This window comes from Halomonas sp. PAMB 3264 (assembly GCF_031954245.1).
Lineage (GTDB): Bacteria > Pseudomonadota > Gammaproteobacteria > Pseudomonadales > Halomonadaceae > Vreelandella.
Genome location: NZ_CP134866.1, coordinates 114,348 through 171,540 on the forward strand (window position 1 = coordinate 114,348; position 57,193 = coordinate 171,540).

Genomic DNA, 57,193 nt, shown 5'->3' on the forward strand with positions numbered 1-57,193 from the left:
AACCCCGGCTGCTTGAGCGCTCGGCCATCGTCAAGTGCCACCCCCAGATGGTCCGCCAGCGGTTGGGCCAGCGTCACGATGTACCCCGCCACGTCCGGCGAAAAACAGAACCCGTGAATCGTCATGGCCGGCACCACGATAACCCCCGCATCCCGCTGATAGTGGTGGGCGCCCTCCAGCTCCAGATCCACGCTGCCTTTAGTGATCAACAACACGTGAACCAGATCGGTATGACGGTGCGGGCGAATACGCCAGTCGTGCAGTCGGCTGCGCTCGGGAATCGATTCGCAGTGCAAAAGATCCGGCGTGGGCCAGTGCCGGGTTTCGCCGTAGAGCTTGAATACGGGAACGATGGAAGAATACGACATCGCATGCTCCTGGCGCATGTGACTAAAGTTGATCATTTATACGCCAAAAATCTAGATAATAGGCGATATATTGCCTTATCCAAGCGCCTCATTCGATCAAAAATACAATTCATGACGCGTGATGAAACAATGCTTTGAGAGGGCTTTCAATGAAAACACAGGTGGCGATTATCGGTGCCGGCCCGTCCGGCCTGCTGCTGGGGCAGCTGTTGCAGCGCCAGGGGATCGACAACGTGATCGTCGAGCGGCGCAGCGGCGAGTACGTGCTGAGCCGTATCCGCGCCGGGGTGCTGGAGCAGGGCACGGTGGATCTTTTGCGTGAAGCGGGAGTCGATCGGCGTATGGATGAAGAGGGCTTGCCCCACGACGGCTTCGAGCTGGCCTTCGACAACCGCCGCGTGCGTGTGGCGCTGGATGAGCTGACTGGCGGCAGTCGGGTGATGGTTTACGGCCAGACCGAGGTGACGCGCGATTTGATGGCGGCCCGCGAGGCCGCCGGCGCCACCACGTTTTATGAAACGGACAACGTTCAGCTCTTCGATCTGGAAAGCGACGCGCCTTATCTCACCTTCGAGCATAACGGCGAAACCGTCCGGCTCGACTGTGACTACGTGGCCGGCTGCGACGGCTACCACGGCGTCTCGCGCCAGAGCATTCCCGGTGATCGCCTCACCGAGTTCGAAAAGGTCTATCCCTTTGGCTGGCTGGGGGTGTTATCAGACACGCCGCCGGTGTCGGATGAGCTGATCTACGCCCGCCACGAGCGTGGCTTTAGCCTGTGCAGCATGCGCTCCGCCACCCGCAGCCGCTACTACCTGCAGGTGCCGCTGGATGAAAAAGTGGAGGACTGGTCCGATGAGCGCTTCTGGGAGGAGCTCAAGCGCCGCCTGCCCGACGAGGTGGCCAACAAGCTCGTGACCGGGCCTTCCATCGAGAAGAGTATCGCGCCGCTTCGAAGCTTCGTGGTGGAGCCCATGCAGTACGGTAAACTGTTTTTGGTCGGCGACGCGGCGCACATCGTCCCGCCCACCGGCGCCAAGGGGCTCAACCTCGCCGCCAGTGACGTCAATACGCTCTACCGGCTGATGGTGAAGGTCTATCAGCAAGGCCGCACGGACTTGATCGAGCGCTACTCGCAGACCTGCCTGAAACGCATCTGGAAGGCCGAGCGTTTCTCCTGGTGGATGACGTCGATGCTGCACACCTTCTCCGAGAAAGACAACTTCGACAGTCGCTTGCAGCTCGCCGAACTCGATTACGTCACACGCTCCGAGGCGGGACTCAAGACGGTTGCAGAGAACTATGTCGGATTGCCTTATGAGCCGCTCGAGTAGTAGCAAAAAGCCCAAGCGGCTGCTTGGGCTTTGAGAAGAAAGGCGGTACTCATCTATTACATCTAACACTCGATCGCGTTCACCGCCAGCCCCCCCTTGGAGGTCTCCTTGTACTTGTCGAGCATGTCGCGGCCGGTGTCGCGCATGGTGCGGATCACTTTATCCAGCGAGATGAAGTGGGTGCCGTCGCCGTGCAGCGCCATTTGGGCCGCATTGATCGCCTTGACGGTGGCGATGGCGTTGCGCTCGATGCAGGGCACCTGAACGAGCCCGCCGACCGGGTCGCAGGTGAGCCCCAGGTTGTGCTCCAGACCGATTTCCGCGGCGTGTTCGACCTGCTCTGGCGTGGCGCCCATCACTTCGGCAAGGCCCGCGGCGGCCATGGCGCAGGCGGAGCCGACCTCGCCCTGGCAGCCCACTTCGGCGCCGGAGATCGAGGCGTTTTTCTTGCACAGAATGCCGATCGCGCCGGCGGCGAGCAGAAAGTCGACCACGTTGCGATCACAAGAGCCTGCCTGGAACTTCATGTAGTAGTGCAGCACCGCCGGGATGATGCCCGCCGCGCCGTTGGTCGGGGCGGTGACCATGCGCCCGCCGGCAGCGTTCTCTTCGTTGACGGCCAGCGCGAAGATGTTGACCCACTCCATCGCGGAGAAGGTAGTCGCGATCAAGCACGGGTTCTGCTCGGCGGCGGACAGACGCTGGTGCAGTAGTTTGGCGCGGCGCTTGACGTTGAGCCCGCCGGGCAGCACGCCTTCGTGAGTCAGACCGTTGTCGACGCACTCGCACATCACCTGCCAGATGCGCCACAGCTCGTCGCGCACCTCCTGCTCGGGCCGCCAGGTCTTCTCGTTGGCCATCATCAGCTGGCTGACACTGAGCTTCTCGCGCTTGCAGATCGCCAACAGCTCTTCGGCGGAGTTGAAGTCGAAAGGGATCTCGGCACTGTCCATGTCCTCGAGCTTCGCGTCCACCTGGTGCTGGTCGACGACGAAGCCGCCGCCCACTGAGTAGTAGGTGTTCGCGAGCAAGACCTGGTCGGCTTCGTCATACGCGCAGAGCTTCATGGCGTTGGGGTGGTGGGGCAGGCTTTCGTCGTGAAAGCGCATGTCCCGTTCCCAGACGAAGGTGACGTCCTTCTGGCGATTGAGCGACAGCGTGCGCGTCTCCTTGAGCGCCGCGATCGTGGGGCCGATGATCGACGGGTCGATCCGATCCGGGCGTTCGCCCATCAGGCCCATGACGGTGGCGTGGTCGGTGCCGTGGCCAACGCCGGTAGCGGAGAGCGAGCCGTAGAGATGCACTTCCAGACGGCTGACCCGGTCGAGTACGCCGGCGTCTTCTACCGCCGCGGCGAACTTGAAGGCTGCCATCATGGGGCCGACCGTATGCGAGCTGGATGGGCCGACGCCGATCTTGAAAAGGTCGAAGACACTGATAGGCATGGAAGACCTCTGATGAGAATAGCGCGCCGGCTCACCGGCGACGGGCGAACCTATCGGCCGGCAAGGCGACGTCGTTTGTTGTACTTACTGTAGTCGAGGTACCGCGTTGAGGGCGTTCGGTCAGTTGCCGAACACGACCGTACGGCCGCCGTGCAAAAACACCCGCCGCTCCAGGTGGTAGCCGATGGCCCGAGCGAGCGTCAGACACTCGATATCGCGCCCCTTGGCGACCAGATCCTCCGGGTAGTGCGCATGGTCCACCGGCTCCACCCCCTGGGCGATGATCGGGCCTTCGTCCAGGTCGTTGTTGATGTAGTGCGCGGTGGCGCCGACCAGCTTCACGCCCTTGTCGTAGGCCTGGTGGTAGGGCCTGGCGCCCTTGAAGCCCGGCAACAGCGAGTGGTGGATATTGATTGCACGGCCGTCGAGCAGCTGGCACATGCGCGGCGACAGCACCTGCATGTAGCGCGCCAGAATCACCAGTTCCGCCCCGGTCTGCTCGATGATGTCGAGTACCTGGGCTTCCTGCTCGGCCTTGGTCTCCGGGGTGATCGGCAGGTGGTGATAGGGTAGATCATGCCACTCGGCCAGCGGCTGCAGATCCGGATGGTTGGAGACGATCGCCTTGATATCCAGCGCAAGCTGCCCGGTACGGTAGCGGTAGAGCAGATCGTTCAGGCAGTGGTCCGCCTTGGAGACCAGAATGACCGCGCCGGTGCGCTTGGCCGGCGGGGTCAGCTCGAAGCTCATGTCGAACTCGCGGGCGCGGGGGCCAAAGGCCTCCTCGAACGCTTGTTCGCTAAAATCGTCGAGCTCCGGGCGAAACTCGGCACGAATGAAAAAGCGCTCCCCCAGCCGGTCATCGAAGGAGCTGAGCTCGGTAATATAGCAGTGCTGCTCTTTTAAAAACCGGGTGACGACATCGACCGTGCCCAGAATGCTCGGGCACTGGGCAGTGATGATCCAGGTATCCGTTAGTCGGCTCATGGCGCTTCTCATTCATCAAGGTCAGTTCATCGCGGTCAGGGTGGCCGGCGGGTGCCGGCCGTCCTGCTTTTATTGTGTATCGATACCGTATTCTTTTGATGCGTCGAGCAGCCAGCGGTAGCAGTAGTCGGCGAAGCTGCGCCGCACCACCAGCTCCCACTCGGTCTCGCTTGAGCGGCGCAGCACCACGGTCGCCTTGGCGAAAATGGTGGTCACGCCCTTACCGACCGGAAATGCATGGGGGTGAACGTCGAACGAGACCGTCTTCATCAGTACTTCCCGGGCGTTGTCGCCGGCAAGCGTCAGCACGGTCTGGCCACCGCTGACGTTGACGATGCTGACGTGGGCATCGCCCAGCGCCTCGCGAAGGCGGCGCTCAAGGTCGCACTCCTCGCCGCCGGGCACGATCACGAGCCACTCGTCCGGCGAGATCCACTGAATCGAGCGCTCGCCGGCCTCGTCACGCTCGACGGTGTTGGGCTTGGCCGGCAGGCTCATGCCCAGGACCTGGCGCACCGCCTCGTCGAGTACGATGGCGCCGCCGCGCAGCACCACGTGACCCAGCAGCGCCTTCTCGCGCAGCACCACGCCGGCATTGGCGCTGTGGGTGCTCTTTTGCTGCTGGTAGCTCCAGTGAAGCGGCGACTCGACCGCCGGATTACCGGCGGGCACGGTGTTGAACTGCTTGGCGCTCACGTTAGACATTCTGGCGCTCTCCTTTCGGGTCGATGAAGACGGGACTGACGATCTCGGCTTCATGCATCGTGCCGTCGGTCATCGGCAGGTAAACGGTTTGGCCCATGCGATCGCGGCCTTCGACCACCACTGCCAGGGCGAAGCCGTGGCCCAGTGACGGGCTGTAGTAGCTCGAGGTCACGTGGCCTTTCATGGCCATCGGGATACTCTGCTCCTTATCGAAAACGACCTGCGCGCCCTCTTCCAGCACGACGCTCGGGTCCTTCGGCTTCAAGCCGACGAACTGCTTGCGATCGCCACGCAGGGTGTCGGGGCGGCTCAGCGCACGCTTGCCAATCCACGGGAAGGGCTTGTCGTAGCCGATCGCCCACTGCATGCCCAGATCTTCCGGGGTGACCGAACCGTCGGTGTCCTGACCGACGATGATCAGACCCTTCTCGGCGCGCAGCACGTGCATGGTTTCGGTGCCGTAGGGCGTAAGATCGTACTTCTCGCCGTGCTCGAAGAGTTTCTTCCAGACGTGCAGCGCGTAGTTGGCCTGCACGTTGATCTCGAAGGCCAGTTCGCCGGTGAACGAGATGCGAAAGATACGCGCCGGCACGTCAGCCACGGTCGCGTCGCGCCAGTCCATGAACTTGAACGACTCTTTATCCAGATCCAGGTCGGTCAGCTCGGACAGCAGCTTGCGCGCGTCCGGGCCGGTCACGGTCATGGTCGCCCAGTGGTCGGTCACGGAGTTGAAGTAGACCTGAAGCTCCGGCCACTCGGTCTGGTGCCAAAGCTCCAGCCACTCGAGCACGCCCGCCGCACCGCCGGTGGTGGTGGTCATCAGGAAGTGGTTGTCGGCCAGACAGCTCGTGGTGCCGTCGTCCATCAGCATGCCGTCGTCTTTACACATCAATCCGTAGCGCACGCGGCCCGGGGCGAGCTGCGCCCACTTGTTGGTGTAGACACGACCCAAAAATTCCCGCGCGTCCGGGCCCTGAATGTCGATCTTGCCCAGCGTCGAGGCGTCCAGAATGCCGACTTTTTCGCGCACCGCCAGACACTCGCGGGCCACCGCTTCGTGCATGGTCTCTTTTTTGCCGTTGACCGTGCGCGGGAAGTACCAGGGGCGCTTCCACTGACCCACGTCCTCGAACTCGGCGCCGTTTTCCATGTGCCACTGGTGAAGCGCGGTGTAGCGTTTCGGGTCGAACAGCTCGCCGCAGTGACGGCCAACGATGGCGCCAAAGGTGATCGGCGTGTAGTTGGGGCGGAACACCGTGGTGCCGACGTCCGGAATCGAGCGGTCGAGGCAGCGCGCGGCGATGGCCATGCCGTTGATGTTGCCAAGCTTGCCCTGGTCGGTACCGAAACCGAGCGCGGTGTAGCGCTTGACGTGCTCAATGGACTCGAAGCCCTCGCGGGTGGCGAGCTCGATACCGGCGGCGGTCACGTCGTTTTGCAAATCGACGAACTGCTTCGGTGCGCGCAGCGCGGTTTTTTCGTGCGGTACCTGGTAGAGCGCGCAAGCCTTGCCGTCGCGGCGACCGCGGGTGGCGGGCAGGGTGATCGCCTGAGCGTCTTCAAAGCCCGTGGCCTGGGCGGCCTGGCGACCGGCGCGTTCGCCGTCGGCCAGGGTTTCGTCAAGCCCGAAATGGCCGGCGACGCCGCCGGCGGAGATCATGCCTTTCACTTCGCCGGGCAGAAAACCAAGCAGCTCCTCGTTCCACTGCGGGCGGGTGCCGGTGTGCGAAGACAAATGCACCACCGGGCTGTAGCCGCCGGAGCTTGCGATGGTGTCGCACTCGAGCTCCTCGACCTTGCCGGTGACCACGAAGCGCTCAAGATCGATCGCGCAGACGCGAGCGCCGGTGACGCGCTGGCCGCCGCGGGCCTCAATAACGGAGCTTCCGGTAATCACGCGAATGCCGCTGTCGCGGGCCTGGCGAACGAGGTCGCCGTCCGGGTTGGCGCGGGCATCGACGATCGCCACGACCTGGCGGCCGGCCTCTTTCCAGTCGAGCGCGGCGCGGTAGGCGTGGTCGTTGCTGGTCGAAAGCACCAGCTTCTTGCCCGGCACCACGGCGTAGCGACGGATATAGGTCGACACGGCCCCGGCGAGCATGTTGCCCGGCAGGTCGTTATTGGCGTACACCAGCGGGCGCTCGTGGGTACCGCTGGCGAGCACCACTTGGCCTGCGCGCACGCGGTGCAGCCGCGCGCGTGCCTGGCCGGCAAAGCCCGCCTCGCTGGCGGTGTCGGCCAGGTGCTCGGTGCGCCGCTCGTGCAGCGTGACGAAGTTGTGATCGTGGTAACCGTTGGCGGTGGTGCGCGGCAGCAGGGTCACGTTTTCAAGGCTTGAAAGCTCCTTGATGGTCGCCTCGACCCAGCGCGCGGCGGAGACGCCGTCCAGGGTTTCGCGGCTATCGAGAAGCGAGCCGCCCATCTCTTCCTGCTCGTCGCAGAGAATCACGCGGGCGCCGGCGCGAGCCGCCGACAGCGCAGCGCCAAGGCCCGCCGGACCCGCGCCCACGACCATCACATCGCAGTGGTGGTGCATGTGGTCGTAGATGTCCGGGTCGGACTCGTGAGGCGCGCGGCCAAGACCCGCGCCCTTGCGGATGTACTTCTCATACGTCATCCACATCGAGGCCGGGGCCATGAAGGTCTTGTAGTAGAAGCCTGGCGGCATGAAGCCGCCGCCCAGCCGGCCGACCCAGCTCATCACGTCGCGCTGGACGTTCGGCCAGCCGTTGGTGCTGCGCGCGACCAGGCCCTTGTAGAGCGCCTGTTGGGTGGCGCGCACGTTGGGCACTTGGGTCTCTTCCCGGGCGCCGAGCTGGACCACGGCATTGGGCTCTTCGGCGCCGGCGGCAACGATGCCGCGGGCCCGCGAGTACTTGAAGCTGCGGTTGACGATGTCCACGCCGTTGGCGAGCAGGGCCGAGGCCAGGGTGTCGCCCTTCAGGCCCTTGTAGCGCTGGCCGTTGAAGGTGAATTCGAGCGTTTGGGAGCGATCGACACGGCCGCCGGCATCGATACGATTGGTCTGCGTCATGACGAGGTCTCCTCGTTCAAGGCCTTGGATTCGGGCTGGGCACCGATGGTTTGCCAGCCGCCGTCGGCGGTTTGTACGCCCTGTTCCTTACGGACCTTTTCCGTTTCGGCGGTGATGCTCGGCTGCTCGCCCATCCGGTAGGTTTCGAGGATCTCGTAGGTCACCGTGTTACGGGTGATGTTGAAGAACTTGCGACAGCCCACGGAGTGGACCCACATTTCGTGGTGAACGCCGCGCGGGTTCTTGCGAAAGAACAGGTAGTCGCCCCACTCTTCGTCGGTGGTGTTGTCCGGATCCTTCGGGCGCATCAGGTGAGCCTCGCCGCGCGGATGAAACTCCTCTTCCTCGCGGTGCTCCTGGCAGTAGGGGCAGTGAATATAGAACATGTCAGCTCTCCTCAGTGCGCAACGCCGGCGGCGCCGTGTTCGTCGATCAGCGCACCGGTGTGGAAACGGTCGATGGAGAACGGCGCGGCGATCGGGTGCATTTCACCCTTGGCCAGACTCGCCGCGAACACGTGGCCGGAGCCGGGGGTGGCCTTGAAGCCGCCGGTGCCCCAACCGCAGTTGAAATAAAGACCCTTGACCTTCGTTTTCGAGAGGATCGGGCAGGCGTCCGGGCAGGTGTCGACGATGCCGCCCCACTGGCGGTTCATGCGCACCCGCGAGAACATCGGGAACATCTCGACGATCGCCTGCAGGGTGTGCTCGACGGTCGGGTAGCTGCCGCGCTGGCCGTAGCCGAGATAGCCGTCGATGCCCGCGCCGATGACCAGGTCGCCCTTGTCGGACTGGCTCACGTAGCCGTGCACGTGGTTGGACATGGTGACGGTGTTGAGCACCGGCTTGAGCGGCTCGGAGACGAGCGCCTGAAGCGGATGCGACTCGAGCGGCAGTTTGATACCCGCCATGTTGGCCAGTACCCCGGAGTTACCCGCGGCCACGCAGCCAACGGTGTTCGCTTCGATGTCGCCACGGTTGGTGTGAACGCCGAGCACCTTGCCGTCGCGAATCTTGAAGCCGGTGACTTCGGTGTTTTGCAGAAGATCGACGCCGAGGGCGTCGGCGCCGCGAGCGTAGCCCCAGGCCACCGCGTCGTGGCGGGCAACGCCCGCGCTTTTCTGCCAGGAGGCGCCCATGATCGGGTAGCGCGCGCGGTTGGAGATATCAAGCTCCGGCTCGATCTCCTTGATCTGCTGGGGCGTGACCACTTCGCTATCCACGCCGTTCAAGCGGTTGGCGTGCACGCGGCGCTGGATGTCGCGCATGTCCTGCAGGGTGTGGCCCAGGTTCAGTACGCCGCGCTGCGAGAACATGACGTTGTAGTTCAGATCCTGAGACAGCCCCTTCCACAGATCCAGCGAGTGGTTGTAAAGGCGCGCGGCCTCGTCCCACAGGTAGTTGGAGCGCACGATGGTGGTGTTACGCGCCGTGTTGCCGCCGCCCAGCCAGCCTTTTTCGACCACGGCGACGTTCTTGACGCCAAACTCCTTGGCCAGATAGTAGGCGGTGGCCAAACCGTGGCCGCCGCCGCCCACGATGATCACATCGTAGCGCTTCTTGGGCGTGGGGTTGCGCCACTGGCGCTCCCAGTTCTCGTGATGACCGAGCGCATGTTTAACCAATCCGAAGCCGGAATAACGTTGCATGAAATCTCTCCTGAATCGACTCCGTGGAGCCCGCGGGCGGCGGTCGTTACGCGACGGTGGCGTCTTCGACCGGCTCTGCCTGGGTTTGGGCCTGACCGTAAACCGGGTAGTGCGCGCACAGATCAGCGACGTGGTCGCGCACCCGGTTTTCGATCTCGGTGGTGTCCTGCTCGTCGGCCAGCACGTCGAGAATGTCGCAAATCCAGCCAGCAAGCTGCTCGCAGTCCGCCTCGACCATGCCGCGCGTGGTTACCGCCGGGGTGCCGATGCGAAGGCCGGAGGTGACGAACGGGCTCTGCGGGTCGTTGGGCACGCTGTTCTTGTTGACCGTGATGTGGGCGCGGCCGAGGGCGGCATCCGCCTCCTTGCCGGTCACGCCCTGCTTGATCAGCGAGAGCAAAAACAGGTGATCGTCGGTGCCGCCGGAGACGACGTCGAAGCCGCGCTCGATGAACACCTTCGCCATGGCGCGGGCGTTTGCGATCACCTGGCGCTGGTAGTTGACGAAGTCCTGGTTCATCGCTTCCTTGAACGCCACGGCCTTGGCGGCGATGACGTGCATCAGGGGGCCGCCCTGCTGGCCCGGGAATACCGCGCCGTTGAGCTTCTTGTAGAGCGCCTCGTCGCCGTCGGCGGAGAGGATCAGACCACCCCGCGGGCCGCGCAGCGTCTTGTGGGTAGTGGTGGTGACCACATGGGCGTAGGGCAGCGGGCTCGGGTAGAGGCCGGCGGCGACCAGACCCGCGACGTGGGCCATGTCGACCATCAGGTAAGCGCCCACTTCGTCGGCGATGGTGCGGAAACGGCGCCAATCGATCACCCGCGAGTAGGCGGAGAAGCCGGCGATGATCATTTTCGGCTGGTGCTCGCGGGCCAGACGCTCGACTTCCTCGTAATCGATCTCGCCGGTGCCCTCGACCAGGCCGTACTGCACGGCGTTGTAGTGCTTGCCGGAGAAGTTCGGTGCCGCGCCATGGGTCAGGTGGCCGCCGTGGGCCAGGCTCATGCCCAGAATGGTGTCGCCGGGGCTGACCAGCGCCATGAACACCGCAGCGTTGGCCTGGGCGCCGGAGTGCGGCTGAACGTTGGCGTAGTTGGCGCCGAACAGGCTACAGGCGCGCTCGATGGCAAGCGCCTCGACCTTGTCGACGAACTCGCAACCGCCGTAGTAGCGCTTGCCCGGGTAGCCTTCGGCGTACTTGTTGGTCAGCTGGCTGCCCTGAGCTTCCATGACCAGCTTACTGGTGTAGTTTTCGGAAGCGATCAGCTCGATATGGGCTTCCTGGCGCGACGTCTCTTCGGCAATGGCGGAGGCGAGGGCCGTGTCGTAGCTGGCCAGGCGGGCATCGGGAGAAAAATTGTTGTGTGACATCTGGGTCTCCAGGCTAGTCGCGTTGTTCTGTCTGAGATCGATCGGTCTGTATCCGGTCCAGGCGTTTGTTAGCGCCGCGCGTTGGGATGGGCTTGCGACGCTATCATGCCGCGATAGTATCGCCGGGCCTTGCCCCCAAGATGCTTGCCCACGTCACCGCTCGGCGTATTTGCGACATTTACGACAAAATCGTGACGCGTGCCGAAACAGGTCGCCCATCCGCCGTTCGATGTCGTCTGTGGGTAACTTATCCGCGCGCGAATCAACCATGCTGAAGCGGCACCTGATGCCGTTTGGCGGATCGTCGGCGCTTGCCGTCGGGATTGCGTCAAACACGCCAGTTTCACTCAAGAATAACGATGCAGCGCGACTCATAATCGCGGCCGCACCCGGAAGAGAGGATTATCCATGTCCAACAATCGCGGTGTTGTCTATGTCGGTGACGGCAAGGTCGAGGTCCAGAACATCGACTACCCGAAAATGGAAACCCCCAACGGCAAGCCCATCGACCACGGCGTCATTTTGAAAGTCGTATCGACCAATATCTGCGGCTCCGACCAGCACATGGTGCGCGGGCGCACCACTGCCCCGAAAGGCATGGTGCTGGGCCACGAGATCACCGGTGAGGTGATCGAGAAGGGCAAGGGCGTCGAGTTTCTGAGTATCGGCGACATCGTCTCCGTGCCGTTCAACGTCGCCTGCGGGCGCTGCCGCACCTGTAAGGAAGGCCACACCGGCCTTTGCCTGCACGTCAACGACGACCGCGCCGGCGGCGCCTACGGCTACGTCGACATGGGCGGCTGGGTCGGCGGCCAGGCGCACTACGTCATGGTGCCCTACGCCGATTTCAACCTGCTGAAATTCCCGGACCGCGACCAGGCCATGAACCAGATTCGCGATCTGACCATGTTGAGCGACATTCTGCCCACCGGCTTCCACGGCGCGTTGAAAGCCGGCGTCGGTGCGGGCTCCACGGTGTACGTCGCCGGTGCCGGCCCGGTGGGTTTGGCCGCGGCGGCTTCGGCGCGTCTTCTCGGCGCGGCGGTCGTCATGATCGGCGACTTCAACAAGGCGCGCCTCGAGCATGCGCGCAAGATGGGGTTTGTTCCGATCGATCTCTCCCAGCACGACCGTCTGGGCGAAATGATTGCCGCGGTGGTCGGCGAGCCGAGCGTGGACAGCGCCATCGACGCGGTAGGCTTCGAGGCGGTGGGCCATAGCGGCAAGGAGCAGCCGGCGGTGGTGCTCAACCAGATGATGGAAGTGACCCGCGAAGGCGGCTCCATCGGCATTCCCGGCCTCTACGTCACCGAAGACCCGGGTGCGGCAGAGAAGGCCGCGCAAACCGGCAGCCTCAGCCTGCGCTTTGGCCAGGGCTGGGCGAAAGGGCTCTCCTTCCACACCGGCCAGACCCCGGTGGTGCAGTACAACCGCCAGCTGATGCAGGCGATTTTGCACGGGCGCCTGAACATCGCCGAAATCGTCAACGCTCAGGTGATCTCGCTTGAAGACGCGCCCAGCGGTTACGAGCAGTTCGACCAGGGCGTGGCGAGCAAGTTCGTCCTCGACCCGCACGGGCTGCTCGGCGCCGCCTGATGCGCCAAACTGCACGCGTGCGGTGACAACGACGCCCGGGGCTTACGCCCCGGGCGTTTTTCATTGCGTCAAAGCCAATATCTCAAGGGCCTGAAATGCGACACAAAAAAGCGGACACCGCGTGGCGGTATCCGCTTGAGAAGCCGGTGGTTAGTAGAATTTAGAAATCGATGACCAAACTGCTCTTGGGCCGGCTGCAGCAGGTGAGGATGTAGCCCTCTTCGATGTCCTCGTCGGTGATGCCGCCGTTGTGCTCCATCTCCACCTCGCCGGATTTGAGCGCCACGCGGCAGGTGCCGCAGATACCCATACCGCACGCCTTGGGAATGTGCAGGCCGAGCTTGGCCGCCGCCGCGTGAACGGTTTCGCCGGGCTGGATGCGCACGCTCTTGTTCGACTGGGCGAACTCGACGTTGAGCAGGTCTTCCGGCTCGGCCATTTCGGCCTCTACCTCGGCCTGCTCGGCAAGCTCGAGCACGTCCTCCTTGACGTCCGCCGGGGTCGCGCCGAACACCTCGTCATGGTAGTGATCCATGTTGAAGTTGTTGGCGCGCAGGATCTCCTTGATGGCGTTCATGTAGGGCACGGGGCCGCAGCAGAAGATCTCGCGCTCGAGGTAGTCCGGCGCCATCATCTCGAGCATCGGCTGGGTCAAAAAGCCGCGATAGCCCGCCCAGGCCTCGCCGATGTCGTCCTTTTTCTCGCAGACGATATGCAGCTTGAACTCGGGGATGCGCGAGAACATGTGCACCAGCTCGCGGTGATAGATGACATCGCGCGGCGCGCGGGCGCTGTGGATGAACTCGACGTCGACGTTGGCGTTGGTATCGAAGAACCAGCGCGTCATCGACATTAGCGGCGTGATGCCCACGCCGCCGGAAAGGAACAGCACCTTCTCGGCCGGGTAGTCGATGGAGTTGAAGTTGCCCACCGGCCCGTGGACCACCAGTTCGTCGCCCACCTTCAGGTTGGCGTGCAGCCAGTTGGAGACGTAGCCACCGGGCACCTGCTTGACCGTGATCGAGAAGCTGTAGGGAATCGAAGGCGAGCTCGAAATGGTGTAGGAGCGCATGACCTGCTGGCCGTCGATCTCGAGCTCCAGGGTCACGAACTGGCCCGGTTTGAAGAAGAACAGCACGGGCTGTTCGGCCATGAAACAGAACGTGCGAACGTCCCAGGTCTCCTGGATCATTTTTACACAGCGCACGTGGTGGCGGCCGTTGGTCCAGGTTTGGGTCGTGACGGGGTTGTAGAAATTCATTGTCATCGTTATCTCAATATGGCCGAGCTTGCACGTTGCCTTCACCGGGTCCGTCCTTGCTGGCACGGTCCAGCACCATTCCCCTGCATTCTGGGTACGCGTTTGGGCGACGGCTTACCTGTTAGCGACACGCACTTGTCTTGCGCCACCCCGCGGGCGTTACAAATCGGTTTTCACGTCGTCGGCACGCTTAGCGATGTCGTCGGCAGATAACTCGGCATCGACACCCTGCACCACAATCCACCCCATAATGACGCCATCGCTGCGCGCCCGTACAACGCCTGGTGACGCCACTTAACAACAAGACAACGTAGTTTGGTCAATGACTGTGTCGCCGCCCTCGAGGCCGGCGGGTTTAAAAGGATATCTGGTATGAACAATTCGTCGGACTACACCCAAAACGATCCGCTGGCCGCCATGCGTGAAGAGACGGTCGAGATGCTCGAGTCACGGGCGCGCACCTACTCCCTGCCGCAGCCGTTTTACAACGACGCGCGGCTGTTCGCGCTCGACATGGAAGAGATCTTCGAGAAGGAGTGGCTGTTCGCGGGCATGAGCTGCGAGATTCCGGCCAAGGGCAACTTCATGACCCTCGAGATCGGCAATAACCCGATCGTCATCGTGCGCGGCGGCGAAGGCCAGATTCACGCCTTTCATAACGTCTGCCGCCACCGCGGCTCAAGGCTTTGCACCACCGACAAGGGCAAGGTCGCCAAGCTCGTGTGCCCCTACCACCAGTGGACCTATGAGCTCGACGGGCGGCTCTTGTTTGCCGGCAGCGACATGGGCACCAACTTCGATCTGAACCAGTTCGGCCTGAAGCCGGTGCACGTGCGCACCGCTGGCGGCTTCGTGTTCATCAATCTCTCCGAGAACCCGTCGTCGATCGACGATTTCCTGGTCACGCTCGAGCACTACCTCGAGCCCTACCAGATGGACAACGTCAAGGTGGCGGTGGAGTCCAGCATCGTCGAGCAGGCGAACTGGAAGCTCGTGATCGAGAACAACCGCGAGTGCTATCACTGCAACGGCTCGCATCCGGAGCTTCTGAACTCGCTGATGGAGTTCGACGACACCGAAGACCCGCGCGCCACCGACAAGTACAAGGACCTGGTCGCCCGCAAGCAAAACGACTGGAACGGCGAGCAGGTGCCCTGGCAGCTCAAGCGCTTTGGTAGCCGCAACCGCATTACGCGCACGCCGCTGCTCGACGGCGTGGTCTCCATGACCATGGACGGCAAGCCCGCCTGCAACAAGCTGATGGGCCGACTGACCAGCCCGGACATGGGCTCGCTTCGTATCCTGCACCTGCCCAACTCCTGGAACCACTTCATGGGCGATCACTCGATCGTATTCCGCGTGCTGCCCTTGGGGCCGCAGCAGACCATGGTCACCACCAAGTGGCTGGTGCACAAGGACGCGGTCGAGGGTGTGGATTACGACCCGGAGAACATGCGCCGCGTGTGGGACGCCACCAACGATCAGGACCGCAAGCTTGCCGAAGAGAACCAGCGTGGTATCAACTCAAAGGCCTACCAGCCCGGCCCGTACTCCGAAACCTACGAGTTCGGCGTGATCGACTTCGTCAACTGGTACGCCGATCGCCTGCTGGAGAATCTGGGAAGCGAAGGCGCGTCGCTGACGCTTGCCAAGGCGCAGGGCTAAGGCGTCTGGCCACCGGCCGCCGCGTTAGGCGGCCGGCACCCCAACGGGCCGTGTGATCACTCACACGGCCCGTTTTTTTGCCTTCAATGGGCACAAACGGCGCGTCTACAAACGGCGCGTCTAAAGATGTGCCAGGTGGCGCTCGATGGCCTCTCGCACCGCGGGCAGCACGATGTCCTGGCGGCGTGTGAGCTCGTCGACGAGCGCCGGGAGCCCGTCGACGGGCACGGCCTTGTGCGCACTGGCGGCCAGCCGCGCGCTTTCGTCCGGGTCGGCGTTAGCGGGAAGGTCGATCCCCAGCGCAATGAGGCGCGCGCGAAAATCATCCCCATCGACCAAATCGACAATCATCATGGCTGCACTCCTTTTGTGAGGAACCGCGAAGGGGCGCGGGTCGGTCGCTTAGTGTACGCAAAATAGCGCGCCGCAGCGGCTGTCGAACGCGGCTTTAGCTACGTCGAGGTCGGTTTTGGGCAATCAAACGGGGCCGTCTCGCTCAAGAATTTACAAGCCGTGTCCGGCGATGGCGCACCGCGTCAAATAATAAAGATTAAAACCTGAGGACAACCTATGAACCACGAGGAACCTGTTCTGGCGCCCGGCCAGGACAACAAGCAGGTCATGGGGTTGGATTTTCATAACCCCGTCTTTCCCCTCTCCGCACTCGCCATTTTGCTGTTCATTCTCTACGCGCTGGTCTATCCCGACGCGGCCAATGCTCAGCTGGGGCTTGCCAAGAACTGGTCGATCGAGCACTTCGACTGGCTGTTCATGATCGCGGGCAACGTCTTCGTCATCTTCTGCTTGATGCTGATCTTTTTACCGCTGGGGCGCATTCGCCTCGGCGGTCAGGAGGCCAAGCCCGAGTACTCGCGCACCTCCTGGTTTGCGATGCTGTTCGCCGCTGGCATGGGTATCGGGCTGATGTTCTGGAGCGTGGCGGAGCCGGTGGCCTACTACACCGACTGGTACGGCACGCCGCTGAATACGCCCGCCAACACGCCGGAAGGCGCGAGCGCGGCGATGGGCGCGACCATGTTCCACTGGGGGCTGCATCCCTGGGCGATCTACGCCGTGGTCGGGCTGTCGCTGGCGTTTTTCGCCTATAACCGCGGTTTGCCGCTGACGCTGCGCTCGGCGTTCTACCCGATTCTGGGCGAGCGTACCCGCGGCTGGGCAGGGCACGTCATCGATATCCTCGCGGTGCTGGCGACCATCTTCGGCCTGGCGACGTCGCTTGGCTTCGGCGCCACCCAGGCGGCCAGCGGCATGGCGTACCTGTTCGACACGCCCAACACCATCGGCACGCAGCTCGCGATCATCGTGGTGGTCACGGTGATCGCGCTGATTTCGGTCTGGCGCGGGCTCGACGGCGGGGTGAAGCTCTTTTCGAACATCAACATGGTGATCGCCGCCATTCTGCTGATCTTCGTGATCGCTGCCGGCCCGACGCTGGCGATCCTGACCGGCATCGGCACCACGGCGGTCGACTACGCCAGCCACCTGCTGCCGCTGTCGAACTGGGTTGGCCGCGACGACGACACCTGGTACCACGGCTGGACCATCTTCTACTGGGCCTGGTGGATCTCCTGGTCACCGTTCGTGGGCATGTTCATCGCACGGGTATCGAAAGGCCGCACGGTGCGCGAGTTTCTGGTCGCAGTGCTGCTGGTGCCGACGCTGGTCACGCTGGTGTGGATGAGCGCCTTCGGCGGAACGGCCTTGTTCCAGGCGGAAAACGGTATCGGCGAGCTTTCCAATGGTATCTCTGATGTTTCGCTTGCCATGTTCCACATGCTCGAGCAGCTGCCGCTGACGTCGATCACCTCGACACTCGCCATCGTGCTGGTGCTGGTGTTCTTCATCACCTCGTCGGACTCGGGGTCGCTCGTGATCGACAGCATCACCGCCGGCGGTAAGACCGACGCGCCGAAAGGCCAGCGGGTGTTCTGGGCCGCGCTCGAAGGCGTGATCGCCGGCGTGCTGCTTTACGGTGGCGGCAGCACCGCGCTGACCGCGCTGCAGGCCGGCGCCGTGGCCACGGGCCTGCCCTTTACGCTGGTGCTCTTGCTAATGTGCGCAAGCCTGTTCATGGGGCTACAGAAGGAGTGGCGGGAGTTGAACGCCGTACCGCGCATGGCGGGATAGCAGCGGGACAGTGTGAGCCAAAAGGCGCCTTCTCGGCGCCTTTTGGCGTTATCGAGTGTCGTAATTTCGGCATCCGCTGGCGCGGTTAGCTAAGAGGCGGCTTATAAAGCGCTGCATCATGCAGGCAGGGAATGCGCAGGCGCTGTCTGCGCCTCAACAATCTCAACAACTCAAATATCAACAACTCAACGGCTGCACTCATGATCTACACCGTCGCGATACTGCTGAGCCTGATCGGCTACTTCGTCATCGGCCATCTGGCCGGCCGGCGCGTCAAGGGCCTGGACGACTACCTGGTCGCCGGGCGCAACGCGCCGACCTTCTTCATTCTGGGCACGCTGGTGGCAAGCTATCTCAGCACCAGCGCCTTTCTCGGTGAAACCGGCTTTGCCTACCAGGGCTATCCGTTCGTGATGCTGATCTTCGCCGCGGTCAGCACCTCCGGGTGCCTATTGGGGGCGCTGGTGTTCGGGCGCTATTTGCGCCGCAGCGGCGCCAACACGGTGCCGGAATTTTTTGGCAAGCGCTTTGCCTCGCGCAAGGTGCAGGTGATTGCGGGGCTGACCACCATCATCGGCCTGGGTGCGTATCTGTTGGGCGTGATGCAGGGCGCGGGCATCATGTTTGCCGAGCTCACCGGCATGCCCTACTGGGTGGGTCTGGTGCTGGTATGGGCGACCTACACCGGCTTCATCCTCTACTCCGGCTCGCCCGGCGTCATGCTCACCGACACCATCATGTTCGTGATCTTCTCGCTGGCCGCCCTCGGCGGCTCGCTCTACGTCATCAATGACCTGGGCGGCTGGAGCGGCGTGGTCGAGGGGCTTTTGACCCAGACCGACAAGCCCGGCATCGCGCTGTGGCACGGCGTGCTGGAAGGGCCGGACGCCACGTTCTCCTCGCCCGGCGAAGCGCTGACCTGGGGGCTGACGCTGGGCCTTGTGTGGGCGGCGGTGCTGGCGGCGAGCCCCTGGCAGTCGAGCCGCTACCTGATGGCGCGCAACGAGCACGTGGTGATGCGCTCGGCGATGCTGACCGCGGTGGCGCTGGCCGTGTTCTACGCGCTGATGATGGTGACCGGGGCGGCGATCAATCTTTACGACACGAGCCTCGACCCGGAGCGCTCGATGATCTGGGTGGCGCTCAATATTCTGCCGACCTGGCTTGGCGTGGTGATTCTGACCGGCGTGTTCGCCGCCGGGCTCTCGTCGTGCTCGACGTTTCTGTCGATCATCGGCTTCAGCATCTCCAACGACATTCTGGCCGCCTCCAAAGACGAGGCCTCGGCGATGCGTAAAAGCCGCCTGGCCGTGCTCGCCGCCGGCCTGATCGCGCTGATTCTGGCGCTGTTTCAGCCGCCGGCGGTGATGTCGGTGGTGTGGTTCGCCGCCACGCTCTTCGCCTCCTCTTGGGGGCCGGTAGCGCTTCTGAGCATCTGGAGCACGCGCATTACCGCCGCCGGCGCCGGCTGGGGGCTGGCGGTGGGCTTTGTCGGTAATGTCATCATCTCGCTGATGGTGCAGGCCGAATGGCTCTCGCTTCCGGTCTATCTGCACCCGGTGCTTCTCAGCACGCTGATGGCACTCATTGCCATCGCCATCGCCTCCCGGATGACCCGCGTAAGCCCGGCCGAGCGCGAGTACCGGGCGTTCCTGCACACGTTCGACGCCCAAAGCGTCAGCGGCTGGGTCTCCGGCACACGCTTGATTGCGCTGTGCACCATGCTCTCCGGGGTGGCCATCGGCGTGTTCCTGTGGCGCCAGTACGCGGTGACCCTCGACGGCTTCGCCGCGCAGTTCGGCCTGAGCGCCGGGGCAGTGCAGGGCGCTTTTGGTCTGGCCATTGGCTGCGGCGCCATGTTATTGCTGGCCGGCGGCGTCGGCTTCTGGCTGGTGCGCCCGAAAGGCCGGGGGCGCGCGGCGCGCATGGCGCTGTCCCAGGGCCGCTAGCCGTCGAGGCGTCCGCGCCTTGTCATAACGTTCTCAGCGACCGCTCGCCTTTTGGCGGGCGGTTCGTTTTTTGATCGGGAGTCGGTGTCATGCAGACCAGTACCTACCAGCGCGGCCTGATGATCGTCATTCTGGGCGTCATTTTTTTGAGCTTCGACGGGCTGTTGATTCGCCTGGCCGCGACCGACGGCTTCACCATCGTGTTCTGGCGCGGCTTTCTGATGTTCTGCGTGCTGGGTGCGCTTTGCCTGGCGCGGCGAAAGCTATCGACGCTGCGCGTGCATCTGGTGGCCTCGCTGGCCTCGGCCACGCTTTTGGGCCTGATCTCGGCGCTGTTCGTGCTGGCGGTGATGAACGCAAGCGTGGCCAACGTGGTGGTGATTTTGAGCACCGCGCCGCTGTTCGCCGCGATTTTCTCGCGCGTGTTTCTCGGCGAGCGAGTAGCGCTTCGCACGCTGATCGCCATCGCGCTGTGCATGCTGGGCATGGGGCTGGTGTTTCTGGGCGAGGGGGCGGCGGGGATGCTTCTGGGCAACCTCTTCGCGCTGGCCGCGGCGCTTGCGATCGGCGGCAATCTCACGCTGCTGCGCCGCTACCCCGGCATCGACACGATCACCGTGATCGCCGGCGGTGGGCTTCTGTCCTCGGCGATTGCCTGGCCGATGGCCTCGCCGTTTGCCCTGGAGGCGCCGCAGTTTGGCGTGCTGACGCTGATGGGGCTCGTTCAGATGCCGCTGGCGACCGTGTTGATCAACAGCGCCACGCGCTATCTGCCCTCGACCGAGGTGGCGCTGTTTTATCTGGTGGAAACCGCGCTGGGTACGCTCTGGGTGTGGTGGCTGCTGGGTGAAGAGCCCACCGCCTCGACGCTTGCCGGCGGGGTGGTGGTAATTACGGTGCTGGTGATACACGCCGGTATTGGCTTACGGCGCGAGCGTCAGAGGCTGAGGTTAGAACCGGGGGTGGCCGTAAAATAAGCCCCTCGAATCGTTGTTCAACGAACGCGGTTTGATCTTGTAACAGGGTGCCTTGGCCCGTGACGCGGCGCAAAGCTGCACGGCGGCTTCATCCGGGGCGCCTGTCGGCGCCATCGCCCGATGAATCGGGCTCCTACGAAACCCCGTGGCCATTTGTGCAGTGTGATCCACCTTCCGTAGCAGCAGGCTTTAACCAGCGACGTGGCGCTGGGATGGGCGGTGTCACGGCGGCCTCATCCGGGGCGCCTGTCGGCGCCATCGCCCGATGAATCGGGCTCCTACGAAACCCCGTGGCCATTCGTGCAGTGTGATTCATCTTCCGTAGGAGCAGGCTTTAGCCAGCGACGCGGCGCAACGCGTCGCTGGGGTGGGCGATTCGTGTTGGATGGGTGCGGATGCGCAACTAGCGCAGCACGCCTTCCTCTTTCAACAGCTTGAAGATCGCCTCGGCGCCCTGCTCCGGGGTGACGTCCGTTAGCGTCTGCCCGCCGCCGCCGTCCGCCTTGGCGGCGGCGGCCTTGAAGCGGTCCCGCGCCGAAGAGGATTTGACGATCTTGAGGCGTTTCGGGCGCTTGCGCGCCGGATGGAACTGCCAACCGGCGAGCGTTTCGTCCACTTCGCTTTGCGCCTCGCTCAAGCTCAGCTCGCCACGCCGCGCCGGGCCGAAGGCGCTTTGACGCGCCGCCGGGGCGCTGGTGTCGATCGTGGCGATCGCCGGCAGGCGAATGCGCAGGCGCCGACGCTTGCCGCGGGGCAGCGCCTGAAGCACCACCGCCGTGCCCTGCTCGACCTTCTCGACCGCGGCCAGGCTTGTGATGATCGGCCAGCCCAGCGCTTCGGCCAACTGGTAGGGCAGAAGCCCCGAGGCCTCGCCGGTTTCCGCGCGGCTGCCGGTCAGAATCAGCTGCGGGGCATCGTCGCGAAGCGCCTGGGTGAGCGCCGGGATCACGTCGGCGTGCTCGTCCTGCTCGATCAGCCCGATATGGTCGATACCCATGCCGAGATAGCCGCGCAGGGCCTCTTCCTGCTCGCTTTCGTGTTGGCCGGCGTGCAGAAGGCGCACAGACGCGTTCTCCAGGGAGAGCGCCATTTCCACCGCGCGGGCGTCCTGGTCGGCGCGCCGGGCGCGGGCGGTCAACGGATGGCGGCCGATCGACACCAGTACGGCCACATTGAGTGACGCACCTCGTTGGGCGGGGGCGTTAGGCGGCATCGCGGTTCTCCTGTTGCTCGGCGCGGTACTGCTCGACCCGCGCGACCAGCGCGGCGAGCACCGCGCTTGCGTCGCCAATCACGGTCAGGTCGGCACGTTTGGCCATGTCACAGCCTTCGTCGAGGTTAACGGCGACGACCTTGTCGCAGCTTTGAATGCCCTGAAGGTGCTGGATGGCGCCAGAAATGCCCACCGCCACGTAGACCCGGGCGGAGACCCAGGTACCGGTGGCGCCGACCTGACGGTCGCGGGGCATGTAGCCATCGTCCACTGCCACGCGCGAGGCCCCCTTGGTCGCGCCGAGCACGTCGGCGGCGTGGTGGTAGCCGTCCCAATCCTTGACGCCGTTGCCGGCGGAGAGAATGAACTCGGCTTCGGCAAGCGAGACGCTGGCCGGATCCACGGCGACTTCGCCGAGATCCTCGATGCGCCCGAGCACGTCGGGAAGCCCCTGGCCAAGCGCGACGGGATCACAGGCGTGGCGGGTCTCGCTGACCGGGTCGGCGCACTCAGCCAGTGCCAGCACGACCCGGGGCAGCTCGCGGTGAACGTCGTGGCGTCCAGCGCCGGCGCGGGCGGTGGCCCGCCAGCCGGTCGCGCTATCGTTATTGGCCTCGACCTGCCACACCTGCGCGGCAGGGCGCTCGCCCAGCCTGGCGGCCAGGCGCCGGCCAAGCTCGCCGCCGCCCAGGGCGGAGTCGGGCAAGAGCCAAAAGCGCGGGGCCAGCTCGCGCTCCACGCTTTGAAGCGTGGCTACCTTGAGTTCCGGCAGATAGCCCGAGAAGCGCTCGCCGCCCAGATGCAGCAGTCGGTCGATGCCGGCCTCGCCGAAGGCGCTCTCCTTGTGCTCGCCAAACACCACGGCGAGTACCGCCCCCGGGCTTGCCGGGTCGGCGTCGGCGAGCTGACGGGCCAGGCCCAGCAGATCACGGTCATGGGCCGACAGGCGCCCGCCGGCCATGTCCGGCACCACGGCCACGATAAAGGCCGGGGCGTCGATGGTGACGTTCTGGCGGGTATCCTTGGCCGCGGCGCTGTGCGCCGGGGCCTGAGCGGCCTGCTGGACGCCGCTTCTATCGATGCGGCGTATGCCGTTGGGGCCGATGAAGCCAACCGCGCGCGGGTCGCGGCGCATCACGCCGTTGGGGCCCATCCACTCGGTGGCTTTGGCACCGCCGCCGAGTTCGGCCATTACGCTCAAATGCTGCGGGTGCAGACGGTTACGGGCGATCCACTCCTTGCGGGGGTCGCGGCGCAGAATGTCGCTCATGAGGTTTCCTCCAGCGCAGGGGCGGGGGCGGCCTGGGCCGGCGCCGCTTTCTCGGCGGTGGTGTCGATGATCAGTGCGTCGGCGACCAGCTCGGCGATATCCTTGATGCCGGCGCGCGGCTCCACCACGCCTTCGAGCATGGCGGTACACTGCGGGCAGCCCACGGCGACCAGGTCCGCGCCGGTTTCGCGCACGTCTTCCATGCGCATGTCAGGAATTCGCTGCTTGCCGGGAATATCGGTGATCGGCGCGCCGCCGCCGCCGCCGCAGCAGCGCGAGCGGTAGCCGGAGCGAGCCATTTCCTTGATCTCGATGCCGAGTGCCTTGAGCACGTCGCGCGGCGCCTCGTACTCGCCGTTGTAGCGGCCCAGATAGCACGGGTCGTGGTAGGTAACGCTGCCACCTTTCCACGCCTTGAAGCTGAGCTTGTTGGCGCTGACCAGTTCGCTGATGAACGTGCTGTGGTGCTGCACGTGATAATCCGCCGGGGTATCCGCCGTGCCCAGCTCGCCGTACTCGTTTTTCAACACGTGGAAGCTGTGCGGGTCGCAGGTCACGATGCGATCGAAGCGGTAGCGGCTCATGGTCTGGATATTGCGGCGGGCCAGCGTCTGGAAGGTGGCCTCATCGCCCAGGCGGCGCGCGACGTCGCCGCTGTCGCGCTCCTCGTTGCCCAGTACGGCGAAGTCGACATTGGCGGCCCGCAGTACGCTGATGAAGGCGCGCAGGGTGCGCTGGTTGCGCATGTCGAACACGCCGTCGCCGAGCCACAACAGCACATCGGCTTCCTTCTTGTCCGCCATCAGCGGCAGGTTCAGATCCGCCGCCCAGTGCAGGCGCGAGCCGGGATCGAAGCCGCCGGGATTGTCCGTGGCGATCAGGTTATCGAGTACCTCGGCGCCCTTGTTGGGCGTATTGCCGTGCTCCAGGGTCAAAAAGCGGCGCATGTCGACGATGGCGTCGACGTGCTCGATCATCATCGGGCACTCTTCCACGCAGGCGCGGCACGTGGTGCAGGACCAGAGCGTTTCCGGGTCCACCAGCGCGGTGCCCTGGCGGGCAACGATTGGCCCGTGCGGGTCGCCCTGGTGCTCGCCGACCGGCTTGCCGGGGTAGGGCGAGCCGTAATAGTGGGCGTCACTGCCGCCGGCCATGCCGACGACCATGTCCTGAATCAGCTTTTTCGGGTTGAGCGGCTGGCCGGCGGCAAAGGCCGGACACATCGCCTCGCAGCGACCGCACTGTACGCAGGCGTCGAAGCCCAGAAGCTGATTCCAGGTGAAGTCCGCGGGCTTTTCGACGCCGAGCTTGGCGTTATCGTCGCCCAAATGCAGCGCTTTCAGGCCGGTGGAGCGGTGCTCGCCGCCGGTTTTATCGGAAAAGCGCTCCGGGCGGCGGTGGTACGCCAGGTGCAGAGCGCCGGCGAAGGCGTGCTTCATCGGCCCGCCCCAGGTCATGCCGAAGAACATCTCGCCCAGACCCCAGACGATGATGGCCGCGAGCACCAGCGCTGCTATCCAGCCAAGGCCTTCCTGGAACACGCCTTCCGGCAAAATGCCGGCGGTGGGCAGTGTGACCACGAACATGCCGATCGAGAACGCCATCAGGCTTTTCGGCAGGCGCATCCACGGCCCTTTCGATAGCCGTGACGGCGGCGGGCTTCTGCGTTTGGCGACCAGAATGCTGCCAATGAACATGCTGGTGGTGGCGGCCAGCAGCACCCAGGCAAGAATCGCGCTGTCCAGGCCAAAGCCGTGGACAATAATGGCCAGCAAAGCGGCCAGCACGAAGCCGCCGGCGGTGGCGACGTGGGTATGGGAGATGTACTTGTCGCGCTCGACGACGTGGTGCAGGTCGACCAGGTAGCGCCTGGGTACCTGCATCAGGCCCTTGAGTACGGGCACGGAAGAGGGCCGCCCCTGGCGCCATAAACGAACGCGGCGAACCGCGCCGATGGCGGCAAGCGCCAGCGCAGAAAACAGCAGGATGGGTAACAGGGTATCGAGCATGGCGTCTCTCCTCTCAGAGACACCGTAAGGACTACACCGCGGGCCCAAGGGCCCGCGGTGGTCGGCTTACAGCGTTATTGTGTCAGAAGTCCTTGCACAGCCGCAGCGCGTCATAAATGGCTGCATGCGTGTTGCGTGGCGCGGTGCAATCCCCCAAGCGGAACAGCGCGAAGCCGTCGCCGCTTTGCGAGAGGCTGGGTTGGGGTTTGATCGCGTAGAGCGCTTCGATGTCGGTCTGGCCCTTGTTACGCGACTGGTGCTTGAGCGCGTAGTAGAGCGCCTCGTCCGGACGCACGCCGTTTTCGACCACGACCTGGTCGACCACGCGCTCCTCTAAAGCCCCGGTGTACTCGTTTTCGAGCACCGCGACCAGAGAGTCGCCTTCGCGATACACCTTATGCAGGGCGAGATCCGAGGTCATGATGACCTCTTTCTCGTACAGACTTCTGTAGTAGGTGGGGAAGGTGGTGCCGCCTACCGCCGCGCCCGGCTTGATGTCGTCGGTGACGATCTCGACCTTGCAGCCCTTGTCGGCCAGGTAGTCCGCCGCGGAGACGCCGGAAAACTCGCAGATGGTGTCGAAGATCAGCACGTTCTTGCCAGGCTCGACGCGGCCTTCGAGGATGTCCCAGGTGCTGACCACGAGGCTCTTGCCACTGTCCGCGTCATAGCCCCACTCCGGTACCTGGGAGAGAAACGGCTGGCCGCCGGTGGCCAGCAGCACCACGTCCGGGCGCAGATCCTTGATGGTGGCTTCGTCCGCCCTGGTGCCCAGGCGCTGATCGACCCCGAGCCGGTTGAGTTCGAGCTGGTACCAGCGAGTGATACCGGCGATCTGATCGCGCTGCGGCGCTTTGGAGGCGATGGTGATCTGCCCGCCGATCTGCTCTTTCGCTTCGAACAGCGTCACGTCGTGGCCGCGCTCGGCGCACACGCGCGCCGCTTCCATGCCGGCAGGGCCGCCGCCGACCACCACGACCTTACGCACGGGGCCTTCGGTTTTCTCGATGATGTGCGGAAGGCCCATGTATTCGCGCGACGTCGCGGCGTTCTGAATGCAGAGGACGTCCAGGCCCTGGTACTGGCGGTCGATGCAGTAGTTCGCGCCGACGCACTGCTTGATCTGGTCGACCTGGTCGTTCTTGATCTTGGCGATGATGTGCGGGTCGGCAATGTGGGCGCGGGTCATGCCGACCATGTCGACGTAGCCGCCTTCCAGAATTCGCTGGGCCTGGTTGGGGTCCTTGATGTTCTGAGCGTGGATGACCGGCACGCTAACCACTTCCTTGATGCCCGACGCCAGGTGCAAAAACGGCTCCGGCGGGTAGGACATGTTGGGAATGACGTTGGCGAGCGTGTTGTGAGTATCACAGCCCGAGCCGACGACGCCGAAGAAGTCGACCTTGCCGGTGGCGTCGTAGTACGCCGCGATGCGCTTCATTTCCTCGTGGTCGAGGCCGTCCGGGTGGAACTCGTCGCCGGTGATGCGCATGCCGACCGTGAAGTCGTCGCCGACCTCGGCGCGTACCGCCTTGAGTACTTCCATGCCAAAGCGCATGCGGTTTTCAAACGTGCCGCCCCATTCGTCGGTACGCTTGTTGACCCGCGGGCTCCAGAACTGGTCGATCAGGTGCTGGTGCACCGCGGAGAGCTCGACGCCGTCGAGACCGCCTTCCTTCGCCCGGCGCGCGGCCTGGGCGAAATCGCCGACGATGCGCCAGATCTCCTCTTCCTCGATGGTCTTGCAGGTCGAGCGGTGCACCGGCTCGCGGATGCCGGACGGCGAGACCAGCGTCGACCAGTCGAAGCCATCCCAGCGCGAGCGCCGGCCCATGTGGGTGATCTGGATCATGATCTTGCCGCCGTGCTTGTGCACGGCATCCGCCAGATTCTGGAAGTGCGGAATGATGCGGTCGGTGGAGAGGTTCACCGAGCTCCACCAGCCCTGGGGGCTATCGATCGAGACGATCGACGAGCCGCCGCAGATGCATAGCCCGCAGCCGCCCTTGGCCTTCTCTTCGTAGTACTTGACGTAACGCTCGGTGGTCATGCCGCCGTCGGTGGCGTGCACCTCGGCGTGAGCGGTACTGACCACGCGGTTACGGATAGTGTGCTTGCCGATCTGAATCGGCTTGAACAGTGCATCGAATGCCATGACGTCGACCCTCAGTGCTTGGGCGTTACAACAAACAGGCCGTGGTCACAGCCTTCCTCGGCGCCGCTTTGCGTCTGCTCGGCGACCGTACGAAGGTCGCTTCCCCGCGCCGCCAGAATCTGATCCATGGCGCCGGCGAACCAGCCGGTGAACATGTACTCGATCTTGCGGTTGACCTTGCCCATTTGATAAACGAAGGCGCTGTGCTCCAGACGAACGCGAGCGGTGCCGGCGTCCAAGTCGATCTCTTCGGTCTTGAAAAGCCCCCAGCCGCGCTGGGAAAGGCGCTTCATGTAGTGCTCGAAGACGTCAACGCCTTCCAGGCCGTGCAGTTCGGCCTCTTTTTCGCACCAGTGCCAGGCGCTCTTGTAGCCGGCGTGATAGAGGATCTCGGCATATTTCTCCGCACCCAGCGCCTCTTCGACGGCCATGTGGTTGTTGACGAAGAAGTGGCGCGGCACGTACAGCATCGGCAGGGCGTCGGTCGTCCAGATACCGGTTTCGCTGTCGACGTCGATCGGAAGTTCAGGGGCTGTCTTGGTCACGGTGGTCATCCTTAAAACTTGTACTTGTTCAAACAAGAGAGGGTCATGGGGGCGGCGCTTTTTTGAATCGACTCGCCCCGTTTGAAATCGTTACTCGCCCCACACGTCCTTCAGCGTGCGCACCCAGTTCTCGCCCATGATCTTGCGCACCTGGGACTCGCTCAGGCCACGCTTCAAGAGCGCCTCGGTCAGGTTGGGGAACTCGCCGATGGTGCGGATGCCTTCCGGGTTGATGATCTTGCCGAAGTTGGTCAGGCGGCGGGCGTAGCCCTTGTCGTGGGTCAGCCACTCGAAGAAGTTCTGGTCGTGGCCCTGGGTGAAGTCGGTGCCGATGCCGATGGCGTCTTCGCCGACGATGTTCATGATGTACTCGATCGCCTCGCAGTAGTCGTCGATGGTGGAGTCGACACCTTTCTTCAAGAACGGGGTGAACATGGTCACGCCGACGAAGCCGCCGTGGTCGGCGATGAACTTGAGCTCTTCGTCGGACTTGTTGCGCGGGTGCTCCTTGAGGCCCGACGGCAGGCAGTGGGAGTAGCACACCGGCTTTTTGGACTCGAGAATGACTTCCTCGGAGGTTTTCGCGCCGACGTGGGAAAGATCGCACAGCATGCCCACGCGGTTCATCTCGGCGACGATCTCGCGACCAAAGCCCGATAGCCCGCCGTCACGCTCGTAGCAGCCGGTACCCACCAGGTTCTGGGTGTTGTAGCACATCTGTACGATGCCCACGCCGAGCTGCTTGAACACTTCGACGTAGCCGATCTGGTCCTCGAACGCGTGGGCGTTCTGGAAGCCATAGATGATGCCGGTCTTGCCCTCTTCCTTGGCGCGGGTGATGTCGCGCGTGGTGCGCACCGGGCGGACCAGGTCGCTGCACTCGTCCATCAGCTTGTTGGAGGCGACGATGTTATCGACGGTGGCCTTGAACCCTTCCCACACCGAGACGGTACAGTTGGCCGCGGTCAGGCCGCCACGGCGCATGTCTTCCAGCAGCTCGCGGTTCCATTTGGCGATGATCAGACCGTCGATGACGATGGCGTCTTGGTGCAATTCAGAAGGGGTCATAACGAGGCTCCAGGGTTGTCCATGACGGGGAGCATAGCGCTGGGCCGGGGTCGCGCTGCTCCTGGAAACGACGACGAAAATTCCAAAAGCGTCACGCTGCGTCATGAGCGCGTCGCGCGCGTAGCAAAGTGGGCGATTAAACGGTATGGCGTGCTGTCGCCAGAAGGAAACCGCGCGGCTCCAAGCCAACGGGCGCGCACAAAAAAGCGACCGCGCGGGCCGCTCTTGCGAAGTTTTAAAAGTTTTCGGGGTGGATCAGTTCACAAGCGGCACGCTGGCAAACGTCGGTTCGCCCTGGGCGTAGGCCAGCGCCAGAAGCGCGCTCGAGGTAGGCTCGCTCCCGGCAGGTTCCACGCCCCAGTGCTGCATCAGAGGCGCGTTCTTGATCTGCGGCGTCTGGCGCGACTGCGAGCCCAGGCGCTCGTCTCTGGGCGGAATGCCAAAGCACTCGCGGTAGCACTTGGAGAAGTGGGGCGTCGAGACGAAGCCGCATACCGAGGCGATCTCGATGATCGAAAGCGACGTTTGTTTCAGAAGCTGGCGCGCGCGCACCAGTCTAAGCTTCAAGTAGTAGCGCGACGGCGAGCAGTGCAGGTAGCGCTGGAAAAGCCGCTCGAGCTGACGCCTGGACACGTCGACGTAGCTTGCCAGCTCGTTGAGCTCCAGGGGCTCCTCGAGGTTGGACTCCATCAGCGCCACGATATCCAGAAGCTTGGGCTGGGTAGTGCCGAGCACGTGCTTGAGCGGCACGCGCTGCTGGTCCTGTTCGTTGCGCATGTGCTCGTAGATGAACATCTCCGAAATGCCCGCCGAGAGCGCCTTGCCGTGGTCGTGGGCGATCAGGTTGAGCATCATGTCGAGCGGCGCGGTGCCGCCGGAGGCGGTGAAACGGTCGCGGTCGATGGAGAAGAGCTTGGTGGTGAGCACGATTTTCGGGAAGGCTTCCTGAACAGAGGCCAGACACTCCCAGTGAATACTGGTTTCGTAGTGATCGAGAAGTCCCGCCTTGGCCAGCGCCCAGCTGCCGGTGCAGATTGCCCCCAAATGCTTTAACTGACGCGCCTGGGTCTGCAGCCAGTGGATATGCTCGCGGCTGACACTATGCTGAGGGGCAACGCCGCCGCAAACGATGACCCAGTCGAAGGCGAGCGGCGCCTGCATGGCGGCGTCCGGCGTCACGTTGAGGCCATCGCTTGCGCGTACCGAGGCGCCGTCCTGAGTCAGCGTATACCAGCGATAGAGTTCGCGGCCGGCCAACTGGTTGGCCATGCGCAAGGGTTCGATCGCCGAGGCCAAAGAGATCAGGGTAAAGTTGTCCAACAGCAGAAAACCCAGTGTTTGCGGTGCTCTGGGGCGACCTGCGGGGGCGCAGGATGTGATTTGATCGGATGTCATGGTCTGGTACCTCTATCACCGAAACGTCTGGAGTTTTTCTTGTTATAGGTATGGGTTACTGGCGTGTTGTTATGCTCCCCGAATGAGCGTTTAAGCCACCAATCTGCATAGTGGCACGAATGCCACTTATACTGACAAAGCAATCTTGTATACGATGCGCGAGCTGTCGTAAATGAAACGCTCGGTGTCGCTTTGAAAGCGTAAAAATAAGGTTTTCTCGCACTTGCAGAAAAAATGCAACGTATTTTGAACACCGCATGTCGCTTTCGTAAGTTATTGAGCCTGCAGGTTTTAGGCTCGAAAAGTTATATGCTCATAAGTCATCAAAAAAGGGAGTGCTGAAATGTCGGGATTTTTCAAGGAGTTTCGCGAGTTCGCCGTTAAAGGCAACGTGATCGATATGGCGGTGGGGATCATCATCGGTGGCGCGTTTACGCTCATCGTTCAGCGGCTGGTGGCGGATATCATGAATCCGATCATTGGTTTGCTGGTCGGCGGCATCGACTTCTCCAATATCTTTATCGTGCTGCGCGAAGGCGCGGTGGCCGGGCCGTATCTTACGTTAAGCGCCGCTCAGCAGGCGGGGGCGGTGACGCTCAACATCGGGCTGTTTCTCAACGCGGTGATCAGCTTCACCATCGTCGCCTTCGTGGTTTTCATGCTGGTGCGCACCATCAACCGGCTCAAGCGCGAAGAGGTCGAAGCGCCCAAAAGCCCGGTGGAGAAGTCCTGCCCCTACTGCTTCATGACCGTACCGATCAAGGCGAGCCGCTGTGGGCACTGCACCTCCTCGTTGAAAGCGCCTGATGAAAGCCCCGCCCCGGAGTCGATGGCGCCATAAAAAAGGGTGGATTGAATGGTTATGCCCATCAGTGCGAGACGGCTGGCCCGTAACGCCCTGCCACATGTTCGGCAGTATTTTTCGGTATTAGACTAAAGTTGTAATCCATTGTTCGCCCGGTGCCAGCCGGACGTTTTACGTTCAAAGCACCCGTTTGGGCGGGCGGGCGCAGGGCAATCACGACTTGGTTAATAAGCTAATTAGCAAGATCTATATTAAAATGGGGCTATTAAAAGAACCAGAATACCGCTGACCCACGACGCAATGAGCAAGGAGAGACCGTGAGCCTAAAAGACGCATCGCGACGTCGGTTCATGAAGGGAGCGCTGACGGGGATCCCCGCCGTCACCATCGGCAGCGGCGTATCGCTGACCGCTTTTGCCGATGAGCCCCCGCAGCAGCTAACCGATTACCAACCCGCCTTTTTCGAGGCCGGCGAATGGGATTTCATCATCGCCGCCTGCGATCGCTTGATTCCAGGTACCGGGCCTGGGCCCGGGGCGCTCGATACCAACGTACCGATCTTCATCGACCGCCAGATGGAAGGGGGCTTCGGCCACGCCGCCGACTGGTACATGAAGGGGCCCTTCCCCGATGACGTGCCGGCGCTCTTTGGCCATCAGATCCCGCTGACCCCGCGTGAGATGTATCGCGAAGGGATCGCGGCGGTGAACGACTTCTGCCAGGACCGCCACGACGCCGCATTCGCCGCGCTCGATGACGCCGCCCGCGACCAGGTTCTGACCCAGCTCCAGGACGGCGAGATCGAGATGGCGTCGATGCGGGGCAGCTACTTTTTCGACATGCTGCTGCAAAACACCAAGGAAGGCTATTTTGCCGACCCCATCCACGGCGGCAACAAACACATGGCGTCCTGGAAGTTCATCGGTTTCCCCGGGGCACGCGCGTCGTATCGCGAATGGGTGGACCAGCACAACGTCGAGTACCCACTGGGGCCGGTCAGCCTTAACGGCGAGAGGGGATAAGCATGGCACGTACAGAATCACCCGTAGACGTCGTGCTGGTCGGCTTTGGCTGGACCAGTGCGATCATGGGCATGGAATTGACCGACGCAGGCTTGAACGTGCTGGCGCTCGAGCGCGGCGAAGACCGCGACACGGTGCCGGATTTCGCCTACCCGAAAATGGCCGACGAGCTCACTTACGGGGTGCGCTACAAGCTGATGCAGCGCCCGGCGAAAAGCACGCTGACCGTGCGCCACAACGTGGGCGACATGGCGGTGCCTTATCGTCAGTTGGGCTCGTTTCTGCCCGGTGACGGCGTCGGCGGCGCCGGCACCCACTGGAACGGCCACACCTGGCGGCCCCAGCCCCAGGAATTGCGCCTGAAAAGCTACGTCGAGGAGAACTTCGGCGCTGACATCATTCCCGATGAAATGACGATTCAGGACTACGGCGTCAGCTACGATGAGCTCGAGCCCTTTTTCGACTTCTTCGAGAAAGTGGCGGGTATCTCCGGCAAGGCGGGCAACCTGAACGGCGAGATTCAGGCAGGCGGCAACCCGTTCGAAGGCTGGCGCTCCGACGAGTACCCCATGCCGCCGCTGGCGCGGACCTATAACGATACGCTGTTCGCCGATGTCGCACGAAGCGAAGGCTATCATCCCTTCCCGCTGCCCGCTGCCAATGCCTCTGTTGCCTACACCAACCCTTACGGTATGCAGCTCGGCCCGTGTAACTTCTGCGGCTTCTGCGAGCGCTACGGCTGCTTGAACTACTCCAAGTCCTCGCCGCAGACCTGCATTCTGGGCGCGCTCAAGCGCCGCGAGAATTTCTCCTACCGCACCCAGAGCGAAGTGCTGCGCGTGGAGCTCGACAGCGATGGCGAGCGCGCCACCGGTGTGACCTATATCGACCCGGAAGGCAACGAGGTCTTTCAGCCGGCGGATCTGGTGATCCTGGGCGCCTACTCGCTGCACAACGTGCACCTGATGCTGGTGTCCGGCATCGGCACGCCCTACAACCCGGAAACCGGCGACGGCGTAGTCGGCAAGAACTACGCCTATCAGATGAACGGCGGCTCTTCGCTCTATTTCCGCGACAAGGAGTTCAACCCCTTCATCGGTGCCGGTGGCAACGGCGAGGTGATCAACGACTTCGGCGTCGAGCAGATCGACTTCGCTCAGGAAGGCTTCATCGGCGGCTCCTACATCAACGCCGCGATGACTAACGGCCAGCCGATTCGCAACATGCCGCTGCGTGCCGGCGCGCCAAGCTGGGGCGAAGGGTGGAAGCAGGCGGTGCAGGAGACCTACGGCCACGTCATGTCGATTGGCTCCCACGGCAGCAACATGGCCTACCGCGACTGCTACCTGGATCTCGACCCTAACTATACCGACGATCACGGCCGGCCGTTGATGCGCATGACCTTCGACTGGAAGGCTAACGATGTGCGCATGACCCAGTTCATGAAACAGAAGATCGATACGCTTTCAAAGGCGCTGGGCCCGGACGACTATCGGCTCTCCTTCAAGGACTTCGATACGCGCTACGACGTTCGCCCCTACCAGACCACGCACAACGTGGGCGGGGCGATCATGGGCACCGATCCCTCATCCAGCGCGCTCAACCGCTACCTGCAGAGCTGGGACGTACACAACGTGTTCGTGATGGGCGCCAGCGCCTTTCCGCAGAACCTGCAGTACAACCCGACGGGGCTGGTCGGTGCACTGACCTACTGGTCGGCGAAGGCAATCCGCGAGCAGTACCTGCCCAACCCCGGCCCGCTGGTTCAAGCCTAAGGAGAGCGACCATGAAGCACACCGTAAAATGGCGCCAGGGGCTGGTCGGCGTTGGCCTTTTGAGCGTCACCACCGCAAGCCAGGCGTTCGATGACGACGTGATCAGCCGCGGCGAATATCTGGCGCGCGCCGGCGACTGCGTGGCGTGTCATACCGCCCCTGGCGGTGAGCCCTTCGCCGGCGGTTTGGGCGTGGAGAGCCCCTTTGGCGCCATTTACTCGACCAACATCACCCCCGACCCGGAAACCGGCATCGGCAATTATAGCCGCGACGAGTTCGCCGCCGCCCTCAGGCAGGGCGAGCGCGCCGATGGCAAGCACCTTTATCCGGCCATGCCGTACCCCTCCTATTCGCTGATCACCGATGAGGATATCGACGCGCTTTACGCCTACTTCATGGAAGGCGTGGCGCCGGTCAAGCATACCCCTGAACGCACGGACCTGAGCTTTCCGTTCAACCAGCGCTGGGGCATCGGGCTTTGGGACTGGCTGTTTACCAACGATGAGACGTTCTCACCGGACCCCGAGCGCAGCGACGAGCAGAACCGCGGCGCCTATCTGGTTCAGGGGCTTGGCCACTGCGGCAGTTGCCACACCGAGCGCGGGCTCTTCTTCCAGGAGAAGGCGCTGGATGATAGCGACGACGCGTTCCTTGCCGGCGAGGTGCTGGAGGGCTGGTACGCGCCGAGCCTGCGCGGCAGCGGCGACGGCGGCAGCGCCATCGAGCGCTGGGACGATCAGGCCATCGTCGATTACCTCGCCACCGGGCGTAACGACGAAAGCGCCGTGGCCGGCGAGATGACGTCGGTGGTGGCGCACAGCACCTCGCACCTCAATGAGAGCGATTTGCAGGCGATCGCCGCCTACCTGAACGGACTGGGAAGTCACGGCGACCGCCCTCTGATCACCGACGCGCAGGTCGATGAAACCGATGCCATGCTCACGCGGGCGGACGTGGAAAACGATCTGGGCGCGCGGCTCTATCTGGATAACTGCAACGCCTGCCACTTCTCCAACGGCCGCGGCGCCTCCCAGGTGTTTCCAAGCCTGTCGGGAAGCTCGATGGTCAACGCCGACGACCCAACCGGCATGATCCGGGTGATCCTCGCCGGAGCCCGGCTGCCCTCCACGGAGCAGCGCCCGGAAGCGCTGGCCATGCCGGACTTCGCCTGGCGCCTGTCCGACGACGAGGTGGCCGAGCTTGCCACGTTCGTGCGCGGGGCCTGGGGCAACGACGCGGGAGCGGTAAGCGCCAGCGCCGTAGCGGAGGTGCGCGACGAGCTGCCGGAAGACCGCGTGACCAGCGCGCCGGTCATCGACGACTGACCGGTTTTCCCAAGTCGTGAAAAGAAAGTCATGAAAACAAAGTCATGAAAAGTAAGCCATGAAAAAGGGTGCCCCGTGGGGCACCCTGATCAACGCAAAACCCCACCTATCGGTGGGGTTTTTTTTACCTGAAAGCAGTCTTTAAAAACAGTCTTTAAAAACAGTGCTTACAGGGTACGCTGAGTGTCGGCATTGATGGTCTGCTCGCCAGTGGCACCGTTACGCGCCTGCAGCAGATCCTTGGTCAGCGCAGCGTTGTGGCTCTGTTTAACGCTGGCAGTACCAGTGGCGTCCAGATCGGCGTTGATGGTCTGCTCACCGGTTGCGCCGTTGCGGGCGTGCAGCTGGTCAAGCGAGATCGCGTTGTGGGTGTTGGCGATGTGAGAGTCGGCGCTGGTGACCGGCAGACCCACGCCGCTGTTCTTGGCGATGACCTGCTCGACGGAGGCGTTGCGCGACTCGATCTGTGAAACGCTTGAGCTGTTCGGTTGATCGGCGCTGTCAATTGCGGCGAAGGCAGAACCGGAAACGAGGGCAAGGGCGATAGCGGCGGTGGCGGTCAGTTTTTTCATGGTGGCGTACCTGATTAGTCGATTTGAATGTTTTTTTAGGGCTTGTTGGGCGAGAGCGCCTCAAACCATGCAGCTATCTTAGTATCGAAAAATTAGTAAAAAAAGCGCTTAAAATTCGCTAGACCATTCGATTTGTTTAAATATATTTGCGACAAATGCTGTACATTCGAATATATATGTAGAGTATTGAGATGATGTTGCGCGAAAAACATCGAGCGTCGTCGATTTAGACCAAAGTCGTATAAAATAGAAGGGCGCCCAGGGGCGCCCATTCATCAGGTGAAAATCGCAAGGCAATAGGTCAGCGGCGTTTTTTTCCACCCTTTTGCGGGCCGTCGCTGTCGTTTGCATCGCTAGGTTGAGGCAGGGAGGGCAGCGACTGGGCCATCATCTCCACGCTTTGGCGGTAGTAGAGCTGGCTCTTGTTATGCTCGCCAAGGCTTGCGTAAAGGCGCGCAAGCTCGGCGCACACTTCGCCGCTCGGGCGCTGGCGCTGGCTGGCCTCGAAATACTCGAGCGCTTTCTCCCATTGGCCGGTACGCAGCGACAGGCGCCCGCAGGCCAGCAGCAGTTCCGGGTCGTTGGGGCGCTCCTGCAGCCATTTTTCGGCGCGGGCGAGCTGGCGCGCCGCGTCGACGCCCAAAAGCCCGAAGCGCTTGACCAGCCGTGCGTCCCAGTGAGTGTCCAGCGACTGGCTCAAAAGCCGCTCGGCGATCGCCTCTTCATTCGCCTGCAACAGCGCCTCGACGTAAAGCACGATCAGCTCGGTGTTGCCGCGCAGATAGTCCGGCATGTCCGCCCACAGCCCGCGCACCCGTTCGATATTGGCCGGGTTGGCGGCTTCGAACAGAATCAGCTCGCGGTAAGCCTTGAACTCGAGCTGCTCGCGCTCCTGCTGGGTGATCAGCTTTTTGGCCACCAGCCGCGGGACCAGATGGCGAAGCCCCTCCCAGTCGCTGACGCTGAGATAGACCTGCTTCAAGAGCTTCAGCACCTGCGGGTGGTTGGGCAGCTTCTGGTCAAGACGGTTGAGAATCGCCAGCGCCTCTTCCGGCTGCTGACGATCGATCATCAGCTGCGCCTGCATCAGGCCTACGGCGGTGTCGGCGCCATCGGTTGTGAGCTGGGCCTGGTTCAGATGCTCCTGAGAACGCTCGTGGTGGCCCTGGTAGTGAGCCGCCAGCGCCGCCGACAGATAGTTGACCATCGGCGTGCTGGAGTCGTCCGCCGCGCCCGCCAGCGTGCGCTCGGCGCGCTTGAAGCGGCCTTCGGTCAGCGCCACCAGCCCGCGCACCGTACGCTTCATGGCGCGGCGATTACGCGCCCGGGCGTTCCAGGTGCGATAGCGGCCCACCGGGCGAACGATGCCGGAAAGAAGGCGCAGCGCGAAGTGCACTACGATGAAGGCGGCCAGCAGCAGCACCAAACCGAACCAGAACGAGGTCTGCACGGAGGTGTCGCCGACGCGAATCAGCCAGTAGCCCGGCACCGACATCATCAGGTGGCCGAACAGGGCGCCGACGGCAAGGCCGGCGACGATTAACAGCAGCAGCTTTCTCATTCGTCACCTCCGCCCTGGCGGCGCGCCTGAAAGCGGTTGTCGATGAAATCGGCCATGGCCTGCTGCGAACCGCTGATATCGGGAAGCTCCGGCTCGACCTGATTTTGCTTGATCTCTTCAAGACGCGCGATCACGCTCTGGGTCTCGTCGCGCTCGGTGTCGTAGTAGCGCTCGAGCAGATCCAGCGCCTTGTCGAGGCTCGCCTCGAACAGCGGCTGCTCTTCTCGAAGCAGCGCAAGTTGAGCCTGTTCGAGAATCAGGCGCAGGCTTTGACGCAGGTAAGACTCCTGCTCCGGGGTGATCAGCGCTTCCAGCGCCTCGTCGTGATGGCGCACCACGACGAGATCGCGAAGCTCGGCGCCGAATTTCGCCAGCTGGCGCTCGAAGGAGCCGCTCGGCGGCTGCTCCATGCCTTCGCTGATCGCCCGCTCTTCGATCTCCTGGGACAGGCGAAGCCCGGCGATCTGCTCCTGCTGAGCGTTCAGCGCCAGGTAAATGCCGGTGCGGTCGACCCGCGGTACGGCGTCAAGAGCGGCAAGCTCATTGGCGATCTCGCGGCGTATCGGCGTCAGCGCCGGGTTATCGGCATCGACCAGGCGAGCGTCGGCGGTGCGCAAAAGGGCAGAAGCGCCTTCGACGTCGCCTTCGAGCTGCAGGCGCTGGTTGGCCAGGCGCAGAAGATAGGCGGCCTCGGCGTGAAGCCAGTCGCGCTCGTCGGTGTCCTGGGCCTGGGAGAGCTGATCGAGCACGTCAGACACGGTTTCGTCGACGCGCGCCTGAACGCTTTCGAGCTCGCCTCGCAGCTCGCTCACGGTGCTGTCGAGCGTCTCGTTACGCTCGCTCTCGCCGCTTTCGATGCGCGATTGAAGATCAACAAGGCTCTGTTGGGTGGCACTTGATTGGGTTTGCTGGGCGAGCTCGTCGATGCGCGCCTGTTGGGCGTCCGTGCGCTGCCAAAGCTGCCAGGCGATCACGCCGAGTATTAGAGCGACGATCACGACCAGTACGATCGCGACCGCACCGCCCTTGCCACCGCTTTTACCACCGCCGGACGGCGGGGTTGGGGTGCTGGAGGCAGGCGTTTTGGGCGGCGGCGTCGTGGCGCTGGGCTTGCTATTGGAGGCGGCGGGTTTGTTCGATGCGCTCGCGGCGCCAGCGGGCGTCTTGTCCGGGCTTGCGCTGGTGCTGTCAGCGCTAGTGCTCGTATTAGAACTGGTACTGGCGTGGGTACCGGTCGTCGTACTGGCGTTAGCGCTGGCGTCGGTTTTGGCCGGCTGACTCTGACTGCCGCCCTTGTTACGCCGGCGCGAGCGGCTGTTTTTCGCCGCGTACGCCTCGGCGTTTTTATCCGCCGCCGGGGTCGAAGGCGAAACGCTCGATGTCGCATCGCTCGGGGGCGTGTCGCTTGCGCCTTGGCGGGAGGCGGCATCATCAGGCGTCTTGTTGTCGCCCTGTTGATCAAATGGTTGTTTGCTCATCTGTCGTTAGCCCTTGTTAAGTTCTTTAATCGACATCGGCATCTCCGGGGGAGCTGAGCGCGTTCAACGCCGCTGCCAGCGCGGCCGTCGATGCGCCTGACGCCACCTTGAGGTCGCAAAAACCCAGCGTGCCGGCCAAGGCGGCCAAACGGCGGCTGGAAACGATTAGGGGTTGTTTCAATGCTGCTTGATGGCACCAGTTTGACAGATATTCGAGCAGTTCGCCGCTGGTCACGATCAATGCGTGAAAACGGCCCTCTGCCAGGCGCCGCTGCAATTCCGGACCGGGCGCGCGATAAACGCGTCGATACGTCGCCACACGGGTCACGGCGGCGCCGCGCGCGGTGAGCGTCTCGGCTAGAAGCGTTCGCCCGCCTTCACCGGCCACGATCAGCACGCGCTGATGCGCAAGGCCTGAAAGCGAATCGAGCGTCAATAGCGCTTCGCTGGTGTCCTCCCCGGCGCTGACCGGGGGGCGCTCTACGCGTACGTCGAGCGCGTCTTCGAGCGCTGTCGCGGTGCCCGCGCCCGGCGCGTAGAAATCGATGCCTACCGGCAGCTGCGGCCAGTAGCGGTCGACCGCCTCGATCAGCTGCAGCGCGGCAAAGGGGCTCGTGACCACGATTTTATGAAAGCGGTCGAGATCGAGCCAGACGCTTCTGAGCGCGGCGTCCTCCTCGAGCGTCTCCAGCGCCATCACCTCGAGCGGCTCGACCCAGGCGCCGTCGGCGGCCAGCGCCGAGGCCAGGGCCTCGCCGCGCTCGCCGGGGCGGCCGATCAGTACGGGCGCGGTCATTGGCGCGGTCGGGGTCGCCTTCATGGGCAGCGCGTGCTCATACGTTGTCGCCGTATACCTCGGCGAGAATATCGCCAGCGCCCTGGTCGAGCAGGTCTTCGGCCACGCGAATGCCCAGCGCTTCGGGCTCGTGGATCGAGCCGCGGCCCTCGGCGCGCAGCACCTCGGTCCCTTCCGGGTTGCCCACCAGTCCGCGCAGCCAGATGGTCTCGTTGGCCTTGTCGAGCACCGCATGGCCGGCGATCGGTACCTGGCAGCCGCCTTCCAGGCGGGTGTTCATGGCGCGTTCGGCGCGCACGCGGGTGGCGGTGTCGTTGTCATCGAGCGGGGCCAGCAGCGCGATCAGCTCCGGGTCGTGCAGCCGGCACTCGATGCCAAGCGCGCCCTGCCCGCAGGCGGGCAGGCAGATCTCCGGCGGCAGCTCCTGGGCGATGCGCGCGGCCAGCCCCAGCCGCTTGAGCCCGGAGGTCGCGAGTATAATGGCGTCGAACTCGTCGTCGTCGAGCTTGGCCAGGCGTGTTTGTACATTGCCGCGCAGGTTCAAAATCTCGAGATCCGGGCGCGCTTCACGCAGCTGCAGGCCCCGGCGCAGACTCGCGGTGCCGATGCGCGCGCCTTCCGGCAGCTCATCGACGCTTTGAAACCGGTTGGAGACAAAGGCGTCGGTGGGCTCGGCGCCTTCCAGAATGACGGAAAGTCCGAGCCCCTCGGGAAAGTGCATCGGCACGTCTTTCATCGAGTGCACGGCGATATCGGCGCGGCCGTCGAGCATTGCCTCTTCGAGCTCCTTGACGAACAGGCCCTTGCCGCCGATTTTGGAAAGCGGGGTATCGATGATCTTGTCGCCCTTGGTGGACAGGGCGACCAGCTCGACGTCGAGGCCGCTGTGCGCAGCCATCAGGCGCTCGCGGACGTGCTCTGCCTGCCACAGCGCCAGCTGGCTTTTGCGCGTGGCAATGCGTAATTTGGTGATGGATGACACGTTATTCTCCCTATGCCGCAGACACGGCGTGTCGAACTATGATAAATCTCATCATAAAGCACGCGCTTACGCAGTAAAAACGCTTGCGCCGTAAAATCGATCACTCTTGATTGGCCGACCCTAAACTCTATTGTCACGTGCAGGTAACGCCCATGCCCTCTGCCGATCAACAAGGTGAGCTGGACCACTTTTTTCTGCTCTCGCAGGATATGCTTTGTTGCATCGATTTCCGAGGGGCACTACTCAATGTTAACCCGGCCTTCGAGCGCATGCTGGGCCGCCGCGCCGAAGAGCTCATCGGCCGCCCGTGCGGGGTGATCGTCGAGCCCGATGACCACCCCATTATAGAGCGCGCGCTTGCGCGCATACATCAGGGCGAGCAGATCGAGCCTTTTGACGTGCGCGCCAAAAGCCAGACCAATGCACTCACCTGGCTCGAAGTGAGCGCCTTCGCCGACGGCGAGGTGATCTACGTGATCGCCCGCGATATCACCGAGCGCAAGACCTCCGAGCAGCAGCTGGTGCTTCTGGAGCGCAGCGTGGAGTCGAGCACCAATGGTGTCGTCATCGTCGATGCGCTGGCCGACGATTTGCCCATGGTATACGTCAACAAGGCTTTCGAGACCATCACCGGCTACACCCGGGATGAGGCGCTCGGGCGCAACTGCCGTATCCTGCAGGGCGACGAAACCGACGCCTCCACCGTCAAGCAACTGCGCCGGGGCATACGCGAACAGCGCGATGTGCACGTAATGCTGCGCAACGTCCGCCAGGATGGCACGTCCTTTTGGAACGACTTGTACGTCTCGCCGGTGCGCGACGAGCAGGGGCGAGTCACGCATTTCATCGGCGTGCAAAACGACGTCACCGCCCAGCGCGAGTACCAGGCGCAGTTGAGACACAACGCCAACCACGATGCCCTGACCGGCTTGCCCAATCGCCAGCTCTTGAACCAGCGTTTGTCCCAGGGATGCATGTTGGCCAAGCGCTATCGGCGCCACGTGGCGGTGCTGTTCATTGATCTTGACGACTTCAAGCCGATCAACGATTCGCTGGGTCACGATGTCGGTGATTTCATTTTGATCAGCGTCGCCCGGCGTCTCGAGGAGGAGCTGCGCCCCTGGGATACCGTGGCGCGCATCGGGGGCGACGAGTTTATCGTGCTGCTGCCGGACCTGGCGATGGAGCAGGACGTGATCCAGGTGGTGGAGCGTTTGCTCAGGCGGATTGCCGAACCTTACTGGTATCAGGACAAGGCGCTTCACATCACCGCCAGTATCGGCATCGGTACCGACAACGGCAGTATGGCCAAGCCCCGGTCGCTGGTGCAGCAGGCGGATCTGGCCATGTACAAGGCCAAGCGGCGCGGGCGCAATACCTATCAATGGTACACCGACGAGCTCAACCATCGGGTGAGCGAGCGGGTGAGCCTGCGTCACGCACTGCAAACGGCCATCGAGCAGGAGCAGTTCGAGCTTCACTATCAGCCGCAGATCGACGGCGCGAGCGGCGAGGTGGTCGGGGTCGAGGCGCTCATTCGCTGGCACCATCCGGAGTGCGGCGCGATCTCGCCGGCGGAGTTCATCGGCATGTCGGAAGAGACTGGCCAGATCATTCCCATCAGCGAGTGGGTGCTGAATCAGGCGTGTCGCGATGCGGTGCATATCAACGACGGCGCCCGGCGCCCACTCGTCATGGCGGTCAATATTTCGCCTACCCAGTTTCAGCGGCCGGGCTTTGTCGCCTCGATCGAGCGCGTGCTCAAGGAGACGGGGCTGGCCCCGGCGCTTTTGGAGATCGAGATCACCGAAGGCGTGCTGATGGAGAGTCTGGAGAACGCCATCGAGGCGCTCAAGAAGCTCAGCGCGCTGGGCGTTCACATCGCGCTGGACGATTTCGGCACCGGTTTTTCCAGCTTGAGCTATTTAAAGCGCCTGCCGATCAACCGGCTCAAGATCGACCGCTCTTTCATAAGCGACGTCACCCACGACGAGCACGACGCGGCGATCGTGGAAGGGGTGATCACCATGTCCTCGAAGCTGGGGCTCGAGGTGCTCATCGAAGGCGTCGAAACCGCCGAGCAGTTTCGCTACCTGCACCAGCGCCACTCCACCTTCATGCAGGGCTACTACTTCGCCAGGCCCATGCCGCTGGCCGGGCTCGACGACTACCTGTCGCGATTCGATTGGCCTCGCGCGCTCAAGGACGCCGGCATCGATTCGCCCTGAGCGGGCGTGCAAAACCGCGTGCCGCGAACCGGGCCGACTCTGGTACACTCTGGGCCAACGATTTCCTTATGTTGTCACCCTTGTTGCCACCTTCGTTTTGTCAGTAGGAATTCTTGATGAGCCAAGCTACGAATCAGTCCTGGGGCGGACGCTTTAGCGAGCCCACCGACGCCTTTGTTGCCCGCTTCACCGCCTCCGTGAGCTTCGACCAGCGCCTGGCCGGTCAGGACATTCAGGGCTCGATCGCCCACGCCACCATGCTGGCGCGCGTCGGCGTGCTCAGCGACGAGGAGCGCGACTCAATCATCGACGGCCTGACCGAGATTCAGGGCGAGATTGAGCGCGGCGAGTTCGAGTGGTCGGTGCCGCTTGAAGACGTGCACATGAACATCGAAGCGCGGCTGACGCAAAAGATCGGCATCACCGGCAAGAAGCTGCACACCGGGCGCTCGCGCAACGACCAGGTCGCGACCGATATTCGCCTGTTCATGCGCGACGCCATCGACTCGATCGACGCGGAGCTAATGCGCCTGCGCGAAGGCATGATTGGACTTGCCGAGCGCGAAGCCGACACCATCATGCCGGGCTTCACCCACCTGCAGACCGCTCAGCCGGTCACCTTCGGCCACCACCTGTTGGCCTGGCAGGAGATGCTCGCCCGCGACCACGAGCGCCTCTTGGACACTCGCAAGCGTGTCAACGTCATGCCCTTGGGCGCGGCGGCTTTGGCCGGCACCACCTACCCGATCGACCGTCACGTTACCGCCGAGCTTCTGGGCTTTTCCCGCCCGGCGGAGAACTCGCTGGACGCGGTCTCGGATCGTGACTTCGCCATCGAATTCGCAAGCTTCTCCAGCATTTTGTTGATGCATCTGTCGCGCATGAGCGAGGAGTTGGTGCTCTGGACCAGCGCCCAGTTCGACTTCATCGACCTGCCGGATCGCTTCTGCACCGGCTCATCGATCATGCCGCAGAAGAAGAACCCGGACGTGCCGGAGCTCGTTCGCGGCAAGACCGGGCGGGTCTACGGCCACTTGATGAGTCTGCTCACGCTGATGAAGTCGCAGCCGCTGGCCTACAACAAGGACAACCAGGAGGACAAGGAGCCGCTGTTCGACACCGTCGATACGGTGCTGGACTGCCTCAAGGCCTTCGCCGACATGGTGCCCGCCATCGAGCCAAAAAAAGAGAGCATGTTCGAGGCGGCGCGGCGCGGCTTCTCCACGGCGACGGATCTGGCGGATTACCTGGTACGCCGCGGCGTGGCCTTCCGCGACGCCCACGAGATCGTCGGCCAGTCGGTGGCGTTTGGTCTGAAGGAGAAGAAGGATCTGTCTGAAATGACCCTCGAGGAGCTTCAACAGTTCTCCGACACCATCGAGGCGGACGTCTTTGAGGTCTTGACGCTGGAAGGGTCGGTCGCCGCGCGCAACCATATCGGCGGCACCGCCCCGGACCAGGTACGCGCCGCGGCGAGCCGCGCACTCGAGGCGCTCAAGGCGCACCGGGAGGCACCATGAAGGCGCTCGTCCTGATCGCGCTCGTCGCACTCCTGCTTGCCGGCTGCGGCCAAAAAGGCCCGCTCTACCTGCCGGATGACAACGCCCAGACCGCCGCCGAGGAGTCCTGATGGATCACTTCAACTACCAGGACGGCGTGCTGTTCGCCGAAGAGGTGCCGCTTACGCGCATTGCCGACGAGGTGGGCACGCCCTGCTACGTCTACTCGAAGGCCACGCTCGAGCGCCACTTTCGCGCCTACACCGAGGCGCTCGGCACTCATCCGCACCTGATTTGCTACGCGGTGAAGGCGAATTCGAACCTGGCGGTGCTGGGGCTTCTGGCACGCCTGGGCGCGGGCTTCGATATCGTCTCCGTGGGCGAGCTCGAGCGCGTACTCAAGGCCGGCGGCGATCCGAAGAAGGTGGTGTTCTCCGGCGTGGCCAAGCGCGGCGACGAGATGGCCCGGGCGCTCGAGGTCGGCATCAAGTGCTTCAACGTCGAGTCCGCGCCGGAGCTCGAGCGTCTGAACGCCGTAGCCGGTGAACTCGGCGTCATCGCGCCGGTGTCGCTTCGCGTCAACCCGGACGTGGATGCGGGCACGCACCCCTACATCTCCACCGGGCTCAAGGACAACAAGTTCGGCATCGCCATCGACGATGCGCTCGAGGTCTACACGCTCGCCCGCGATTTGCCGCACCTCGCCATCAAGGGCCTGGACTGCCATATCGGCTCGCAGCTGACCGAAACCGCGCCGTTTCTCGATGCCCTCGAGCGGCTGTTGCTGCTCATGGAGCGGCTTCGCGAGCGCGGTATCGAAATCGAGCATCTGGATCTTGGCGGCGGGCTTGGCGTGCCGTATCGCGACGAAACTCCGCCGCAGCCCTTCGACTACGCAAGCCAGCTGCTGGCACGACTGTCGCGCTGGGAAGGCGGCGAGGCGCTCACGCTTTTGTTCGAGCCCGGCCGCTCCATCGCCGCCAATGCCGGCGTCATGCTCACCCGGGTCGAATTCTTGAAACCCGGCGAGACGAAGAACTTCGCCATCGTCGATGCGGCCATGAACGATCTGATCCGCCCGGCGCTTTATCAGGCCTGGCAGGCGATCGTACGCGTCGATACTCGTGAGCGCCGTGATACCGCCACGTTCGACGTGGTCGGCCCGGTGTGCGAAACCGGCGATTTTCTCGGCAAGGAGCGCGAGCTTGCCATCGCCGCAGGAGATCTGCTGGCGGTGCGCTCGGCGGGGGCCTACGGCTTCGTGATGGCCTCGAACTACAACAGCCGCCCGCGCCCGGCCGAGGTGATGGTCGACGGCGACCGCGTCCACGTGGTGCGCGCCCGGGAGTCGCTTGAAAGCCTGTGGGCCGGCGAAACGCTCTTGCCAAGCGAGACGACGTAATGCTGCTTCACTTCACCAAGATGCACGGGCTGGGCAACGATTTCATGGTGATCGACCTGGTCACCCAGCGTGCCCGGCTGACCGACGAAACGATCGCCCAGTTGGCCGACCGACGCTTTGGCATCGGCTTCGACCAGCTGTTGGTGGTCGAGCCACCGCGCGACCCGGACATGGACTTTCGCTACCGGATTTTCAATGCCGACGGCAGCGAAGTCGAAAACTGCGGCAACGGCGCGCGCTGCTTTGCACGCTTCGTGCGCGAGCAGCGCCTGACCCACAAGCACGAGATTTGCGTCGAGACCGCCGGCGGGCCGCTCACGCTGCACGTGCAAAGCGACGGTCAGGTGCGAGTCGACATGGGCCGGCCGCGCTTCGCCCCTGAGCGGCTTCCGTTCGATGCGCCGGCGGAGGCGGTGCTGCACGCCATCGAGGTCGACGGGCAGCGCCTCGAGGTCGGCGCGGTATCGATGGGCAACCCCCACGCGGTGCTCACGGTCGACAGCGTCGACACCGCGCCGGTCGAGCGGCTGGGCCCGCTGTTGGAGGCCCACCCGCGCTTTCCCCGGCGGGTCAACGTCGGCTTCATGCAGGTGGTGTCAAAACACGAGATTCGCCTGCGCGTTTTCGAGCGCGGCAGCGGCGAGACGCTTGCCTGCGGTACCGGTGCCTGCGCGGCGGTGGCCAGCGGCATTCGCCAGGGGCTTTTGCAAAGCCCGGTCACGGTGCACCTGCCCGGCGGCCAGCTCACCATCGAGTGGCCGAGCGAAGATGCCGCACTGATCATGGTTGGCCCGGCGACCAGGGTGTTCGACGGCCGCGTGACGCTCAACTAATCCAGCACGCTCAACCACTCCAAGGAGAACGGCGATGTCGCAAGCCCCCGAGCCGCGCAAGACGCTCGACCCGGACCAGGTCGCGTTTTGGCTAGCCCGCCACCCGGACTTTTTCGTCGGCCGGGAAGGGCTCTTACAGCAGCTCAAGGTGCCTCACCCGAACATCGACGGGGCCACGTCGCTTCTGGAGCGGCTGGTGGCCGATCTTCGCCACCGCGCCGAGAGCGCCGAGGGGCGTCTCGAGCACCTGCTGGAAACCGCGCGCCATAACGAGGCGCAGTACCGGCGCCTGCGCGAAACGCTGTTGGTGCTGATCGATGCCGAGGACCGCGACGCGCTGGCCCAGGCGCTGGCGACCCAGCTCAATGAGCGTTTCGACACGCCGGCGATGGCGCTCTGGTGCCCATCGAGTGTGAGCGACGAGGAGCCGACGCCGCCCCAGCCGCCACGCCACGTGCTCGACCAGCACGCGACGTCGCGGCTAACGGCGCTGTTGGACGGGCGCACCAGCCGCTGCGCCAAACTCAGCGCCAGCGACTGGAAGCGCCTGCTGCCCCATACCAAGGCACCGCGCAAGGCAGGGTCATGTGCGATCACGCGGCTCTCCGCCGGCGAGCCGATGGGCTATCTGCTGCTCGCAAGCCCTGACGTTGAGTGCTACCGGGCGAGCATGGATACGCTGTTCACCGAATATTTGGGCGATATCGTCGCAAGACTCCTGCAGCGTTTGGGCAGCGGTGGTTAACGTAGCCGGGGCTAGCGCGATGTGGGAGGCGATCGACGCCTATCTTGGCCGGCTTGCCGAGCGCGCAAGCCCGGCGACCGTGGCGGGCTACCGGCAGGATCTCGCCGCTTTCGCCCGCTTCGCCGAGACGCGAGGCGTGGTGCTGGCCGAGCGCCTGGATGCGCCGCTTGCCCGCGCGTTTCTCGGCGCCGAGCGCAGCCGCGGGCTCTCGCCGCGAAGCCTGGCGCGCCGACGCGCCGCGCTTTCACGCTTTGCCGATGCGCTGGTAAGTCAGGGCCAGCTTGCCGACAACCCGGTCCGGCTCGTGCGCACGCCCAAGCAGCCCGGCCACCTGCCGCGGCCGCTGGACGTGGACAGCCTCGCCCGGTTTCTGGATACGCCCCATGACGACTCGCCGCTGGCCTGCCGCGACCAGGCCATGCTGGAGCTTTTCTACTCCAGCGGCCTGCGCCTGGCAGAGCTTGCCGCGCTCGATCTAACGAGCCTGCAAGGCGGCTACGTGCGGGTAGTGGGCAAGGGCGGAAAGCCCCGCCAGGTGCCGGTGGGCCGGCGCGCCCGCGCCGCGTTAACCCAGTGGCTGGCGGTGCGCGGGTGTCTGACCGCAGGCGCAGAGCCGGCGCTGTTCGTCGGGCGCCGCGGCGCACGCCTTGGCCACCGCGCCATCCAAAAGCGCCTGGCGCACCTGTGTGTCGAGCGCGGCCTGGCCGAACACCTGCATCCGCACCGCCTGCGCCACTCCTTTGCCAGCCACCTGCTGGAGTCGAGCCAGGACCTGCGCGCCGTGCAGGAGCTTTTGGGCCACGCCAATCTCTCGACCACCCAGGTTTACACTCGCCTTGACTGGCAGCATCTGGCCACGAGTTACGATGCCGCCCACCCCCGTGCCAAACGCCGCCCCCGGAGCGACTCATGACCCAACCCGCAGCCGAGCTAAAAGCCATCACCTTCGATCTCGACGACACGCTCTGGGACAACCACGGCGTGATGCTCAAAACCGAGCAGGGCCACTACCAGTGGCTTTTGAGCGCACTCAACGAGTGGCGCTCAAAGCGGGGCGAAGCTGCGCTTTCAATCGAGCAGGAGGCGGGCCTGGCGGACTATCTCGTCAAACGCCAGGCGCTGGCCAAGGCGACGCCCGAGCGCCGGGGCGACTTCACCTGGCTGCGGCTTCGCGCGCTGGAGGCCCAGCTCGAAGCGGCAGGGCTTGACCGCAGCGCCGCGATTTTGTGGGCGGCGGCGGCGATGAACGAGTTTCACCGGCTGCGCGTGCAGGTCACCCCGCACCCGGAAGCTTTTGAGCTGCTCGAAGCGCTGGGCCAGCGCTTTCATCTGGCCGCCATCACCAACGGCAATATCCACTTGAAACGCCAGCCGCTGGCGGCCTACTTTCCCATCGCCGTGGCCGCTGGCGAGCTGTTCACGCCCAAGCCCGACCCCCACGCGTTTTTGAACGTGCTCGAGCGCCTCGACGTGGCGCCGGAGTGCGCCATGCACGTGGGGGATTCCTGGGAGGAGGACGTACTGCCGGCAAACAAGCTCGGCATGCACGCGGTGTGGATCGCCGGTGAAAGCGACCGGGCGCTTCCGAGCCGCGTCTACCGGCTGAGCCACGTGCGAGAGCTGCCGGCGCTGATCGCGCAATTGGAGCGCGCGCCCGGCTGAAACGGGCGCTATTGGGGGGGCCGCGTTACTCGGGTTCCGGCGCGTCCAGCCAGCGGTCCAGGGTTTGGCATAGTGTCGTCACCCCGTCGCGCTTGAGCGACGAGAAGAGCTGCACCGTGACCAGGTCTTCCCACTCGACCAGCCGCGAGCGCACTTTTTGCAGCGCCGCGCTCGCCGGGCCCTTTTTCAGCTTGTCGGCCTTGGTCAGCAGAATGTGCACCGGCATGCCGCGCTGGTCGGCGACATCGAGCAGGGTCAGGTCGAACTCGGTCAGCGGATGGCGCACGTCCATCAGCAGCACCACGCCTTTCAGGCTGAAGCGGTGCAGCAGATACTCGGAGAGGTGGCGCTGCCACTCGAGCTTCACCGACTCGGGTACCTTGGCGTAGCCGTAGCCGGGCAGGTCCACCATCCGCGTGGCCGGGTCGTTCATCAGGCTGAAGAAATTGATCAGCTGGGTGCGCCCGGGGGTGCGCGAGGTGCGCGCCAGCGCCTTTTGCTGGGTCAGCGCGTTGATCGCGCTGGATTTTCCCGCGTTCGAGCGCCCGGCGAAGGCCACCTCGGCGCCGGTGTCGTCCGGGCAGAGCGAAAGCTTCGGCGCGCTGATCATGAACTGGGCCGTGGCGTAGTTGAGGCGCGGGCTTGGGCGGTCTTGAGTCGACATGGAAAAAATCCTGAACGCTTGAGTCATACGTCAAGGCTACCCGTTTGCCTTCGAGGTCGAGGGCAAACGGCCCCGGCCAGGCGGCGGCCATTTAAGCCGGTGACGGGATTCGTTACACTCGGTGGGGCGGGTAGGCTTGCTGAAAACGCTAGTGTAACACTGGACGGCGATGAAAAAGCGGGCAAGTATGCGTTACAACGTATCCCGAGAACCTGCCCGGCGGCGTTGAACGCACCCCGGGAACCGGTCGAACGTTTTGATAGTCATAGGCTTCGCTCAACTTTGGAGAATGTCGATAATGTTTAAAGTATTCGTTGCGGCCGTGGCCGGCCTTGCGCTCTCGACCGCCGCCAGTGCCCAGACGGTAGTGGAAGGCCAGGACTACACGCTGCTGGAGAACCCGGTCGCGACCGTCGCCGATGACGATCACATCGAGGTCACCGAGGTGTTCTGGTTCGGCTGCCCGCACTGCTACGGCCTGCAGGACACGGTCAACGAGTGGTACGACACCCTCGACGACGACGTCGAAGTCGTCAAAATGCCTGCGACCATGGGCGGCAACTGGAATACCCATGCCACCGCCTTCTACGCCGCCCAGTCGCTCGGAATCGAGGAGGAGCTTCATCAGGACTTCTTCGATGCGATCCATCAGGACGGTCAGCAACTGACCGACGAGGATGACATCGCCGCGTTTTTCGCCAACTACGGCGTGACCGAAGACGAGGCCAAAAAGGCGCTCAACGCCTTCCCGGTACGCAGCGAAACCAATCGCGCCAACAGCCGCATGCGCGAAATGCGCCTGATGGGCGTGCCGGCGCTGGTCGTCGATGGCCGCTTCGTGGTGACCCCGAGCACTGCCGGCGGCGCGGACAACATGCCGGTCGTCGCCGAGGCGCTGATCGAGCAGGTCCGTAGCGAGCGCGCCGAGTAATCGTGTCGGGCTTCTCCGCCGACGACGCCGCGCAGCAAGCGCAAAGTCCGTTTTGGGAGAGCGGTACGCTGAGACTTCTGACCTTCAATTTGCAGGTCGGCATTCAAACCTCGGCGTACCATCACTACCTCACCCGGAGCTGGCAGCACTTTTTGCCCCATCCGCGCCGCGTCAAGCGCCTCGACGTCATGGGCGAGGTGTTGGGCAAGTTCGACGTGGTGGGGCTTCAGGAAGTCGACGGCGGAAGCTTTCGCTCCAGCCGTATCAATCAGGTCGAATACCTGGCCGCTCAGGCCGGGTTTCCCCACCATTTTCAGCAGCTCAACCGCAATCTGGGGCGTATCGCCCAGCACAGCAACGGGCTTTTATCGAAACTCACCCCCAGCCGTATCGAAGAGCACCGGCTGCCCGGCACGCTTCCCGGGCGCGGGGCGATCCACGTGCGTTTCGGCAACGGCCCGGACGCGCTGCATATCTTCGTGGCGCACCTGGCGCTGAGCCATCGCGGCCGGGTGCGCCAGCTCAACTATCTAAGCGACATCATCGCCCCGCTTCGCCACGTGGTGGTGATGGGCGATCTCAACTGCACCCCGGAGCAGCTTCACGCCCACGAGCGCTTTAGCGCTTCGCTGCCGCTGCATCCGGTCAAGCCGCTTTTGAGCTACCCCTCCTGGCAGCCGCGCCGAGCGCTGGATCACATTCTGCTGTCGCAAACCCTGGAAGCCGCCGACGTCAGCGTGCTCGACCATCTCTTTTCGGATCACCTGCCGGTGGCGGTGGAATTGCCGCTGCCTGCCGCCTGCCTACGATCACTCGAAGCCGCTCATCGCCCGGCGCCTCTGGCCTGACCATCGCGCTTGAAGCAGCTCTTCGATGGCCCTTGCTCGGTAAATGGTCGTAAAAAGGGGGGCTTGAGGTCGCAGGGGATGACGCAGGGGATAGAATCGGCGATCATTTCGAGTCGTTTTCAGAAGGCAGGACACCTCCATGCGTGCAAATTCTTTTGAGCCGCGGCTTTTACGCTGGCTCGATGGGCTGACCGAAGGCGTCGGGCGAGCGGTCGCCTGGCTGATCATCATCATGATGCTGGTGCAGTTCGCCATCGTCGTGCTGCGCTACGTGATCGGGGCCAACAGCATCGTCATGCAGGAGTCGGTGATGTACATGCACGCTGCGGTATTCATGCTCGGCGCGGCCTGGACGCTCAAGCACGACGGCCACGTGCGGGTAGACATCTTTTACCGCAAGCTCTCCAGCCGAGCCCGGGCCTGGATCGACCTGCTGGGCACGCTGTTTCTGCTCGTCCCCGTGTCGCTGTTCATCGCCATCGGCAGCTTCCACTACGTGTTGACCAGCTGGGCGATCATGGAGCGCTCGCCCAACGCCGGCATCCCGGCGGTCTATCTGTTGAAGTCGCTGATTCTCGCCATGGTGGCGCTGTTGCTCTTGCAGGCGGTGGCGCAGCTGATTCGCCAGACGCTGATCATTCGCGGCGCGCTTCCCAATCCCACTCATGAGCACGAGGAGGTCGTCTAGTGGCCGTCATACTGGACTTCATGCCGCTGGTGCTCTTCGCCGCCGTGTGCGGCGTGTTGATGCTGGGCTATCCGGTGGCGCTGTCGCTGGCCGGCACGGCGCTTGGATTTGCCGGTATCGGCTACGCGCTCACATCACTGGGCGTGGACGTGCCCTTCGAGCCCCACATGATGGGCGCCATGCCCAACCGCCTCTACGGCATCATGACCAACACGACGCTCCTGGCGGTGCCGCTGTTCGTGCTGATGGGCGTGCTGCTGGAGAAATCTCGCGTCGCCGAAACGCTGCTCGACGCCATGGCGATGGCTTTTGGCTCGCTGCGCGGCGGGCTGGGGCTGTCGGTGATCATCGTCGGTATGCTGCTGGCGGCCTCCACCGGCATCGTCGGGGCCACCGTGGTCACCATGGGGCTTTTGTCGCTGCCGACCATGCTCAAGCGCGGCTACTCTCCGGCGCTGGCCACCGGCACCATCTGCGCCACCGGTACACTTGGCCAGATCATTCCGCCGTCGATCGCGCTGGTGCTGCTGGGCGACGTGCTCTCCAACGCCTATCAGCAGGCGCAGCTCTCCATGGGCGTGTGGAGCCCAAAGACGCTCTCCATCGGCGATCTGTTCATCGGCGCTTTAGTGCCGGGGTTGATTCTGGTCGTAACCTACATCGTTTATCTGCTGGTGTTGGCGTGGCTCAAGCCGTCATCGGCGCCGGCGGTGGATCGTGAGGAGCTCAAGGCGGAGCTCAATCACCAGGGCTCGATCTGGCCGCTGCTGCTCAAGGGGCTGGTGCCGCCCATTTTGCTGATCGTGGCGGTGCTGGGCTCGATTCTAGGCGGCTTCGCAACACCCACCGAGGCCTCTGCCGTGGGCGCCTTTGGCGCGCTGGTACTGGCGGTGGCCAACCGGCGCGTGAGCTTCACCATGCTGAAGGAGACGCTCTACTCTACCGCCCAGGTCACCAGCATGGTGTTTCTGATTTTGATCGGCGCGGCGCTGTTCTCACTGGTGTTTCGCGCCTATGGCGGCGAGGAGCTGGTCACGAGCCTGTTCGAGTCCATGCCCGGCGGCGTGGTCGGCGCGACGATCATCGTCATGCTGGTGATCTTTCTGCTCGGTTTCATTCTCGATTTCATCGAGATCACCTTCGTGGTGGTGCCGATCGTTGGCCCGGTGCTGCTGGCCATGGGCGTCGACCCGATCTGGTTCGGCATCATGATCGCGGTGAACCTGCAGACCTCGTTTTTGACCCCGCCGTTCGGCTTTGCGCTGTTCTACCTGCGCGGCGTCACCCCCCCGAGCGTGCCGACCTCGGCCATCTACAAGGGCGTGATTCCGTTCATTTTGCTGCAGTTGTGTATGCTGTTGGCGCTATCGCTATTCCCGGGGATCGCCACCTGGCTTCCCTCGGTCATGTAAGCACGGGGTAACATTGACCATGACGCATATCGCGAAGGTATTGACCATTGCCGGTTCCGACCCCTCCGGTGGCGCGGGGCTGCAGGGCGATCTGAAGACGTTTTCGGCCCTCGGCGTCTACGCCACCAACGTGATCACCGCGGTGATCGCCCAGAACACCCAGGGCGTGGCCCGGGTCGAGCCGGTCTCGCCGGAGATGATTCGCGTGCAGCTCGAGAACCTGCTCGAGGACGTGGCCATCGACGCGGTGAAGATCGGCATGGTCGGCAGTCGCGAGGTCGCCGAGGTGATCAAGGCGGTGCTGGAGAAGCATCGCCCGCGCTGGATCGTGCTCGACCCGGTGATGGTCGCGAAAAGCGGCGATATCCTGGTCGATGACGAAGGCATTCGCGCGGTGCGCGACGTGCTGGTGCCGCTGGCCCACGTGATCACCCCGAACCTGCCCGAAGCCGCGGTGCTGCTCGACACCGCCTCGCCCAGAACGCCGGATGAGATGGAAGTGATGCTGCCGGGGCTGACCAGGCTCGGCGCGCCCTTCGTGGTGCTCAAGGGCGGCCACCTGACCGGCGAGACCTGCCCGGATCTTCTGGCCACGCCCACCGAGCACGCCTGGCTTCCCGCCTCGCGCATTGATACGCAGAACCTGCACGGCACCGGCTGCGCGCTCTCCGCAGCGGTTGCCGCGTGTCTGGCAAGACTTCCTCTGGAGGCCGACGCGCACGCCCCGGTAGAGGCGATCCGCGAGGCCAAGCAGTGGCTTCACTCAGCCCTCGAGGCCAGCGAGCGGCTGCAGGTCGGTCACGGGCGCGGGCCGGTCCATCACTTTCATCGCTGGTGGTAGCCTGTGAAAGCACTGATTCAACGAGTGACGCACGCCGCCGTGAGCGTGGACGGCGAGCGCATCGGCGCCATCGATCAGGGGCTTCTGGCGCTGGTCGGCGTCGAGCGCGGCGATAGCGAAGCGGATGCGGAAAAAATCCTGCACAAGCTTTTACACTATCGGGTGTTCAGCGACACCGAGGGCAAGATGAACGACAACCTGCAGCAGGTCGACGGCGGGCTGTTGCTGGTGTCCCAGTTCACGCTGGCCGCGGATACCCGCAAGGGGCTGCGGCCGGGCTTTTCCAGTGCCGCCGTCCCGGCAGAGGGCGAGCGGCTGTTTAACTATCTCGTCGAGTGCGCCCGCGCGGCCTGGCCTGCGGTCGAGACCGGCCGCTTCGGCGCCGACATGCAGGTGACGCTCACCAACGACGGGCCGGTCACCTTCATGCTCGAAAGTCGCCAGGTTTAAAAGCCCAGGGTTAAAAGCCCAAGGTGAAAAGCCGCTAGTGCTCGCTTTCGAGGATTTCCGCCTCCATCGCTTCCAGCGCTTCCTCGGCGGCGAGCCACTGCTGCTCGGCGCTGTCCACGCGCTCCTTGCAGCGCGCCTGCTCGGCCAGCGCCTCGGTCAGCTCTGCCTTGCGCGCCGGGTCGGTGTAGAGCGCCGGCTCCGCCAGCGTCTCTTCCACGTTCTCGAGCGCGCTCTGGGCGGCCTCCATGGCTTTTTCGGCCTGGTCACGCGCTTTTTTCTGCGGCCGCAGCTTTTCGCGTAGCGCTGCGGCGGCCTTGCGCGAGGCCTTGCGGTCTACACTTGGCTGCTGCGCCTGGCGCTCGCTCTTTTCGACGCGCTCCTCACGGCGGCTCTCTTCCAGGCGCGTCTTGAGCCAGGCGCGGTAGTCATCCAGATCGCCGTCGAAGGGCTCGACCCGGTGATCCGCCACCCGCCAGAACTCGTCCACCGTGGCACGCAAGAGATGACGGTCGTGGGACACCAGAATCACCGTGCCCTCGAACGCCGACAGCGCCTGGGTCAGTGCCTCGCGCATCTCCAGATCCAGGTGGTTGGTGGGCTCGTCGAGCAGTAACAGGTTCGGCTTTTGCCAGGCCACCAGCGAAAGCGCCAGGCGCGCCTTCTCGCCGCCGGAGAAGTGGGCGACCGTGGCGAAGGCGTCGTCGCCCTTGAAGCCAAAGCCGCCAAGAAAGTTGCGGATCTCCTGGTCGCTGGCGGTGGGGGAGAGGCGCTGCACGTGAACGAAGGGCGTGGCGGTGACGTCGAGCCCCTCGAGCTGGTGCTGGGCGAAGTAGCCGATCGCCAGGTGCTCGCCGGGCACGCGCTTGCCGGCCAGCAGCGAAAGCTCGCCGGTCAGCGTCTTGATCAGCGTCGACTTGCCCGCGCCGTTGGGGCCCAGCAGGCCGATGCGGCTACCGGGCAGTAGCGTCAGGTTGACCTTGTCGAGCTGAACGGTTTCTCCGGCGTCACCGCGATAGCCCAGCCGCGCGTCGTCGAGCACCAGCAGCGGGTGCGAGGTCTTGTCGGCGGCGGGCAGGGTGAAGTGAAAGGGCGAATCGACGTGGGCGATCGCGATCTCTTCCATGCGCTCGAGCATCTTCACCCGGCTCTGCGCCTGGCGCGCCTTGGTCGCCTTGGCCTTGAAGCGAGCGACGAAGCGCTCGATCTCCTCGCGCCGCGCTTGCTGCTTGGCGGCCTGGGCCTGCTGCAGGGCGAGCTTCTCGGCGCGGGTGCGCTCGAAGCGCGAATAGTTGCCGCGGTAAAGCTCGACGTTTTGCTGATGCATGTGGACGATGTGATCGCACACCGCATCGAGAAAGTCGCGATCGTGGGAGATCAGAAGCAGCGTGCCCGGGTAGCGGGTCAGCCAGTTTTCGAGCCAGAGCAGCGCGTCGAGGTCCAGGTGGTTGGTCGGCTCGTCGAGCAGCAACAGGTCAGAGGGCATGAACAGCGTGCGCGCCAGGTTCACGCGCATGCGCCAGCCGCCGGAAAAGCTCGACAGCGGCTGGGTCAGATTGGCCTGCAAAAAGCCAAGGCCGACCAGCAGCTGGGCGGCGCGGGACTCGGCTGTGTAGCCGTCGAGTGTCTCGATCAGCCCGTGAAGCTCCGCCTCGCGGTGGGCGTCGTCGGCGCGCTGGGCATCGCTCAACTCCTGCTGTGCCTGGCGCAGGGCCACGTCGCCATCCAGCACGTACTCGATGATCGAACGGTCGAGCGCCTCGACCTCCTGAGCCATGTGGGCCACGCGCTGGCCGCCGCTCATTTCGATATCGCCCTGGTCCGGGCCCAGCTCGCCGAGTAGCAGCTTGAAAAGACTCGACTTGCCGGCGCCGTTGGCGCCGATGATGCCGGCCTTGACGCCATTGTGTAGCGTCAGATCGGCGCCCTCCAGCAGCGTTTGCGTGCCCCGTTGCAGGGCCACCTGGCGCAGTGCGATCATGCTTTCTCCCGAATGAGGCGAACGTGATGAGTGATTCTAACCGATCAAGGCGCCTGCGGCAGACACCGCTTTGGGATTTCGCCTGCGCCTTCTACGCCCTCGACGATGTGACACCTGCCTGCCTGACGCTGCAGGATCAGGCCGGCGTCGATGTCTGCGAGCTTCTGTTCCACGCCTGGCTCTACCGTCATGGGCTCATGGCCAACCCGGCAGCGCTTGCCCACGAGCGGCGCTCGCGCTTGCGCTGGCAGCACGAGATCACCCAGCCGCTTCGCGCGCTGCGCCAAACGCTCAAGGGCCAGGCTCAACGAAGTGCCTCGATCAAGGCGCTGCGCGACACCATAAAGCACGCCGAGCTTGCCGCCGAGAAAGAAAATCTTGACGCCTGGCAGGCGTTCGCGCTTGCGCCTCAAAGCGATATTTCAACGCTTGAAGAGATCGATAAAGAATCGCGGAACGCGAGCGTTTGGCTGCAGTATCAGCTCTTTTCGAGTGATTTGGCGGCCGATGCCCCTGTTTTTGACAAGCCTTGTATTGAGGTCGAAAACGCCT

49 protein-coding genes (2 of these 49 only partly in view) are annotated in these 57,193 nt (G+C 63.9%); 25 read left to right on the top strand and 24 right to left on the bottom strand.

Annotated elements, in window-relative coordinates; genetic code table 11:
* Positions 1-368: the 5' end (the start) of a helix-turn-helix domain-containing protein gene (locus RN347_RS00525; protein ID WP_263585571.1), read on the bottom strand. 535 nt of this gene lie to the left of the window's left edge; only the first 368 of its 903 coding nucleotides appear in the window; the start codon lies at positions 366-368; the stop codon falls past the left edge of the window.
* Positions 369-517: 149 nt separating this feature from the next.
* On the opposite strand from RN347_RS00525, the gene pobA reads away from it, so the two are divergent.
* A complete protein-coding gene (gene pobA / locus RN347_RS00530) occupies positions 518-1,702 on the top strand; it encodes a 4-hydroxybenzoate 3-monooxygenase (RefSeq protein WP_311959287.1) in 1,185 nt (394 codons plus the stop codon).
* A gap of 62 nt (positions 1,703-1,764) precedes the next feature.
* Here pobA and RN347_RS00535 read toward each other — a convergent pair whose 3' ends face one another.
* The 7 genes from RN347_RS00535 to glyA all read right to left on the bottom strand — a co-directional run bounded on the left by RN347_RS00535 (position 1,765) and on the right by glyA (position 10,893).
* Positions 1,765-3,147, bottom strand: a complete 1,383-nt coding sequence (locus tag RN347_RS00535) for an L-serine ammonia-lyase (protein ID WP_263585564.1) — start codon at positions 3,145-3,147, stop codon at positions 1,765-1,767.
* A 120-nt stretch (positions 3,148-3,267) separates the two neighbouring features.
* Complete coding sequence (purU, locus tag RN347_RS00540) at positions 3,268-4,134, bottom strand: formyltetrahydrofolate deformylase (RefSeq protein WP_311959292.1); 867 nt, start codon at positions 4,132-4,134, stop codon at positions 3,268-3,270.
* Between the two features lie 69 nt (positions 4,135-4,203).
* Positions 4,204-4,839: a sarcosine oxidase subunit gamma gene (locus RN347_RS00545; protein ID WP_263585562.1), complete on the bottom strand. Its 636-nt coding sequence runs from the start codon at positions 4,837-4,839 to the stop codon at positions 4,204-4,206.
* Complete coding sequence (locus RN347_RS00550) at positions 4,832-7,873, bottom strand: sarcosine oxidase subunit alpha family protein (RefSeq protein WP_311959296.1); 3,042 nt, start codon at positions 7,871-7,873, stop codon at positions 4,832-4,834. The genes RN347_RS00545 and RN347_RS00550 overlap by 8 nt, the downstream gene beginning before the upstream one ends.
* Positions 7,870-8,259 carry a sarcosine oxidase subunit delta gene (locus tag RN347_RS00555; protein ID WP_263585560.1) on the bottom strand — a complete coding sequence of 130 codons (390 nt, stop codon included), beginning with the start codon at positions 8,257-8,259 and terminating at the stop codon, positions 7,870-7,872. Before RN347_RS00555 ends, RN347_RS00550 begins: the two co-directional genes overlap by 4 nt.
* Positions 8,260-8,270: 11 nt before the next feature.
* Complete coding sequence (locus RN347_RS00560; RefSeq protein WP_263585559.1) at positions 8,271-9,521, bottom strand: sarcosine oxidase subunit beta family protein; 1,251 nt, start codon at positions 9,519-9,521, stop codon at positions 8,271-8,273.
* 46 nt (positions 9,522-9,567) lie between these two features.
* Positions 9,568-10,893, bottom strand: coding sequence for a serine hydroxymethyltransferase (gene glyA / locus RN347_RS00565; RefSeq protein WP_311959298.1), 1,326 nt, complete (start codon positions 10,891-10,893; stop codon positions 9,568-9,570).
* A 408-nt stretch (positions 10,894-11,301) separates the two neighbouring features.
* Here glyA and fdhA point away from each other — a divergent pair, with 408 nt between their 5' ends.
* Positions 11,302-12,489, top strand: a complete 1,188-nt coding sequence (gene fdhA, locus RN347_RS00570) for a formaldehyde dehydrogenase, glutathione-independent (RefSeq protein ID WP_263585557.1) — start codon at positions 11,302-11,304, stop codon at positions 12,487-12,489.
* Positions 12,490-12,649: 160 nt separating this feature from the next.
* Here fdhA and RN347_RS00575 read toward each other — a convergent pair whose 3' ends face one another.
* On the bottom strand, positions 12,650-13,756 hold the full coding sequence (locus RN347_RS00575) for a hybrid-cluster NAD(P)-dependent oxidoreductase (protein WP_263585556.1): 1,107 nt from the start codon (positions 13,754-13,756) through the stop codon (positions 12,650-12,652).
* A 366-nt stretch (positions 13,757-14,122) separates the two neighbouring features.
* Between RN347_RS00575 and RN347_RS00580 the strand changes: the two genes are divergently transcribed.
* On the top strand, positions 14,123-15,415 hold the full coding sequence (locus RN347_RS00580) for an aromatic ring-hydroxylating dioxygenase subunit alpha (RefSeq protein WP_263585555.1): 1,293 nt from the start codon (positions 14,123-14,125) through the stop codon (positions 15,413-15,415).
* 120 nt (positions 15,416-15,535) lie between these two features.
* Here the strand turns inward: RN347_RS00580 and RN347_RS00585 are convergent, their stop codons facing one another.
* Positions 15,536-15,769 carry a hypothetical protein gene (locus RN347_RS00585; protein ID WP_311959300.1) on the bottom strand — a complete coding sequence of 78 codons (234 nt, stop codon included), beginning with the start codon at positions 15,767-15,769 and terminating at the stop codon, positions 15,536-15,538.
* A 216-nt stretch (positions 15,770-15,985) separates the two neighbouring features.
* Between RN347_RS00585 and RN347_RS00590 the strand changes: the two genes are divergently transcribed.
* The 3 genes from RN347_RS00590 to RN347_RS00600 all read left to right on the top strand — a co-directional run bounded on the left by RN347_RS00590 (position 15,986) and on the right by RN347_RS00600 (position 20,489).
* Positions 15,986-17,563, top strand: coding sequence for a BCCT family transporter (locus RN347_RS00590; RefSeq protein WP_263585553.1), 1,578 nt, complete (start codon positions 15,986-15,988; stop codon positions 17,561-17,563).
* A gap of 200 nt (positions 17,564-17,763) precedes the next feature.
* On the top strand, positions 17,764-19,512 hold the full coding sequence (locus RN347_RS00595) for a sodium:solute symporter family protein (RefSeq protein ID WP_311959302.1): 1,749 nt from the start codon (positions 17,764-17,766) through the stop codon (positions 19,510-19,512).
* An 89-nt stretch (positions 19,513-19,601) separates the two neighbouring features.
* On the top strand, positions 19,602-20,489 hold the full coding sequence (locus tag RN347_RS00600) for a DMT family transporter (RefSeq protein ID WP_311959303.1): 888 nt from the start codon (positions 19,602-19,604) through the stop codon (positions 20,487-20,489).
* Between the two features lie 403 nt (positions 20,490-20,892).
* Here the strand turns inward: RN347_RS00600 and RN347_RS00605 are convergent, their stop codons facing one another.
* The 7 genes from RN347_RS00605 to RN347_RS00635 form a co-directional block, all read right to left on the bottom strand.
* Complete coding sequence (locus tag RN347_RS00605; protein ID WP_311959305.1) at positions 20,893-21,702, bottom strand: electron transfer flavoprotein subunit beta; 810 nt, start codon at positions 21,700-21,702, stop codon at positions 20,893-20,895.
* A complete protein-coding gene (locus RN347_RS00610; RefSeq protein ID WP_263585549.1) occupies positions 21,692-22,972 on the bottom strand; it encodes an electron transfer flavoprotein subunit alpha/FixB family protein in 1,281 nt (426 codons plus the stop codon). The genes RN347_RS00605 and RN347_RS00610 overlap by 11 nt, the downstream gene beginning before the upstream one ends.
* Entirely contained in the window at positions 22,969-24,981 is a 2,013-nt protein-coding gene (locus RN347_RS00615; protein ID WP_263585548.1) for a (Fe-S)-binding protein, read from the bottom strand. Before RN347_RS00615 ends, RN347_RS00610 begins: the two co-directional genes overlap by 4 nt.
* 82 nt (positions 24,982-25,063) lie before the next feature.
* On the bottom strand, positions 25,064-27,136 hold the full coding sequence (gene dgcA, locus RN347_RS00620) for a dimethylglycine demethylation protein DgcA (RefSeq protein ID WP_311959309.1): 2,073 nt from the start codon (positions 27,134-27,136) through the stop codon (positions 25,064-25,066).
* Positions 27,137-27,147: 11 nt separating this feature from the next.
* Complete coding sequence (locus tag RN347_RS00625; protein WP_252108110.1) at positions 27,148-27,681, bottom strand: 4-vinyl reductase; 534 nt, start codon at positions 27,679-27,681, stop codon at positions 27,148-27,150.
* Between the two features lie 90 nt (positions 27,682-27,771).
* Complete coding sequence (locus tag RN347_RS00630; RefSeq protein ID WP_263585545.1) at positions 27,772-28,749, bottom strand: dipeptidase; 978 nt, start codon at positions 28,747-28,749, stop codon at positions 27,772-27,774.
* Between the two features lie 255 nt (positions 28,750-29,004).
* Positions 29,005-30,144 (bottom strand): GlxA family transcriptional regulator, encoded by a 1,140-nt coding sequence (locus RN347_RS00635; RefSeq protein ID WP_263585544.1) that lies wholly within the window; start codon positions 30,142-30,144, stop codon positions 29,005-29,007.
* Positions 30,145-30,487: 343 nt separating this feature from the next.
* On the opposite strand from RN347_RS00635, the gene mscL reads away from it, so the two are divergent.
* From mscL to RN347_RS00655, 4 genes are all read left to right on the top strand, one after another.
* The gene (gene mscL / locus RN347_RS00640; protein ID WP_263585543.1) at positions 30,488-30,985 is read left to right on the top strand and encodes a large conductance mechanosensitive channel protein MscL; all 498 of its coding nucleotides are present in this window, start codon (positions 30,488-30,490) and stop codon (positions 30,983-30,985) included.
* A gap of 281 nt (positions 30,986-31,266) precedes the next feature.
* Positions 31,267-31,971, top strand: coding sequence for a gluconate 2-dehydrogenase subunit 3 family protein (locus tag RN347_RS00645; protein WP_311959314.1), 705 nt, complete (start codon positions 31,267-31,269; stop codon positions 31,969-31,971).
* 2 nt (positions 31,972-31,973) lie between these two features.
* Entirely contained in the window at positions 31,974-33,746 is a 1,773-nt protein-coding gene (locus RN347_RS00650; RefSeq protein WP_311959315.1) for a GMC family oxidoreductase, read from the top strand.
* A gap of 11 nt (positions 33,747-33,757) precedes the next feature.
* Entirely contained in the window at positions 33,758-35,071 is a 1,314-nt protein-coding gene (locus RN347_RS00655) for a cytochrome c (protein ID WP_311959317.1), read from the top strand.
* A gap of 167 nt (positions 35,072-35,238) precedes the next feature.
* Here the strand turns inward: RN347_RS00655 and RN347_RS00660 are convergent, their stop codons facing one another.
* The 5 genes from RN347_RS00660 to hemC form a co-directional block, all read right to left on the bottom strand.
* Positions 35,239-35,643, bottom strand: a complete 405-nt coding sequence (locus RN347_RS00660; protein ID WP_311959318.1) for a hypothetical protein — start codon at positions 35,641-35,643, stop codon at positions 35,239-35,241.
* 301 nt (positions 35,644-35,944) lie between these two features.
* On the bottom strand, positions 35,945-37,204 hold the full coding sequence (locus RN347_RS00665; RefSeq protein WP_263585538.1) for a heme biosynthesis HemY N-terminal domain-containing protein: 1,260 nt from the start codon (positions 37,202-37,204) through the stop codon (positions 35,945-35,947).
* The gene (locus tag RN347_RS00670) at positions 37,201-38,682 is read right to left on the bottom strand and encodes a uroporphyrinogen-III C-methyltransferase (RefSeq protein ID WP_311959321.1); all 1,482 of its coding nucleotides are present in this window, start codon (positions 38,680-38,682) and stop codon (positions 37,201-37,203) included. Before RN347_RS00670 ends, RN347_RS00665 begins: the two co-directional genes overlap by 4 nt.
* 25 nt (positions 38,683-38,707) lie before the next feature.
* The gene (locus RN347_RS00675; protein ID WP_311960864.1) at positions 38,708-39,478 is read right to left on the bottom strand and encodes a uroporphyrinogen-III synthase; all 771 of its coding nucleotides are present in this window, start codon (positions 39,476-39,478) and stop codon (positions 38,708-38,710) included.
* Positions 39,479-39,515: 37 nt separating this feature from the next.
* Positions 39,516-40,460, bottom strand: coding sequence for a hydroxymethylbilane synthase (hemC, locus tag RN347_RS00680; RefSeq protein WP_263585536.1), 945 nt, complete (start codon positions 40,458-40,460; stop codon positions 39,516-39,518).
* A 152-nt stretch (positions 40,461-40,612) separates the two neighbouring features.
* Between hemC and RN347_RS00685 the strand changes: the two genes are divergently transcribed.
* The 8 genes from RN347_RS00685 to RN347_RS00720 all read left to right on the top strand — a co-directional run bounded on the left by RN347_RS00685 (position 40,613) and on the right by RN347_RS00720 (position 48,829).
* Entirely contained in the window at positions 40,613-42,688 is a 2,076-nt protein-coding gene (locus tag RN347_RS00685; protein ID WP_311959323.1) for an EAL domain-containing protein, read from the top strand.
* Between the two features lie 116 nt (positions 42,689-42,804).
* Positions 42,805-44,208 (top strand): argininosuccinate lyase, encoded by a 1,404-nt coding sequence (gene argH, locus RN347_RS00690; protein WP_311959324.1) that lies wholly within the window; start codon positions 42,805-42,807, stop codon positions 44,206-44,208.
* On the top strand, positions 44,205-44,318 hold the full coding sequence (gene lptM, locus RN347_RS00695) for an LPS translocon maturation chaperone LptM (protein ID WP_263585533.1): 114 nt from the start codon (positions 44,205-44,207) through the stop codon (positions 44,316-44,318). Before argH ends, lptM begins: the two co-directional genes overlap by 4 nt.
* Positions 44,318-45,589, top strand: coding sequence for a diaminopimelate decarboxylase (gene lysA, locus RN347_RS00700; RefSeq protein WP_311959327.1), 1,272 nt, complete (start codon positions 44,318-44,320; stop codon positions 45,587-45,589). Before lptM ends, lysA begins: the two co-directional genes overlap by 1 nt.
* Positions 45,589-46,422 carry a diaminopimelate epimerase gene (gene dapF / locus RN347_RS00705; RefSeq protein ID WP_263585531.1) on the top strand — a complete coding sequence of 278 codons (834 nt, stop codon included), beginning with the start codon at positions 45,589-45,591 and terminating at the stop codon, positions 46,420-46,422. The genes lysA and dapF overlap by 1 nt, the downstream gene beginning before the upstream one ends.
* Before the next feature lie 34 nt (positions 46,423-46,456).
* Positions 46,457-47,167 carry a DUF484 family protein gene (locus tag RN347_RS00710; protein ID WP_263585530.1) on the top strand — a complete coding sequence of 237 codons (711 nt, stop codon included), beginning with the start codon at positions 46,457-46,459 and terminating at the stop codon, positions 47,165-47,167.
* 19 nt (positions 47,168-47,186) lie between these two features.
* Positions 47,187-48,080, top strand: coding sequence for a tyrosine recombinase XerC (locus RN347_RS00715; RefSeq protein WP_311959331.1), 894 nt, complete (start codon positions 47,187-47,189; stop codon positions 48,078-48,080).
* Positions 48,077-48,829, top strand: coding sequence for an HAD family hydrolase (locus RN347_RS00720; RefSeq protein WP_263585529.1), 753 nt, complete (start codon positions 48,077-48,079; stop codon positions 48,827-48,829). Before RN347_RS00715 ends, RN347_RS00720 begins: the two co-directional genes overlap by 4 nt.
* A 25-nt stretch (positions 48,830-48,854) precedes the next feature.
* On the opposite strand, the gene yihA is transcribed toward RN347_RS00720, so the two are convergent.
* Positions 48,855-49,493: a ribosome biogenesis GTP-binding protein YihA/YsxC gene (gene yihA, locus RN347_RS00725; RefSeq protein ID WP_311959335.1), complete on the bottom strand. Its 639-nt coding sequence runs from the start codon at positions 49,491-49,493 to the stop codon at positions 48,855-48,857.
* Positions 49,494-49,791: 298 nt separating this feature from the next.
* Between yihA and RN347_RS00730 the strand changes: the two genes are divergently transcribed.
* From RN347_RS00730 to dtd, 6 genes are all read left to right on the top strand, one after another.
* A complete protein-coding gene (locus RN347_RS00730; protein WP_263585527.1) occupies positions 49,792-50,424 on the top strand; it encodes a thiol:disulfide interchange protein DsbA/DsbL in 633 nt (210 codons plus the stop codon).
* A gap of 2 nt (positions 50,425-50,426) precedes the next feature.
* Entirely contained in the window at positions 50,427-51,272 is an 846-nt protein-coding gene (locus RN347_RS00735; RefSeq protein ID WP_409335776.1) for an endonuclease/exonuclease/phosphatase family protein, read from the top strand.
* A 139-nt stretch (positions 51,273-51,411) separates the two neighbouring features.
* The gene (locus RN347_RS00740; RefSeq protein ID WP_263585526.1) at positions 51,412-51,960 is read left to right on the top strand and encodes a TRAP transporter small permease subunit; all 549 of its coding nucleotides are present in this window, start codon (positions 51,412-51,414) and stop codon (positions 51,958-51,960) included.
* A gap of 8 nt (positions 51,961-51,968) precedes the next feature.
* Positions 51,969-53,372 carry a TRAP transporter large permease subunit gene (locus RN347_RS00745; RefSeq protein ID WP_311960865.1) on the top strand — a complete coding sequence of 468 codons (1,404 nt, stop codon included), beginning with the start codon at positions 51,969-51,971 and terminating at the stop codon, positions 53,370-53,372.
* A gap of 19 nt (positions 53,373-53,391) precedes the next feature.
* Positions 53,392-54,213: a bifunctional hydroxymethylpyrimidine kinase/phosphomethylpyrimidine kinase gene (gene thiD, locus RN347_RS00750; protein ID WP_311959339.1), complete on the top strand. Its 822-nt coding sequence runs from the start codon at positions 53,392-53,394 to the stop codon at positions 54,211-54,213.
* A gap of 3 nt (positions 54,214-54,216) precedes the next feature.
* Complete coding sequence (dtd, locus tag RN347_RS00755; RefSeq protein ID WP_311959341.1) at positions 54,217-54,663, top strand: D-aminoacyl-tRNA deacylase; 447 nt, start codon at positions 54,217-54,219, stop codon at positions 54,661-54,663.
* 34 nt (positions 54,664-54,697) lie between these two features.
* On the opposite strand, the gene RN347_RS00760 is transcribed toward dtd, so the two are convergent.
* Positions 54,698-56,641 (bottom strand): ATP-binding cassette domain-containing protein, encoded by a 1,944-nt coding sequence (locus tag RN347_RS00760; protein ID WP_311959344.1) that lies wholly within the window; start codon positions 56,639-56,641, stop codon positions 54,698-54,700.
* 26 nt (positions 56,642-56,667) lie between these two features.
* On the opposite strand from RN347_RS00760, the gene RN347_RS00765 reads away from it, so the two are divergent.
* Positions 56,668-57,193 carry the 5' portion of a TIGR02444 family protein gene (locus RN347_RS00765; protein ID WP_311959346.1) on the top strand. The gene runs 47 nt beyond the window's last position, so only the first 526 of its 573 coding nucleotides appear in the window; it begins with the start codon at positions 56,668-56,670; its stop codon lies off the right edge, out of view.

Excerpts from the sequence above, each read along its gene's own strand:
- pobA (WP_311959287.1), top strand. The coding sequence starts at position 518 with ATGAAAACACAGGTGGCGATTATCGGTGCCGGCCCGTCCGGCCTGCTG.
- RN347_RS00535 (WP_263585564.1), bottom strand. The coding sequence starts at position 3,147 with ATGCCTATCAGTGTCTTCGACCTTTTCAAGATCGGCGTCGGCCCATCC.
- purU (WP_311959292.1), bottom strand. The coding sequence starts at position 4,134 with ATGAGCCGACTAACGGATACCTGGATCATCACTGCCCAGTGCCCGAGC.
- RN347_RS00545 (WP_263585562.1), bottom strand. The coding sequence starts at position 4,839 with ATGTCTAACGTGAGCGCCAAGCAGTTCAACACCGTGCCCGCCGGTAAT.
- RN347_RS00550 (WP_311959296.1), bottom strand. The coding sequence starts at position 7,873 with ATGACGCAGACCAATCGTATCGATGCCGGCGGCCGTGTCGATCGCTCC.
- RN347_RS00555 (WP_263585560.1), bottom strand. The coding sequence starts at position 8,259 with ATGTTCTATATTCACTGCCCCTACTGCCAGGAGCACCGCGAGGAAGAG.
- RN347_RS00560 (WP_263585559.1), bottom strand. The coding sequence starts at position 9,521 with ATGCAACGTTATTCCGGCTTCGGATTGGTTAAACATGCGCTCGGTCAT.
- glyA (WP_311959298.1), bottom strand. The coding sequence starts at position 10,893 with ATGTCACACAACAATTTTTCTCCCGATGCCCGCCTGGCCAGCTACGAC.
- fdhA (WP_263585557.1), top strand. The coding sequence starts at position 11,302 with ATGTCCAACAATCGCGGTGTTGTCTATGTCGGTGACGGCAAGGTCGAG.
- RN347_RS00575 (WP_263585556.1), bottom strand. The coding sequence starts at position 13,756 with ATGACAATGAATTTCTACAACCCCGTCACGACCCAAACCTGGACCAAC.
- RN347_RS00580 (WP_263585555.1), top strand. The coding sequence starts at position 14,123 with ATGAACAATTCGTCGGACTACACCCAAAACGATCCGCTGGCCGCCATG.
- RN347_RS00585 (WP_311959300.1), bottom strand. The coding sequence starts at position 15,769 with ATGATGATTGTCGATTTGGTCGATGGGGATGATTTTCGCGCGCGCCTC.
- RN347_RS00590 (WP_263585553.1), top strand. The coding sequence starts at position 15,986 with ATGAACCACGAGGAACCTGTTCTGGCGCCCGGCCAGGACAACAAGCAG.
- RN347_RS00595 (WP_311959302.1), top strand. The coding sequence starts at position 17,764 with ATGATCTACACCGTCGCGATACTGCTGAGCCTGATCGGCTACTTCGTC.
- RN347_RS00600 (WP_311959303.1), top strand. The coding sequence starts at position 19,602 with ATGCAGACCAGTACCTACCAGCGCGGCCTGATGATCGTCATTCTGGGC.
- RN347_RS00605 (WP_311959305.1), bottom strand. The coding sequence starts at position 21,702 with ATGCCGCCTAACGCCCCCGCCCAACGAGGTGCGTCACTCAATGTGGCC.
- RN347_RS00610 (WP_263585549.1), bottom strand. The coding sequence starts at position 22,972 with ATGAGCGACATTCTGCGCCGCGACCCCCGCAAGGAGTGGATCGCCCGT.
- RN347_RS00615 (WP_263585548.1), bottom strand. The coding sequence starts at position 24,981 with ATGCTCGATACCCTGTTACCCATCCTGCTGTTTTCTGCGCTGGCGCTT.
- dgcA (WP_311959309.1), bottom strand. The coding sequence starts at position 27,136 with ATGGCATTCGATGCACTGTTCAAGCCGATTCAGATCGGCAAGCACACT.
- RN347_RS00630 (WP_263585545.1), bottom strand. The coding sequence starts at position 28,749 with ATGACCCCTTCTGAATTGCACCAAGACGCCATCGTCATCGACGGTCTG.
- RN347_RS00635 (WP_263585544.1), bottom strand. The coding sequence starts at position 30,144 with ATGACATCCGATCAAATCACATCCTGCGCCCCCGCAGGTCGCCCCAGA.
- mscL (WP_263585543.1), top strand. The coding sequence starts at position 30,488 with ATGTCGGGATTTTTCAAGGAGTTTCGCGAGTTCGCCGTTAAAGGCAAC.
- RN347_RS00650 (WP_311959315.1), top strand. The coding sequence starts at position 31,974 with ATGGCACGTACAGAATCACCCGTAGACGTCGTGCTGGTCGGCTTTGGC.
- RN347_RS00655 (WP_311959317.1), top strand. The coding sequence starts at position 33,758 with ATGAAGCACACCGTAAAATGGCGCCAGGGGCTGGTCGGCGTTGGCCTT.
- RN347_RS00660 (WP_311959318.1), bottom strand. The coding sequence starts at position 35,643 with ATGAAAAAACTGACCGCCACCGCCGCTATCGCCCTTGCCCTCGTTTCC.
- RN347_RS00665 (WP_263585538.1), bottom strand. The coding sequence starts at position 37,204 with ATGAGAAAGCTGCTGCTGTTAATCGTCGCCGGCCTTGCCGTCGGCGCC.
- RN347_RS00670 (WP_311959321.1), bottom strand. The coding sequence starts at position 38,682 with ATGAGCAAACAACCATTTGATCAACAGGGCGACAACAAGACGCCTGAT.
- RN347_RS00675 (WP_311960864.1), bottom strand. The coding sequence starts at position 39,478 with ATGACCGCGCCCGTACTGATCGGCCGCCCCGGCGAGCGCGGCGAGGCC.
- RN347_RS00685 (WP_311959323.1), top strand. The coding sequence starts at position 40,613 with ATGCCCTCTGCCGATCAACAAGGTGAGCTGGACCACTTTTTTCTGCTC.
- argH (WP_311959324.1), top strand. The coding sequence starts at position 42,805 with ATGAGCCAAGCTACGAATCAGTCCTGGGGCGGACGCTTTAGCGAGCCC.
- lptM (WP_263585533.1), top strand. The coding sequence starts at position 44,205 with ATGAAGGCGCTCGTCCTGATCGCGCTCGTCGCACTCCTGCTTGCCGGC.
- lysA (WP_311959327.1), top strand. The coding sequence starts at position 44,318 with ATGGATCACTTCAACTACCAGGACGGCGTGCTGTTCGCCGAAGAGGTG.
- dapF (WP_263585531.1), top strand. The coding sequence starts at position 45,589 with ATGCTGCTTCACTTCACCAAGATGCACGGGCTGGGCAACGATTTCATG.
- RN347_RS00710 (WP_263585530.1), top strand. The coding sequence starts at position 46,457 with ATGTCGCAAGCCCCCGAGCCGCGCAAGACGCTCGACCCGGACCAGGTC.
- RN347_RS00715 (WP_311959331.1), top strand. The coding sequence starts at position 47,187 with ATGTGGGAGGCGATCGACGCCTATCTTGGCCGGCTTGCCGAGCGCGCA.
- RN347_RS00720 (WP_263585529.1), top strand. The coding sequence starts at position 48,077 with ATGACCCAACCCGCAGCCGAGCTAAAAGCCATCACCTTCGATCTCGAC.
- yihA (WP_311959335.1), bottom strand. The coding sequence starts at position 49,493 with ATGTCGACTCAAGACCGCCCAAGCCCGCGCCTCAACTACGCCACGGCC.
- RN347_RS00730 (WP_263585527.1), top strand. The coding sequence starts at position 49,792 with ATGTTTAAAGTATTCGTTGCGGCCGTGGCCGGCCTTGCGCTCTCGACC.
- RN347_RS00740 (WP_263585526.1), top strand. The coding sequence starts at position 51,412 with ATGCGTGCAAATTCTTTTGAGCCGCGGCTTTTACGCTGGCTCGATGGG.
- thiD (WP_311959339.1), top strand. The coding sequence starts at position 53,392 with ATGACGCATATCGCGAAGGTATTGACCATTGCCGGTTCCGACCCCTCC.
- RN347_RS00760 (WP_311959344.1), bottom strand. The coding sequence starts at position 56,641 with ATGATCGCACTGCGCCAGGTGGCCCTGCAACGGGGCACGCAAACGCTG.